The 55,189-nt window shown below is 48.0% G+C and carries 65 protein-coding genes (1 of these 65 cut by a window edge); 18 read left to right on the forward strand and 47 right to left on the reverse strand.

Features of this window, described 5'->3' with window-relative positions; all coding sequences use genetic code 11:
* Positions 1–110 precede the first annotated feature (110 nt).
* Genes HP401_RS09055 through HP401_RS09070 form a run of 4 tightly spaced genes read right to left on the reverse strand, consistent with a single transcriptional unit; the run spans position 111 to position 3,136 of the window.
* Positions 111–707 (reverse strand): sulfite oxidase-like oxidoreductase, encoded by a 597-nt coding sequence (locus tag HP401_RS09055; RefSeq protein ID WP_088909209.1) that lies wholly within the window; start codon positions 705–707, stop codon positions 111–113.
* Positions 708–737: 30 nt separating this feature from the next.
* Positions 738–1,169, reverse strand: a complete 432-nt coding sequence (locus tag HP401_RS09060; RefSeq protein WP_064201400.1) for a CoA-binding protein — start codon at positions 1,167–1,169, stop codon at positions 738–740.
* A 46-nt stretch (positions 1,170–1,215) separates the two neighbouring features.
* Positions 1,216–2,712, reverse strand: a complete 1,497-nt coding sequence (locus tag HP401_RS09065; RefSeq protein WP_173604801.1) for a leucyl aminopeptidase — start codon at positions 2,710–2,712, stop codon at positions 1,216–1,218.
* Positions 2,713–2,761: 49 nt separating this feature from the next.
* Positions 2,762–3,136, reverse strand: coding sequence for a DUF309 domain-containing protein (locus HP401_RS09070; protein ID WP_064201398.1), 375 nt, complete (start codon positions 3,134–3,136; stop codon positions 2,762–2,764).
* A 153-nt stretch (positions 3,137–3,289) separates the two neighbouring features.
* On the opposite strand from HP401_RS09070, the gene HP401_RS09075 reads away from it, so the two are divergent.
* The gene (locus HP401_RS09075; RefSeq protein ID WP_173604802.1) at positions 3,290–3,766 is read left to right on the forward strand and encodes a divergent PAP2 family protein; all 477 of its coding nucleotides are present in this window, start codon (positions 3,290–3,292) and stop codon (positions 3,764–3,766) included.
* 12 nt (positions 3,767–3,778) lie between these two features.
* Positions 3,779–4,549 (forward strand): cobalamin-binding protein, encoded by a 771-nt coding sequence (locus tag HP401_RS09080; RefSeq protein ID WP_173604803.1) that lies wholly within the window; start codon positions 3,779–3,781, stop codon positions 4,547–4,549.
* A gap of 89 nt (positions 4,550–4,638) precedes the next feature.
* Here the strand turns inward: HP401_RS09080 and HP401_RS09085 are convergent, their stop codons facing one another.
* The 6 genes from HP401_RS09085 to HP401_RS09110 all read right to left on the reverse strand — a co-directional run bounded on the left by HP401_RS09085 (position 4,639) and on the right by HP401_RS09110 (position 8,213).
* Positions 4,639–5,274, reverse strand: coding sequence for a 3D domain-containing protein (locus HP401_RS09085; RefSeq protein WP_015892989.1), 636 nt, complete (start codon positions 5,272–5,274; stop codon positions 4,639–4,641).
* A 159-nt stretch (positions 5,275–5,433) separates the two neighbouring features.
* On the reverse strand, positions 5,434–5,694 hold the full coding sequence (locus tag HP401_RS09090) for a YuiB family protein (protein WP_015892990.1): 261 nt from the start codon (positions 5,692–5,694) through the stop codon (positions 5,434–5,436).
* 206 nt (positions 5,695–5,900) lie between these two features.
* A complete protein-coding gene (locus tag HP401_RS09095; protein ID WP_015892991.1) occupies positions 5,901–6,065 on the reverse strand; it encodes a YuiA family protein in 165 nt (54 codons plus the stop codon).
* 147 nt (positions 6,066–6,212) lie between these two features.
* Entirely contained in the window at positions 6,213–6,701 is a 489-nt protein-coding gene (locus HP401_RS09100; protein ID WP_173604804.1) for an NUDIX domain-containing protein, read from the reverse strand.
* 65 nt (positions 6,702–6,766) lie between these two features.
* Positions 6,767–7,018, reverse strand: a complete 252-nt coding sequence (locus HP401_RS09105; RefSeq protein ID WP_007716742.1) for a hypothetical protein — start codon at positions 7,016–7,018, stop codon at positions 6,767–6,769.
* A 4-nt stretch (positions 7,019–7,022) separates the two neighbouring features.
* Positions 7,023–8,213, reverse strand: coding sequence for an NAD(P)/FAD-dependent oxidoreductase (locus tag HP401_RS09110; RefSeq protein WP_173604805.1), 1,191 nt, complete (start codon positions 8,211–8,213; stop codon positions 7,023–7,025).
* A gap of 348 nt (positions 8,214–8,561) precedes the next feature.
* Between HP401_RS09110 and HP401_RS09115 the strand changes: the two genes are divergently transcribed.
* Positions 8,562–9,572, forward strand: coding sequence for an NAD(P)/FAD-dependent oxidoreductase (locus HP401_RS09115; protein WP_015892994.1), 1,011 nt, complete (start codon positions 8,562–8,564; stop codon positions 9,570–9,572).
* A 114-nt stretch (positions 9,573–9,686) separates the two neighbouring features.
* Positions 9,687–9,977, forward strand: a complete 291-nt coding sequence (locus HP401_RS09120; RefSeq protein ID WP_015892995.1) for a hypothetical protein — start codon at positions 9,687–9,689, stop codon at positions 9,975–9,977.
* Between the two features lie 29 nt (positions 9,978–10,006).
* On the opposite strand, the gene HP401_RS09125 is transcribed toward HP401_RS09120, so the two are convergent.
* From HP401_RS09125 to HP401_RS09140, 4 genes are all read right to left on the reverse strand, one after another.
* The gene (locus HP401_RS09125) at positions 10,007–10,627 is read right to left on the reverse strand and encodes a hypothetical protein (RefSeq protein ID WP_173604806.1); all 621 of its coding nucleotides are present in this window, start codon (positions 10,625–10,627) and stop codon (positions 10,007–10,009) included.
* Positions 10,628–10,673: 46 nt separating this feature from the next.
* Positions 10,674–11,033 (reverse strand): hypothetical protein, encoded by a 360-nt coding sequence (locus tag HP401_RS09130; RefSeq protein WP_015892997.1) that lies wholly within the window; start codon positions 11,031–11,033, stop codon positions 10,674–10,676.
* A 391-nt stretch (positions 11,034–11,424) separates the two neighbouring features.
* A complete protein-coding gene (locus HP401_RS09135; RefSeq protein ID WP_015892999.1) occupies positions 11,425–11,799 on the reverse strand; it encodes a cupredoxin domain-containing protein in 375 nt (124 codons plus the stop codon).
* A gap of 120 nt (positions 11,800–11,919) precedes the next feature.
* Complete coding sequence (locus tag HP401_RS09140) at positions 11,920–12,714, reverse strand: metallophosphoesterase (RefSeq protein ID WP_173604807.1); 795 nt, start codon at positions 12,712–12,714, stop codon at positions 11,920–11,922.
* A 55-nt stretch (positions 12,715–12,769) separates the two neighbouring features.
* Here HP401_RS09140 and HP401_RS09145 point away from each other — a divergent pair, with 55 nt between their 5' ends.
* Positions 12,770–13,351 carry a hypothetical protein gene (locus HP401_RS09145; RefSeq protein ID WP_217366012.1) on the forward strand — a complete coding sequence of 194 codons (582 nt, stop codon included), beginning with the start codon at positions 12,770–12,772 and terminating at the stop codon, positions 13,349–13,351.
* Positions 13,352–13,374: 23 nt separating this feature from the next.
* Here HP401_RS09145 and HP401_RS09150 read toward each other — a convergent pair whose 3' ends face one another.
* From HP401_RS09150 to HP401_RS09165, 4 genes are all read right to left on the reverse strand, one after another.
* The gene (locus HP401_RS09150) at positions 13,375–14,292 is read right to left on the reverse strand and encodes a hypothetical protein (protein ID WP_173604809.1); all 918 of its coding nucleotides are present in this window, start codon (positions 14,290–14,292) and stop codon (positions 13,375–13,377) included.
* Positions 14,267–14,851, reverse strand: a complete 585-nt coding sequence (locus HP401_RS09155) for an RNA polymerase sigma factor (protein ID WP_173604810.1) — start codon at positions 14,849–14,851, stop codon at positions 14,267–14,269. Before HP401_RS09155 ends, HP401_RS09150 begins: the two co-directional genes overlap by 26 nt.
* 241 nt (positions 14,852–15,092) lie before the next feature.
* On the reverse strand, positions 15,093–15,452 hold the full coding sequence (gene erpA / locus HP401_RS09160) for an iron-sulfur cluster insertion protein ErpA (RefSeq protein WP_015893007.1): 360 nt from the start codon (positions 15,450–15,452) through the stop codon (positions 15,093–15,095).
* A 150-nt stretch (positions 15,453–15,602) separates the two neighbouring features.
* Positions 15,603–15,824: an aspartyl-phosphate phosphatase Spo0E family protein gene (locus HP401_RS09165; RefSeq protein WP_041749614.1), complete on the reverse strand. Its 222-nt coding sequence runs from the start codon at positions 15,822–15,824 to the stop codon at positions 15,603–15,605.
* 381 nt (positions 15,825–16,205) lie between these two features.
* Between HP401_RS09165 and mqnE the strand changes: the two genes are divergently transcribed.
* On the forward strand, positions 16,206–17,309 hold the full coding sequence (mqnE, locus tag HP401_RS09170; protein ID WP_173604811.1) for an aminofutalosine synthase MqnE: 1,104 nt from the start codon (positions 16,206–16,208) through the stop codon (positions 17,307–17,309).
* Positions 17,310–17,411: 102 nt separating this feature from the next.
* On the opposite strand, the gene HP401_RS09175 is transcribed toward mqnE, so the two are convergent.
* Positions 17,412–17,675 carry a DUF1450 domain-containing protein gene (locus HP401_RS09175; protein WP_015893011.1) on the reverse strand — a complete coding sequence of 88 codons (264 nt, stop codon included), beginning with the start codon at positions 17,673–17,675 and terminating at the stop codon, positions 17,412–17,414.
* Between the two features lie 173 nt (positions 17,676–17,848).
* Between HP401_RS09175 and HP401_RS09180 the strand changes: the two genes are divergently transcribed.
* The 3 genes from HP401_RS09180 to HP401_RS09190 all read left to right on the forward strand — a co-directional run bounded on the left by HP401_RS09180 (position 17,849) and on the right by HP401_RS09190 (position 20,408).
* Positions 17,849–18,916 (forward strand): NAD(P)/FAD-dependent oxidoreductase, encoded by a 1,068-nt coding sequence (locus HP401_RS09180; RefSeq protein WP_015893012.1) that lies wholly within the window; start codon positions 17,849–17,851, stop codon positions 18,914–18,916.
* 78 nt (positions 18,917–18,994) lie between these two features.
* Positions 18,995–19,465: an NUDIX hydrolase gene (locus tag HP401_RS09185; protein WP_015893013.1), complete on the forward strand. Its 471-nt coding sequence runs from the start codon at positions 18,995–18,997 to the stop codon at positions 19,463–19,465.
* Between the two features lie 82 nt (positions 19,466–19,547).
* Complete coding sequence (locus HP401_RS09190; RefSeq protein ID WP_173604812.1) at positions 19,548–20,408, forward strand: MBL fold metallo-hydrolase; 861 nt, start codon at positions 19,548–19,550, stop codon at positions 20,406–20,408.
* Between the two features lie 68 nt (positions 20,409–20,476).
* On the opposite strand, the gene HP401_RS09195 is transcribed toward HP401_RS09190, so the two are convergent.
* The 8 genes from HP401_RS09195 to HP401_RS09230 form a co-directional block, all read right to left on the reverse strand.
* On the reverse strand, positions 20,477–21,235 hold the full coding sequence (locus tag HP401_RS09195; protein ID WP_173604813.1) for a carbon-nitrogen hydrolase family protein: 759 nt from the start codon (positions 21,233–21,235) through the stop codon (positions 20,477–20,479).
* Between the two features lie 15 nt (positions 21,236–21,250).
* A complete protein-coding gene (locus HP401_RS09200) occupies positions 21,251–22,156 on the reverse strand; it encodes an ATP-grasp domain-containing protein (protein ID WP_173604814.1) in 906 nt (301 codons plus the stop codon).
* A gap of 111 nt (positions 22,157–22,267) precedes the next feature.
* Complete coding sequence (locus HP401_RS09205) at positions 22,268–22,609, reverse strand: hypothetical protein (protein ID WP_173604815.1); 342 nt, start codon at positions 22,607–22,609, stop codon at positions 22,268–22,270.
* A gap of 144 nt (positions 22,610–22,753) precedes the next feature.
* Positions 22,754–23,647, reverse strand: a complete 894-nt coding sequence (locus HP401_RS09210; RefSeq protein WP_173604816.1) for a hypothetical protein — start codon at positions 23,645–23,647, stop codon at positions 22,754–22,756.
* A 115-nt stretch (positions 23,648–23,762) separates the two neighbouring features.
* Entirely contained in the window at positions 23,763–24,974 is a 1,212-nt protein-coding gene (locus tag HP401_RS09215; protein ID WP_173604817.1) for a hypothetical protein, read from the reverse strand.
* A 136-nt stretch (positions 24,975–25,110) separates the two neighbouring features.
* Positions 25,111–25,446, reverse strand: a complete 336-nt coding sequence (locus tag HP401_RS09220) for a YuzD family protein (RefSeq protein WP_015893021.1) — start codon at positions 25,444–25,446, stop codon at positions 25,111–25,113.
* A 29-nt stretch (positions 25,447–25,475) separates the two neighbouring features.
* Positions 25,476–26,609, reverse strand: coding sequence for a bifunctional cystathionine gamma-lyase/homocysteine desulfhydrase (locus HP401_RS09225; protein WP_015893022.1), 1,134 nt, complete (start codon positions 26,607–26,609; stop codon positions 25,476–25,478).
* Position 26,610: 1 nt separating this feature from the next.
* A complete protein-coding gene (locus tag HP401_RS09230) occupies positions 26,611–27,534 on the reverse strand; it encodes a PLP-dependent cysteine synthase family protein (protein ID WP_015893023.1) in 924 nt (307 codons plus the stop codon).
* A gap of 195 nt (positions 27,535–27,729) precedes the next feature.
* Between HP401_RS09230 and HP401_RS09235 the strand changes: the two genes are divergently transcribed.
* A complete protein-coding gene (locus HP401_RS09235; RefSeq protein WP_007715787.1) occupies positions 27,730–27,957 on the forward strand; it encodes a NifU family protein in 228 nt (75 codons plus the stop codon).
* Positions 27,958–28,008: 51 nt separating this feature from the next.
* On the opposite strand, the gene HP401_RS09240 is transcribed toward HP401_RS09235, so the two are convergent.
* The 3 genes from HP401_RS09240 to HP401_RS09250 are packed head-to-tail and all read right to left on the reverse strand — an operon-like array spanning position 28,009 to position 30,927.
* Entirely contained in the window at positions 28,009–28,929 is a 921-nt protein-coding gene (locus tag HP401_RS09240; RefSeq protein ID WP_173604818.1) for an alpha/beta hydrolase, read from the reverse strand.
* Positions 28,926–29,885: a 2-hydroxyacid dehydrogenase gene (locus tag HP401_RS09245; protein ID WP_173604819.1), complete on the reverse strand. Its 960-nt coding sequence runs from the start codon at positions 29,883–29,885 to the stop codon at positions 28,926–28,928. Before HP401_RS09245 ends, HP401_RS09240 begins: the two co-directional genes overlap by 4 nt.
* A complete protein-coding gene (locus tag HP401_RS09250) occupies positions 29,842–30,927 on the reverse strand; it encodes a protein kinase family protein (protein ID WP_142497085.1) in 1,086 nt (361 codons plus the stop codon). Before HP401_RS09250 ends, HP401_RS09245 begins: the two co-directional genes overlap by 44 nt.
* A 120-nt stretch (positions 30,928–31,047) precedes the next feature.
* Here HP401_RS09250 and HP401_RS09255 point away from each other — a divergent pair, with 120 nt between their 5' ends.
* Positions 31,048–31,563 (forward strand): phosphatidylglycerophosphatase A family protein, encoded by a 516-nt coding sequence (locus tag HP401_RS09255; RefSeq protein WP_064201376.1) that lies wholly within the window; start codon positions 31,048–31,050, stop codon positions 31,561–31,563.
* On the opposite strand, the gene HP401_RS09260 is transcribed toward HP401_RS09255, so the two are convergent.
* The 5 genes from HP401_RS09260 to hepT form a co-directional block, all read right to left on the reverse strand.
* The gene (locus HP401_RS09260) at positions 31,558–32,337 is read right to left on the reverse strand and encodes a TIGR01457 family HAD-type hydrolase (RefSeq protein ID WP_173604820.1); all 780 of its coding nucleotides are present in this window, start codon (positions 32,335–32,337) and stop codon (positions 31,558–31,560) included. The genes HP401_RS09255 and HP401_RS09260 overlap by 6 nt on opposite strands.
* Positions 32,338–32,494: 157 nt before the next feature.
* Positions 32,495–33,736, reverse strand: a complete 1,242-nt coding sequence (locus tag HP401_RS09265) for a DUF4073 domain-containing protein (RefSeq protein WP_173604821.1) — start codon at positions 33,734–33,736, stop codon at positions 32,495–32,497.
* A 255-nt stretch (positions 33,737–33,991) separates the two neighbouring features.
* Entirely contained in the window at positions 33,992–34,558 is a 567-nt protein-coding gene (locus HP401_RS09270; RefSeq protein ID WP_254457037.1) for a hypothetical protein, read from the reverse strand.
* A 106-nt stretch (positions 34,559–34,664) separates the two neighbouring features.
* Positions 34,665–35,294, reverse strand: coding sequence for a helix-turn-helix transcriptional regulator (locus tag HP401_RS09275; RefSeq protein WP_064201373.1), 630 nt, complete (start codon positions 35,292–35,294; stop codon positions 34,665–34,667).
* A 111-nt stretch (positions 35,295–35,405) separates the two neighbouring features.
* On the reverse strand, positions 35,406–35,840 hold the full coding sequence (gene hepT / locus HP401_RS09280; RefSeq protein ID WP_173604822.1) for a type VII toxin-antitoxin system HepT family RNase toxin: 435 nt from the start codon (positions 35,838–35,840) through the stop codon (positions 35,406–35,408).
* 395 nt (positions 35,841–36,235) lie between these two features.
* Here hepT and glpX point away from each other — a divergent pair, with 395 nt between their 5' ends.
* The 3 genes from glpX to HP401_RS09295 all read left to right on the forward strand — a co-directional run bounded on the left by glpX (position 36,236) and on the right by HP401_RS09295 (position 38,110).
* Positions 36,236–37,210 carry a class II fructose-bisphosphatase gene (gene glpX, locus HP401_RS09285; RefSeq protein WP_064201371.1) on the forward strand — a complete coding sequence of 325 codons (975 nt, stop codon included), beginning with the start codon at positions 36,236–36,238 and terminating at the stop codon, positions 37,208–37,210.
* Positions 37,211–37,222: 12 nt separating this feature from the next.
* Positions 37,223–37,492 (forward strand): DUF3055 domain-containing protein, encoded by a 270-nt coding sequence (locus HP401_RS09290; protein ID WP_015893034.1) that lies wholly within the window; start codon positions 37,223–37,225, stop codon positions 37,490–37,492.
* 153 nt (positions 37,493–37,645) lie between these two features.
* A complete protein-coding gene (locus HP401_RS09295) occupies positions 37,646–38,110 on the forward strand; it encodes a hypothetical protein (protein ID WP_173604800.1) in 465 nt (154 codons plus the stop codon).
* A gap of 67 nt (positions 38,111–38,177) precedes the next feature.
* On the opposite strand, the gene HP401_RS09300 is transcribed toward HP401_RS09295, so the two are convergent.
* The gene (locus HP401_RS09300; RefSeq protein ID WP_173604823.1) at positions 38,178–38,843 is read right to left on the reverse strand and encodes a YutD family protein; all 666 of its coding nucleotides are present in this window, start codon (positions 38,841–38,843) and stop codon (positions 38,178–38,180) included.
* A gap of 79 nt (positions 38,844–38,922) precedes the next feature.
* On the opposite strand from HP401_RS09300, the gene HP401_RS09305 reads away from it, so the two are divergent.
* Positions 38,923–39,885 carry a YhcN/YlaJ family sporulation lipoprotein gene (locus HP401_RS09305; RefSeq protein WP_173604824.1) on the forward strand — a complete coding sequence of 321 codons (963 nt, stop codon included), beginning with the start codon at positions 38,923–38,925 and terminating at the stop codon, positions 39,883–39,885.
* 66 nt (positions 39,886–39,951) lie between these two features.
* On the opposite strand, the gene lipA is transcribed toward HP401_RS09305, so the two are convergent.
* The 4 genes from lipA to HP401_RS09325 all read right to left on the reverse strand — a co-directional run bounded on the left by lipA (position 39,952) and on the right by HP401_RS09325 (position 44,963).
* Complete coding sequence (gene lipA, locus HP401_RS09310) at positions 39,952–40,854, reverse strand: lipoyl synthase (RefSeq protein WP_015893038.1); 903 nt, start codon at positions 40,852–40,854, stop codon at positions 39,952–39,954.
* 101 nt (positions 40,855–40,955) lie between these two features.
* On the reverse strand, positions 40,956–43,151 hold the full coding sequence (locus HP401_RS09315) for an ATP-binding protein (RefSeq protein WP_173604825.1): 2,196 nt from the start codon (positions 43,149–43,151) through the stop codon (positions 40,956–40,958).
* Complete coding sequence (locus tag HP401_RS09320; RefSeq protein WP_173604826.1) at positions 43,148–44,275, reverse strand: metallophosphoesterase family protein; 1,128 nt, start codon at positions 44,273–44,275, stop codon at positions 43,148–43,150. The genes HP401_RS09315 and HP401_RS09320 overlap by 4 nt, the downstream gene beginning before the upstream one ends.
* Before the next feature lie 136 nt (positions 44,276–44,411).
* On the reverse strand, positions 44,412–44,963 hold the full coding sequence (locus HP401_RS09325; protein WP_015893041.1) for a DJ-1/PfpI family protein: 552 nt from the start codon (positions 44,961–44,963) through the stop codon (positions 44,412–44,414).
* Positions 44,964–45,169: 206 nt separating this feature from the next.
* Between HP401_RS09325 and HP401_RS09330 the strand changes: the two genes are divergently transcribed.
* The 3 genes from HP401_RS09330 (at position 45,170) to HP401_RS09340 (ending at position 48,445) form a co-directional block, all read left to right on the forward strand.
* The gene (locus HP401_RS09330; RefSeq protein WP_173604827.1) at positions 45,170–46,177 is read left to right on the forward strand and encodes a M23 family metallopeptidase; all 1,008 of its coding nucleotides are present in this window, start codon (positions 45,170–45,172) and stop codon (positions 46,175–46,177) included.
* Between the two features lie 105 nt (positions 46,178–46,282).
* Positions 46,283–46,909 (forward strand): TetR/AcrR family transcriptional regulator, encoded by a 627-nt coding sequence (locus tag HP401_RS09335; RefSeq protein WP_173604828.1) that lies wholly within the window; start codon positions 46,283–46,285, stop codon positions 46,907–46,909.
* Positions 46,910–46,912: 3 nt separating this feature from the next.
* Positions 46,913–48,445, forward strand: coding sequence for an aldehyde dehydrogenase family protein (locus tag HP401_RS09340; RefSeq protein WP_173604829.1), 1,533 nt, complete (start codon positions 46,913–46,915; stop codon positions 48,443–48,445).
* A gap of 23 nt (positions 48,446–48,468) precedes the next feature.
* Here the strand turns inward: HP401_RS09340 and HP401_RS09345 are convergent, their stop codons facing one another.
* The 7 genes from HP401_RS09345 to ribD form a co-directional block, all read right to left on the reverse strand.
* Entirely contained in the window at positions 48,469–49,587 is a 1,119-nt protein-coding gene (locus HP401_RS09345; protein WP_173604830.1) for a Ger(x)C family spore germination protein, read from the reverse strand.
* Positions 49,584–50,672: a GerAB/ArcD/ProY family transporter gene (locus HP401_RS09350; RefSeq protein WP_173604831.1), complete on the reverse strand. Its 1,089-nt coding sequence runs from the start codon at positions 50,670–50,672 to the stop codon at positions 49,584–49,586. Before HP401_RS09350 ends, HP401_RS09345 begins: the two co-directional genes overlap by 4 nt.
* A gap of 4 nt (positions 50,673–50,676) precedes the next feature.
* Entirely contained in the window at positions 50,677–52,179 is a 1,503-nt protein-coding gene (locus tag HP401_RS09355; protein WP_173604832.1) for a spore germination protein, read from the reverse strand.
* 126 nt (positions 52,180–52,305) lie between these two features.
* Complete coding sequence (ribH, locus tag HP401_RS09360; RefSeq protein ID WP_015893048.1) at positions 52,306–52,770, reverse strand: 6,7-dimethyl-8-ribityllumazine synthase; 465 nt, start codon at positions 52,768–52,770, stop codon at positions 52,306–52,308.
* A gap of 16 nt (positions 52,771–52,786) precedes the next feature.
* Complete coding sequence (locus HP401_RS09365; RefSeq protein WP_173604833.1) at positions 52,787–53,986, reverse strand: bifunctional 3,4-dihydroxy-2-butanone-4-phosphate synthase/GTP cyclohydrolase II; 1,200 nt, start codon at positions 53,984–53,986, stop codon at positions 52,787–52,789.
* A 16-nt stretch (positions 53,987–54,002) separates the two neighbouring features.
* On the reverse strand, positions 54,003–54,659 hold the full coding sequence (locus HP401_RS09370; protein ID WP_173604834.1) for a riboflavin synthase: 657 nt from the start codon (positions 54,657–54,659) through the stop codon (positions 54,003–54,005).
* A gap of 19 nt (positions 54,660–54,678) precedes the next feature.
* Positions 54,679–55,189: the 3' end of a bifunctional diaminohydroxyphosphoribosylaminopyrimidine deaminase/5-amino-6-(5-phosphoribosylamino)uracil reductase RibD gene (gene ribD, locus HP401_RS09375; RefSeq protein ID WP_173604835.1), read on the reverse strand. It continues 596 nt past the right edge of the window; only the last 511 of its 1,107 coding nucleotides appear in the window; its start codon lies beyond the right edge, outside the window; the stop codon is at positions 54,679–54,681.

The raw sequence follows: 55,189 nt of genomic DNA on the forward strand, positions 1-55,189 counted from the left end.
GTGGATACATATGGTGAAGCTGTTGGTGGTCCTGGTAGAAGAGTGGCATGCAAAATTATTTCATTTGAAACAAATTAAGAGGCGGTTTCCCGCCTCTTTTTAAATCCCAATTAATCCCAAGCGTAGCGCTGAGACTTCCACGGGTCTCCATACATATTATACCCATTCTTCTCCCAAAACCCTTGCTTGTCTTTCTCCATAAACTCAATTCCACGCACCCACTTGGCACTTTTCCAGAAGTAAAGATGCGGGATGACAAAGCGCAGCGGCCAGCCGTGCTCAGGGGTCAAATCCTCGCCGTTATGTTTCGTAGCGAACAGGTTGCCGTTTTTCATGAAGTCGACAAGCGGAATGTTCACAGTCCATCCGTGCTCAGCATGCAGCATGACGTACTTCGCTTCGGGCTTCACCTTGACCAGCTTCAGAACTTCTTCCACCGGAATGCCTTCCCATTCATTGTCCAGCTTGCTCCAGCCTGTCACGCAGTGAATATCGTTGGTGGTGCCACCTTTTGGCAGGGCCATCATTTGTTCGTAGGTCAATGTTACTTCTTCTTCGACGAGACCGAAAAGGCGAAAGCTCCACTCTGTAGAGAGATCTGTATATTCGGGAACCTCTCCGTAGTGCAGGACAGGAAAGCCTGTCGTCTGTTTTTGATTCGGTGGAATGCGATCGCGCTTGGTATCAGCCGCTGGATTGATAAACATGTTGTTTCCACTCCCCGATTGTTCAGTCTCTTATTTTCCAACCCGCAAAAGGGCGTGGTCTACCTTGATGCACATGTCCTGCACAACCTCGATGCCTTGATCTGTAACCAATTTTGCCGCGTCTTCGTTGGCAATACCTTGTTGCATCCAGAACACTTTTGGCTTGTGCTGCATTTTCAATGCATCCTCGGCAACAGGCATCATGTCTTCGCTGCGGCGGAACACATCGACGATGTCGACTGGCTGATCGATCTCAGACAGGCTGGCAACCACTTTTTCACCCAAAACAGTTTCACCCGCGATGACAGGATTGACCGGGATGATCTTGTAGCCCACGTTCTGCATAGCTTGCGATACCATATAGCTGGTGCGGTCCGGCTTGTTGGACAGACCCACTACTGCGATCGTTTTTGCATCCTCCAGCAGTTGACGGCGTACTTCGTTGCTTGGATTTTGTGCCATGTGAAAACACTCCTTTTTATATTGAAATGGGAAATTGAACTACCTCTTATTCACTACGGCTGGAAACAAACTCAACAATGGTGCGCGTCATCGCTCCGGTACCGCCAGCTGGTTGCATGTCGCCAGCACTTGCTGTGTACGCCGTACCTGCGATGTCCAGATGTACCCACGGTGTATCGCCAACGAATTCTTGCAGGAAAACACCACCGATGATGCCGTGGCCATAACGTCCACCAGAGTTTTTCAAATCGGCAAAACGGCTCTTGTTCAGGCTGCGATACTCATCGAAGGTAGGCAGCTGCCACAAGCGCTCACCCGCCACGTCTGCTGCGTTCATCAGCTCATCCAACAGTGCTTTGTCGTTAGTCATAGCACCTGAGCAGAAATGACCGAGTGCGACCACGATACCGCCTGTCAAGGTAGCGGCATCCACCAGGCAAGACACTCCTTGCTCTTTTGCATAGGTGATGCAATCAGCCAGTACGAGACGACCTTCTGCGTCTGTCGTAATGATCTCCACCGTTTTGCCGCTCATGGTCGTGATGACATCGCCTGGACGGAATGCCGTTCCGGATGGCATGTTTTCCACGGTACCGACGACAGCCAGTACGTTTACCTTTGGTTTAATCTGTCCCAGTGCCTCCAATGCGCCGATCATCGTAGCTGCACCGCCCATGTCCGACTTCATGTCTTCCATGCCTGCTACTGGCTTGATGGAGATCCCACCTGTATCAAACGTCACGCCTTTACCGATCAAGCCAATGACATCGTCCCACGTGTCTTTTCCTTGATATTTAACTGCGACGACATATGGCTCGAGCTCGCTGCCTTGTGCTACAGAGAGCACTCCGCCCATTCCCAGCTCTTCCAGCTTCGCTTTTTCCATGACTTCCACAGTCATGCCGTATCGCTCAGCTACCTCGACCATTGCGTTCTTCAAAGCGCGTGGAGTCAAGTAGTTAGCTGGTTCATTGACGAGCGTACGCGCCAGATTCGTTCCGGATACGAGCGCCGAACCACGGGCAACACCCGCCTGTACCAATGAAGCATCGGCATCTGCTGCCAAAATCTGCACCGTCGCAATTGGGTCAAACTCACGCTTTGCCTTTTGGCGGTAGCCCTCGTAATTGTATTCGGCAAGTCCAAAGGCTTCCGTAACTGCTTGCGCCAGACGGTCGGCACTCATATGCTCTGTTGTTGGCAAATCAATCACGACTGTTTTCCCGTTGCCTTTTCCTACAACCGTTTTGGCTGCACGTCCCCATGCATTTCGGGCTGCGACGAAATCAAATTTCCCCGGTTCACCCATCCCGACGATCAACAGTTTTTTTGCAGCTACCTTGTTCATTCCGTGGACAACCGTAATTTCTTTTGCCTCACCTGTAACTTCCTTGTCCTGCTGCAAGCCACTCAGACTGCCCCCAAAAGCTTCGTCCAATTCCGGGTATACTTGCGAAAGCTCCTCACCCTTCCATAGCGGGACAATCAGTTCATCACACGCGATATTTACAAGCTGTATGCGATTTTCTACTGCTACTTTCATATACTCTTCCCTCTTTCTGTGTGGTAGGATACTATATGGGCACATTTGTTTAACAGGATGTGTCGACATATAAGCGCAAGGATGGAAACGTCATGGCTTTTGCCTCTGTGTAAGAAATGACATCCTTTTCCGGCAACAATTTCTCGCATTCATCTATGTAACGAAGAACTCTTGTTACGTCCAGTCCCCAATGAACTGGCTGGTAACGAGTCAAATACTTTCGTGCATTGCCTAACATCCAGCGAGCACCTTTGATATTGCCGTACTCTTGGTGGTACAGTCCGACTGATAATTGCAGCAATCCTTGCAAAAACTTGTCTGACTTGTCTTCCATCCAGATGTCTTCCAACAGATCGTGGCATTCATAGTATTCTCCATCATTGAATTTTTCAATGAACTGCAAATACTGCTCAGGATATCCCATGGATGCATGCCTCCGTTTCGAACCTTCCATCTTCATGGTAACACAGATTGGCAGTCACTTTACATCCAAACAAAAACTTCACGGATTAAGACAACGCCCTTCTGTTACAATAATCCTAGAGATAAGCGCACAGTAGAAAGGAATGGATTTTCCGTGGCGGATTTTTTTGAAAACTTCCCCTTATGGGCAGCACTGCTAGCCATAGGGATCGCCCAATTTATCAAAATTCCCCTTCATTTTTTTGCCACAAAAACGTGGCAATGGTCATTGCTCATGAGTACAGGCGGTATGCCCAGCTCTCACTCTTCTGCCGTGACAGCCCTATCCACAGCCGTGGGACTGCGTGAGGGCTTTGGCAGCAACATGTTCGCTATTTCCGCGATTCTCGGTGTGATCGTGATGTTTGATGCCGCAGGTGTCCGCCGCCATGCCGGTATGCAAGCCGTTGTCTTAAACAAGCTGGTCGATGAATTCAACCACCTGCTAGAAGGTATGAAATCGTTAAAAGTACGCCCTAGCCATGAAAAAGCAAAAAAACTGAAAGAACTGCTCGGTCATCAACCGATCGAGGTATTGATCGGCGGTTGGTTAGGCGTCATGATTGCGTTATTGCTCCATCCGTTTTTTTAAAGGAGGGCTCCCATGCGCATTGTTTCCATCTGTCCCAGCAATACCGAAATCCTGTATTATTTAGGCCTGCATGAGCATGTCGTCGGTTTGGATGATCACTCTGACTGGCCGCTGGAGTGGCAGCATCTCCCCCGGGTTGGACCCGATTTGACAATCGATATGGACCGGGTCGCTGCTCTCCAACCGGATCTGGTCGTAGCGTCCCTCTCTGTTCCTGGCATGGAGAAGAATATAGAAGCTCTGGGCAACAGAGACATTCCTCATATCGTCCTGAACCCTTCCCGCATCGGGGATATCGCTCATGATATCCGACTCGTCGGTGAGGCGACAGGAACACAGAGGCAAGCCGAGCAGCTTGCGATCCAATTTGACGAAACCATTGAAAGCATCCGGCAAAAGGCAGCGACGTACGAGCAACGCCCGAAGCTTTACTGGGAATGGTGGCCGAATCCCATCTACACACCGGGTCAGGAAAACTGGTTGACCGATGTCAGTGACATTGCGGGTGCCATCAATATTTTTGCAGACTATCCTGTCGCGAACGTCAAGGCTACGCGGGAAATGGTCATGGAACGCAATCCGGATCATATTTGCGTCGTCTGGTGCGGAATTGAACTGAAGCGAATCAAGCCTGATCTGATCACCAATCGCCCAGAGTGGGTGAATATGACCGCGATTCGAAACAATCAGGTCCACTTGTTGGAAGAAGGCCTCTATTGCCGCCCTTCTCCTCGCATTTTGGAAGGATTGGAGAAGCTGGTTGATTTGATTCATAAAAAATGACACAAAAAACGTTCAAAGCTTGTGCCTTGAACGTTTTTTCTTTTTTCTTTCATGCCACCGATGCGGCATCCATTGGTTTTCATTCGTTGCTATTCAGTTTGTTGTTGGCCGCTGACGGGTTCCGCCATGGCCGCGATTCCTTTTTCATTCAAGCTATTCAGAAAAGCTTCCGTTACTTTGCCTTCGCCTTTTTTTACGATATACACGTCCACCGACTTTTTCCCCCATTGCGAGAATACGTCCTGCTTGGTCTCGAAATACAGGTCAATCTTATGGCCGCGAATCGCTCCACCCTTGTCAGCTACCACACCATATCCATAACCGGGAATGTACAAAATGGTCCCCAGCGGGAAAACGCGCAAATCAGCTGCAATCGTGGAATAGTCGTCTCTACGTACTTTTACACCTGAATAGGTAATGCCATAGGACGGGTGAGATGGATTTTTGCCCGTCGATTCGTATCCGGCATAGTAGCCAGTTGCCACTACACGTACTTTTGGATATTGATCGTGAAATACATCCGCTTTATCAATCACTTGAGTAAGAGAACTGGCAGATACCGTCCGTTTTTTGACGACACGTTGCCCCTCTTTCGTTTCCTTGATTCCAAAAGTGGATGAGACACCGTAGTCTCCCACAACATTATAGCTGTATCCATCGCTTGCGAAGGCCGTCAAGACCAGGATGAACAGCGCGACGATACTTACGAACTGCTTTCCATTCATTTCTTGGTAAACCTCCTCTCGTTTCTAGTCATGTCCCGACGAGGAGGAAAGTATACACAAATTTTGGTTGATTATAGAAATATTCTGTCTGTTGCCCATTTTTCTAATCCAATGCCAAAAGAAAAACAGGCCCGAAACGACGGCCTGCTTGTGCTTGTTTTAAAACATCCGATATCCTTTTTTGCGAAGCGTGTGAATGGTCCAGCCACTCGCCACTGTACCTGCCATGCCGCAGCCCAGAATGAGCGAATCCCAAATTCCCGGAACGATTTGTTGATAGACAAGTGCACCTACGACTACACCAACGCCGATTACAACTGGAAACCATGTCGTTTTCAAAATCATGTTTAAAATAAACCCAATGCCAAACCCTAGCACGGAGAACAGAACAATGGATACCATAAATTGCATCAAGTTCATCGCCGAAAAAGACCTCCTGCCACCTTCCCCACCTTTTGCCACTTTTTATGCAAATACAGGAAAGGCGGGCTATTTTCGGTATTAAGTGTAGCAAAAAGGCGAGGGATCGGTCAATAAGAGAAGCCAAGCGTATGTGTTGCACGCCTGACAGAAAAAACCGCCGATGCATTCGCTTCGACGGTTTTCTATGCGAGGTTCCTTACTCATTATGGATGAGAAGAAACAGCTTCCTTCTGAGCTTCCTGTGTACCGGCTCCGTCACAGTTAGGGCAATTCTCCGAGCCCCCCAGGAGCAGTTGGAAATACCCTTGGCCATGGCAGTATGGGCACTGTTCTTGTTTTTGTCTCATGTTGAGCTCCCCTTTCGGCATACATGCGTGAAGAATAATTGCATGTATTTTCAGATTATTTAGATGTATCTAACTATATCAGAATCTCCCCTTGGTTTACAATGCAGTTCATCGCGAAAAAACATAAAAAAACCGCAATGTAAACGGAAACATTGCAGTTTATCTAGTTTATTCGCAGGATTGCTTAAAGATTTTATAGGAAGTGTATTGAAAAATGGGATCAATAGCAAACGATCGACCTGTCATTCCCTGTTCCCGTTTAATATAGTCCGGCAATATGATTTTCAAATAAGTCGAAGACAACGGATCATGAAGCAGCTCTTGTATGGGCATAAATCTCGCCTCCGCGATCTCACCTTCCTGCGGACGCGGTTCTCCCCCTATGTAATCCATCCAAAAAACGACCATATTGTCACTAATGGACTCTCGAATAACGCCTGAACGGATTCCCGCTACTTGTCGCACGACTGCCTCGACACCCGTTTCTTCCAGCACCTCACGTACTGCTGCTTCATCTACTGTCTCGCCCTCCTGCACGAATCCCGCTGGAAATGACCATTGCCCTTTTAGTCCGCTGTACGTTTTTTTGACAACCAAAGCTTCTTGCCCGCGAATGACAATTCCGCAGGCGCCTAACCAAACCTTCCCTTCACGCATCCGGCTCGCTCCTTTCATGTCCTAGCTAAACGAAACCCCCGGCTCTTCATCGCCGGGGGTACCTATCAATCATCCTCGTCATCTAGGAGCCCATTATCGATCATGTATCGCAGATTTTCCCGATCCCTCTCGCGGCCCTTTTCCTTGAGCCGTTCGATGGCAGGCAGGATGAGAATATCTACTTCACGCTGTACATGCCATGCCAAATCGTGTCGCCCCTGCTCTTCCAGATAAAGGCCCACTTCCATCATAGCGTTGTACCGATCCATCTCTTCGCGGACCATGAGCCCCCGGACTTGAATGCTCGCGTGACGCATCGTTTTACAGCTTTACTTTCTTCAGCGCGAGACCGACGCCGCCAATTTTGTACAAGTAGCGTAGGTCGCTCGCTTTTTTCATCATGGCTGCTGTGCTGCCGAACAGCTTTTTCGAACCAACTTGCCCGATACCCTCACCTTTTCCAAGAGAAGCCAGTGTCCCTTGCAGATGCGGGATGAATTTTTGCGGAAGATCGCCACGGATCAAGGCAGCGAGATTCTCACCCAGCGTCTCGCCTTCCTGCACCGCGATTTGCGCAGTTGGTGGATACGGACGTCCTTCTTCATTGAAAATCAAGGCACAATCCCCTACGACAAAAACATTTTCATGGCCAGGCGCACGCAAGTATTCGTCTACCTTGACGCGACCGCGCATGACTTCGAAACCTGCTTTTTCCACGATGCTGTTGCCGCGGACACCTGCTGCCCAGATAACGGTCTTCGATTTAATTTCTTCTCCGGTATTCAACAGTACGCCATCCGGAGTGCACTGCTTGATGGGTGTTCCAATTTTGAACACGATGCCTTTTCTCTCCAATACATTTATGGCGTATTGGATCAGCTCTGGGTCAAAGCCAGGCAATGCAGTTGGTGCTGCCTCAATGCAGTAGACTTTCACCAGTTCTGGATCAACATCAAATTCTCGGCACAGCTCTGGCAGACGATCGCCGAGCTCTCCGCAAAACTCAATGCCTGTAAAGCCAGCTCCACCCACAACAAACGTGAGGTAGTCCATACGATCCGACTCATTTTTAAATTTGGAGAACATGTATTCAATATGCTCGCGAATATTGCGGACCGCATTGATGCTGCGAATGCTAAACGCATGCTCCTTGAGTCCCTCAATACCGAACGTTTCTGGCTCGCTGCCCAATCCGATGACGAGATAGTCATACGACAGCACCTCGCCATTATCGAGCGTAACGGTCTGCTCCTCTGACTGAATGGCTTGCACCGTTCCTTTGACAAAGTTGACTTTGTCCTTGTTCAAAATGCCATCCAGACTGACGCGGGCGTGATCCGCTGGTGCAGTACCTGCAGCCGGCTCATGCAGCCAAGTCGTGATGTAGTGATAGTTGTGCTTGTTGACCAAGGTGATTTCCGCCTCATTGTAGTTGAGCTTTTTCTGAAGCTGCAACGTTGTGAGCAAACCACCGTATCCAGCGCCGAGAATCAGGATTTTGGGTGTACCCATCAGTATCCCTTCCAATCATGTATGATGTCATTGTTCATGGTAACTTTAGGAAGATTGTGCGATTTTTCACGTGGTCTGGTACAAATTAAGATGCCCCAATTTATGATCCGTGTAGTATCGGAATTATTGCCTCCGATGCCATCTGAACCACTCTGTGAAAAAATGCACAAAGTCAGCCATAGAAAAATGTGACAAATTCTTTACAGTCATCCTCATCTTATCGACAACCAATTGGATTTGCAAGGTTTTTTTGCCTATCATCTTTCGAATTTTCTCTCCTGTTTTTCCACTTAGATGGGTTATAATGGTTGAGGAGTTCGCTTACGATTAATTCGGAGGTGCTTTGGATTGAATTTTCTGCAAAAGGACGAGCAAATCTACGACATTACGATCATTGGTGGAGGCCCTGCCGGGTTATTTACCGCTTTCTATGGCGGGATGAGGCAGGCCAGTGTAAAAATCATTGAGAGCATGCCCCAGCTAGGCGGGCAATTATCCGCTCTTTATCCGGAGAAGTACATATATGATGTTGCCGGATTTCCAAAGGTTTTAGCACAGGATTTGATCAATAATCTGAAAGATCAAATTTCCCGCTTTCAGCAAACCGTTTGCCTGGAAGAAAAAGTGGAAAATGTCGTAAAAAAAGTAGACGATGTGTTTGAAATCACTACGGACAAAGGCACTCACTACTCCAAATCCGTCATCATCACTGCTGGGGTAGGAGCGTTCGAACCTCGCAGGCTGGAACACCCAGATGCCGTCAAATATGAAAAATCCAATCTGCACTATTTTGTTACCGATCTGAACTCCTTCAAGGGACAGCGTGTAGCTGTTATTGGCGGCGGTGATTCCGCTCTGGACTGGTCCCTCATGCTAGAACCTATCGCAAAAGAAGTACACCTCATCCATCGCAGAGACAAGTTCCGCGCACATGAACATAGCGTAGAAATGCTCATGTCCTCCAAAGTAAACGTCACGACACCATACGAAATTTCAGCTTTGCACGGCGAGGAGCGCATCGAAAAACTCACGCTGGCCAATTGCACGACAAAAGAAGAAATGGATCTGGAAGTCGATGCAGTCATTGTCAACTTCGGCTTCATCTCCTCTCTCGGTCCAATCAAGAACTGGGGGCTGGAGCTCGAAAAAGGCTCCATCGTGGTCGATACACGCATGGAATCAAACATCCCTGGCATTTTCGCAGCAGGCGATATCGCTACCTACCCTGGTAAGGTCAAGCTGATCGCTGTCGGATTTGGTGAAGCACCTACCGCTGTAAACAATGCGGTTTCCTACTTTAATCCGGATGCCAAATTGCAGCCTGGTCATTCTTCAAGTATGGACAACTTCAAATCGTAAAAATGTTTCGTCCCTGTTGTTGCCTCCGATGGCTGCGACAGGGATTTTTCATTCCATTGTATAACCGCTTTTGTTGGCGTGCACAGTAGAAGCAACGAAGGAGGCGATTACACTTTGAATCATCTCTGCCCAGTTTGCAATGGCTTCACACCGCTCCAACAACCCTGTTCAGCATGCGGTCAAGCTTTGCAAGATGCAGGCCGTTTGTATGACTTTTATGGGAGCTACAGCCCGTACCGGGAGATAGACGATGCCAAGATGGATAACGGTTACTTAGATCGTACACGCCACCAATGCGTCCATACAGGCTGGTGTCCTTCCTGCCAAATTGAAGAGAAGGTCTTTCTGGATGAATGGACCCCCGTTATGCTTGTAACTGATATGGAAAAGGACGCGTACCAGTAAGTCGGCCACGTCCTTTTTTGTTCGAATCGTTATTTTTTCTTCATGGCCAGCTTTTCCGCCATGCGAGAATTGTTTGCTTGCATTTGTTCCAGCATTTGTTGAAGCGACTCCTTAATCTTGGCAGTATCACCAGATTCAATCGCCGAGTCAAAAGCATCGTGTGTCTTTTTCATCTGCTCGATTCGGGCTCTTCGGGCGTCACGCTCTTCTTTCGGCCCCATGTTTTTGTCTTTCCATTCCTTGAACTGCTTTTCCATCTGTTCGTTGGTGATTTCGCCCTTTTTCACTTGTTCATTCAGCTTGTTGATCAGTTGCTTGCGTTCTTCACGCTTCGCCTGCCACTTCGGGTCGTCACTCAACGCCCCGAACTCGTTCATTAAACGATCGCGTTCTTTAAACGCTGCCTGCCATTTCCCCACGCTATCTGGTGCATATTTTTCCGCCAGCAAGAGCATGTACATTTTTTGATGAACGCCTCTGTTTGAGCTATATTGCACCTTCATGTGCTTTTCTCCATGCTCTTCATGGCCGTGAGTCGGCTTGATCACCAGGGCAACTGTTGCAGATACATCTTGGGCCAACGCGACTCCTGGCATCGCGAGACCCATTACCAGCGCTGTAGTCATCATTCCTTGCTTCCACATTTTCATGCTGTTCACTCCTTCTTCTTTTAGAAAAACGTCTATGATTGATCCGTTAAAAAGGACGCAATTCTTCTCTATCCAACCCCAATAGCTTTACCAGACCCATTTGCTCCAGATCGCTTTTCGTTTTTTCGGTGCCATACTCATAAATAAGCTGATAGATGGCCCGCAGGTTGTCATCGTATTCGTCGTTGTCCCGATCCGGCATGTCAGACCATAGCGTATGCCCATGCATCCACATCATGAAATCGCCGTGCATACAGTTATTGAAGAGATCGCGCATCATGCCAACTTCTACATCGGTCGCTTCGATCTCAAAATCGTACGTGGCGGAGCCTTTTTCATCGCGGATTTCTGCCACGGTCGTTCCCGCTTGCAAGGTCACGTAGTAGTGTTTCTTATCCAGTGTCACTCATCTCCTTTTTGGATCGCATCACCGACTTGAAAACTTTTCCTCCTTACGATGTGCAAAAATCGCGAAAACATGTATATAACAAGCAAAAAAGCCCTCCGTCAGGGAGGACTCTTTCCTACTTTCGTTTTAGCCTGTATGTTACGATCGGTCTTCTTTCCGCAGATTATGCCCAGTGTTCTCTCCCGTTTTCGGAGGAGTGCTGCGTGAGCCAGCGGATGCTTCCGTTGGGCGTTTGTCTTTGTTGTTGTGCTTGGACATGTGGTTCCCTCCCTTACTCGATGAGTGGCTGCCCATGTAGTATGTCCCCACTAGTGAAATGAAAAAACACCTTGACCTGCTATGCAGGCCAAAGTGCTTGTTTGTTGTTTTATGCCATAAAAGAATCGAATTATTTCACGACTAATTTTGCTACCATTTTGCCATGATCCGGTCCACAGATTACGTTGCAAAAGATGGTGTACTCACCAGCGGCATCGATTTTCATCGTTTTGCTGCCATCTTTTTGAAGGTCTACATCCAGCCCTTGGATACCAATACCGTGAAAGCCTTCTGTCGACTTGAAGTTGAGCGTGAACTCTTCGCCAGCTTTTACTTCATAGGTTTCTTGATTGAATTTCCAGTTACTAGCTTCGATATTCACTTGTGTGCCAGTAGTCGCTGCAGCATCCGTGCTAGCAGCTTGCTCCTTGTCTCCGCCGCATGCTGTCATCAACATTGCAGACAATGCAACTGAAGAAATCAATAGACCCCACTTCTTGTTCACTTTTGACCCCTTCTTTCTTCTTTTTCTACACTTCCATCTTACTCGATGAGACCAATCCAAAATCTGACATCCTGTGAACGAACCGTGACGAATTGGGGAACGATTATTGAACTTGAGCGTTCATGATGGATTGATCATATATACCGTGATCTCGGGAAAGCAATTGAGCCGGATTGGCAGCCTGGAAGCACCTAATCCGCGACTAATGCCAAATACGCCAACGAATGGATCCTCTTTTTGCCCGATATGAAAATGCTTGTAAGCACCAACAGTACGATTGAACATGCGGACTTGTCCCCCGTGGGTATGTCCGGTCAAGAGAAGGTCAGCTTTCAAAGCCTCGTTGTGAATCAACGAGATAATGTTCGGAGAGTGAGCTAAAAAGATCGTCAAGTTCGCCTGCCGAATCTCTTTTTCCGTATGCCGTTCATTGCCGTAAATCGAGTTATCGAAGCCGTATATCCAAATGCGAGTGCCGTCTTTTTCTATCACGGCACTCTCGTTTTCCAATACCGTCATCACCTGCTGCCAGGCTTCTTTTTGGGAACGGGAAACAGCAGCGGAATAGACCCTTTTCTGAAATCTTCCTGCTTCTCTCTCGTAATTGCCAGGTACAAAGAAGATTCCATCCTTGCTCTTTACTTTTGCTAGCTGATTTAACACACGCGCCAACTGCCCACTGTGCTGTGTCAAATCTCCCGTCACCATCACCAAATCCGGCTCGTGGACATTCACCAGTTTGTGCAGCTCTCCATTCCAAAACCGTATTCGTCCATGAGGATCTGAAAGATGAACCACTGTAAGTGGAGGGACAGAAGGGATCGTCAGCTTCACTGTCGATGTTTTGACATAAGTCGTATGGAAGGTGAGAAAGATTATTCCCACCAGAATACACAAAAAAATCGTTGCCATCATTTTCGGAACAATCCTCTCTTTTCTCCGTCTTATGGTTTAGAGGAGTGGATCAGTGATGATTTTTAGGAATGTTCAAGGTAATCTTATCGTTTTCTCGTTCGTGCTTCTTTTCACCTTTTTCCTCCAGCCTTTTCCTGCGTCGGCCTGTAGTTGTGCCAGACCTCCTGACCCTTTAACAGCAAAGGATCAGTCTGCTGCTGTATTTACAGGCAAGGTGCTCCAGGTAAATGAGCGAATAGACTGGCTTCGTTGGCTTCCCTTTTGGGATAAACCAGAGCGAGGGGGCTTTGATGTTACTTTCGAGGTGCAGTCCACGTGGAAAGGAGTAGATCAGACACAAGTTCAGATCGTCACCAGCGGTCTTGGAGGTTCATGCGGCATTCCTTTTCAACCGGGTCAAGAATATCTTGTCTATGCCTCTTATTGGGAGCTAAATGAGCTGGAAACCAATATCTGTACACGAACAGCCATCAAGTCCGATGCCGGAGGGGATCTGCAAGCGCTAGGTCCTGGAGCCATGCCGATCCGTTCTACCAATCTAGTATGGACTGATTATGTCTTTACAGGGATCGTGGTCATCATCGCTGTGGGAATCTTGTTCTATCTCTTTTGGTTCCAAACAAAACGGAGACGATAAATTCCCTCGTCTCCGTCGTGTATCTACTTTAAATTCTCGGCAATCATCAGTAAATCTTTTTTCGTCAAAGCAGGATTCATGGCACCCACTTCAATGAGTCTGTTTTTGTCCTCTTGATAAACTTTTACAAGTTTTTGTTCTTTTCCATCCAATAGCTTCTGGGCCACATACATTCCCTCATATTTTTGGACTTTCACTTTTTCTACAATTGCATCCTCTCCTGCTTCTTCTTCGATCCATTTCACCCCTTCAAAATTCGTGATGGCAATGTACACGTCTCCGTCTGCCTCTGTGCCTTCACTCCCTTTGTACAACGTAAAGACTCTATTTAATGTCGGCTTAGGAGATACTTTTCGCATGACGATTTGTTTCTTGTCCTTCTCAGCCTCCTTGTGCATTTCAGCGAATAATTCTGGTTGGCTATAATCAAATGGATACTCGACATGTCCTTTTAAGAATTTGTAGCCACCCGCTATCTCTGCCGGTACCTCGTAAAAGCTGCCCACTTCTTTCTGCAACGGCGGTGTGGTCAGATGTTCAACAGGAATATATGTGAAGGAAACACGTTTTTTCGGATTGTCCGGTCCAGGTATATAAATAGCTGCACCTTCTCCTTGCTTAAGCGAGTTTCGTGCGTCTTCAAAGGTTTTTATTGTTTCTTCGCTACTTTTTTCTTGTGGTGCAGTAGTCTGCTGCACTTTCACTACTGCTTCCCCTTTTTCATTCTTCAATTCGTATACCTTTATAGCTGCATAAGCGGATGTTCCCCCAAACACAAGAATAGCCGCGACAAGTAATCCTAATCTTTTTTTCATCTGTTTTCCCTCCGATATATTTTTTCGTTCCTTGATTTTTTGAAGGACTTGATCCTTGACATCGAAATCATCGGCGGCTGCTAGTAACTGCTGTTTCCAATCATCGGGTTGCTGAGATCGAGTCATGTCTATCACCGCCTTCACTCACGAGCATGTAAGATTTACATTTTTTCAATGCCCGCTCATACTGTTTTCGCAGCGTAGCTGGCTTTATATCAAACAACAAGGCCAACTCGTCGTAGCTGCGTTCTTCCACCACGCGCAAGATTAGGAGATTCCGCTCCTTTACGGATAGCTTTGATATCGCTACATGAAGAGGGTTGTTCAGGTACTCCGTATCTTCAATCTTCTTTTCACCCTCATGGCGACTGACCGTCTGAATCCCCGCACGCAAAAAAGTGACCACGCGATTCAGCTTCGCCCTGTTTAACAGGTTCAGGCAATGATGATACGCGATCTTATACATCCATGCCGAAAAAGAAACGTTGTGTCGATAGCTATCCAGCTGTTCGAATGCCTTCAAGAAAACCTCCTGGACAGCATCCTCCGCTTCCTGTCGGTGTCCCAGCATGTGATAGCAATACACGAACAACGGCTTTTGCATCACATCGATGATCAAACCAAATTGGTCGATATCCCCAGCTCTGACCTCCTTTAACACTTGCTCCATTTCGTTATGATCCAAGCCCTCTCACCTCCGATTCGCAGGTATAACAAACAAAGCTGTCATTTTGTGACAGGTTGCCGCAAAAAAAATCCATACCGAAGTATGGATTGTGGGTACGATTCCAATTATTCCTAACTATAAATTCAAGTCCATATTTTGTAAATTGGTTTATTTCGCACAACAAAATACCCCTTCAACTCGTGCGCAATCATTCTCCACACAAGTCGAAGGGGTTCCGTTTTATTTGACTTTTTTTGTCTTAGTCGTCACATTTCTCCGCTTTTCCTTCAGCCAACGCTGTTTTGAACGAAGATCCACAACCACAAGAAGCGACTGCATTCGGATTCTCGATGGAGAAGCCTCCACCCATCATCGATTCCTTAAAATCGATTTGTGTACCTTTAATGTATGGGTAGCTGTCCTTATCGACAACAATTTTCACACCGTTTTGCTCGAAGGTCTCGTCGCCTTCTTTCATCTCTTCGTCCCAGCCCATCCCGTAGGTAAAGCCGCTGCAACCACCTGTTCTGACACCTACCCGCAAAAACACATCGGGCTTGCCTTCTGCTGCCAGCATTTCTTTTACTTTCAGACTGGCGCTCTCTGTCAATGTAATCATGCTTCTTTCCCTCCTTCACAGGCTCATCATTCCTGCACTTGTTACAACCAGTATATTCAGTTTACTAAGAAACGCTTCTTCCCACAAGCTTCCCCTGCACTTTACGAGCTCATTCTCTCTTTCCAAATAAAAAAGAAGGGTTTCCCCTTCCTATGCAAAGTGTGCATTGTTTTCCATTAAATAAAATCTATACGATTTCTTCCGGTTCTCTGCCTTAGACAGACTATGATCGATCTGGTTCAGTTCGTTGTGTAGTTGATCAATTTGTATACTGTATTCTAGGACATCTGGATGATCTAACCCAAACTCTAACCCCATATTTACCATACGCTGTCGAAGGAGTTCGATTTTCTCGAGCAAAACGTCCCGCATTTGAAGCTCCTCCTAATAATAGATCAGGCTTTCTTACTATATTTTACAAGAACAGCTAGAATTTCGCAAACGAAAAATTCCTACTTTCCCCATTTAATGCCGATATTTGTTAGTTTTTTACAATATTTCACACAAAAAAATAACGGCTTTTCATGACCGATCGAGTGGGAAAATGGGGTGAGAAGGAGCCAAGTGTAGAGTTGGAGAACTTATGATATTGTTCGTACTTACCAAGAGGTTTATAATATAGGTGCTCTTGTTGCCCGAGATTCACTTTATTCCTAAGAGCTTTCCACTCCCATGGAACGAATATCGATTGGGTAGGACTGGATTAAAGCTCTTTCATCTAAGAACCATTGACTTTGAAAGGAAGTGTTTGGAATGGCGCTTGAAACGATTGCCATACAAGACAAAGCTCTCGCCGGAATCGCTGAAAAAGTTATGCATGGCGAAAGACTTACCTTGGAAGACGGTGTCACCCTTTTTAATTCCAACGATCTTTTGACGATTGGACAATTGGCTAACGTTATTAACTATCGCAAGAATCAGGATAACGTTTACTTTTTGCAAAATCTGTACATCAACCCAACCAACGTATGTGAAGCTCATTGCAAATTCTGTGGCTTCCGCCGCGATGAAGGGGATGAAGGTGCCTACACGATGAGCATGGAAGAGTTGCTTCATTATGTAGAAACGCGCTTCCATCCAGGTATCCGTGAATTTCATATCGTTGGCGGACATAACCAGCACAAGCCATTTGAATACTACCTCGACACCCTTCGTACCTTGAGAAAAGCGTACCCGGATGTGACGATTAAATCGTATACAGGTGCAGAGATTGAGTTCTTCTCCCGCATTTCCGGTCTCTCCATCCGCGAGGTTTTGCAAGAGCTGATGAAGGCTGGTCTTCAAAGCCTTACTGGTGGTGGCGCTGAAATTTTAACTGAGCGCTATCGGATGAAAATGAGCCCGGAAAAAGCAAGTACAGACATGTACCTGCAAGTACACCGCACGGCTCATGAGTTGGGCTTGAAAACACATACCACCATGCTATACGGCTCCATCGAGACATTGGAAGAGCGCGTGATCCACATGCTTCGCCTGCGCGAGCTGCAAGATGACACAAACGGCTTCATGGTATTTATTCCATTGGCTGTTCAACCGATCAAAGCAACAGCAGGTATCAAACGCCGTAACTCTGCCATTGATGATTTGAAAACAATGGCAATCAGCCGTCTGATGCTCGATAACTTCCAGCATATCAAAGCATACTTCATCAACATCGGTACCCAACTCACACAGCTTTCTCTGCAAATGGGAATTTCCGATGCTCACGGAACCTTGATCGAGGAACGCATCAGCCACTCAGCCGGTGCACTTACCCAGCAAGCCCTGACAGTAGATGAGTTGGTTTGGTTGATCAAAGGCGCTGGAAAACGCGCTCTGGAACGCGATACCTTCTACAACGTGATCAAAGAACATTAATCAAAAAAAAGCTGATGCTCCAGATCACTTGGGCATCAGCTTTACTATTTTGATACGTGCGCGGTTGATCATGCTCCCCAATGAACATCCTAAGAGAACAATCTACAGAGGAAAATCTGCATCCAGCAGCTCTTCTTCCTCCCGTAATTTATTCTTGATTTTCACCAGTAATTCATCGGCTGTTGGAGCTTGTACCAAGCTGCCATTTACGAGCGCGAATGGCTCCATGTAGCATTCACCGCAATACCCGAGACAGCCGTACTCGAGTACGTCCACATCCAGATCAGGATCATTTTCCAATGCATCCACGACGGATTGCGTATAAGAGGAAACATTGCTCGCGCAAAATTCTACTAGTGGTTTCATCTATTGTCACCTACCGATTATTTCGACATCATCACGTACTTTATTGTACCGCGACTTTGATAAAAATCCAGCGGAGAAAACGGGAAAAAGATTCTGCTTGCATTTTTAGTGAAAGAGACTAAAAATAGAGTGGGTGCTGTAAAAAACGGACAGAAGAAAGGACTAGACCTTCTATGAAACGACTTGTGATCCTTGGAGGAGGATACGGGGGTCTTCGTATTATTGAGCGAGTCCTGTCCCCTGATTTACCAGATGACGTGTTTATAACCCTCGTAGACCGTATGCCGTTTCACGGCTTGAAAACGGAGTATTACGCTCTGGCGGCAGGTACTACACCGGAATCTCACCTGCGTGTTACTTTTCCAAACGATCCGCGTCTGACCGTCAAATACGGTGAAATTGCTGGCGTGGAAATGGACGAGCAGGTCGTCAATTTTGCTGACGGGGACACCCTCTCCTACGATTGGCTTGTAATCGGATTGGGTTGTGAGGATCGTTACCATGATATCCCTGGTGCTGATCAATTTACGTGTTCGATTCAAACCATGGGAGCTACTCGCAACACATACATGGCAATCAATAATGTGAACCCATACGGTACGGTTAGCGTTGTGGGCGGTGGTCTTTCCGGAGTGGAAATGGCTGCTGAGCTGCGCGAGAGCCGTCCCGACCTGAATGTGCGCATCATCGACCGCGGTCAAAGCATTTTGAGCCCATTCCCGAAAAAGCTTCAGGAATATGCATCTCAATGGTTCATTGAGCACGATGTACAGCTTGTTTCCATGGCGAATGTCACTGGCATCGAGCAAGGGATCGTGTACAACCACAATCAGCCTGTTGAAAGTGATGTTATCGTATGGACAGCAGGTATTCAAGCGAACAAAATCGTGCGCTCTCTGCCGATCGAAACAGACAACATCGGACGCGCCAAACTCAATCAGTACCATCAAATCCCATCCCATACGAACGTGTATGTAGTAGGTGACTGTGCAAGCACCATCATCGCGCCGAGCGCGCAAACAGCTGAGATCCAAGGCGAACAAATTGCCTTGATGTTGAAAAAAGACATCAAAGGTGAGGAGTATCCAGCTTCATTGCCTGCTCTCAAGCACAAAGGCTTCCTCGGTTCCCTCGGCAAAAAGGAAGGCTTTGCCAGCATGGGGAAAATGTCTCTGGTTGGTCAGATGGCTCGTGTCATCAAGAGCGGTCAGCTATGGATGTACAAAAAGCATATGGGATAGCAAACAAGCCTGTTGACCGGATGGTCTAACAGGTTTTCTTTTTGTATAATCAAAGGATTAGGAGGGTGATTTTTCCAGATGAATGATTATATTCAAACAATGCGCCGTCTGATCGGGCAAGAACGGCTGATAACTGTAGGCTGTGGAGCGATCATCGAGGACGAGCTTGGACGTATTTTGCTGCAAAGGCGCAAAGACCAGAACAACTGGTGTCTACCTGGAGGTCTGATGGAAATCGGGGAAACCTTTATAGAGACACTATTTCGTGAAGTAGAAGAAGAAACCAATCTGATCATTGAGGCGCCAGAGCTGTTTGGAATATACTCCGGCCCTTCGGGTTGCAGAGAATACCCGAACGGCGACAAGGTGTTCAGTGTTCAAATCATCTTTCGAGTAACCTCGTTTCATGGGGAACTCAAACAAGAGGGCCCTGAGAGCTCTGAGCATACGTTCTTTACACGGGACAACCTCCCGCAAACACTTAATCCCGGTCAGGCAGCGTTTATATTGGATTGGGCGGAAGGGCTTATGGGACCCATCGTCAAATAATTCAAAAAACTCACCAATAATAATCTCCGAGCGAAACCCACATAATATCGTAGACCGGAATAACCAGCTTGGAGGTTTTTTAGTGGAACCCAACACATATGAGGATATGAAAGATACGCTGGCCGACAATTACATGCCGATGACTTCCTTTCGAAGTGGAGTCGAAGAGACAGTCAGACCAGATGTAGAATGCTACACCATTCAAATTGTGAACATCGCGCTGGTCGGAGATGCAAAATCATGGGTTCTGGTAGATGCGGGTATGCCACAATCGGCGGAACAAATCATCGGGATTGCCCAGGAGCGCTTTGGTGAGGATGCCAAGCCGAGAGCCATCCTGCTCACTCACGGTCATTTCGATCATGTCGGGGCAGTCATCGAGCTCGTAAAAGCGTGGAGGGTGCCCGTCTATGCCCATTCGCTTGAAATCCCTTATTTGACAGGCCAAACATACTATCCGGAGCCAGATGGAACGGTTGAGGGTGGACTGCTTGCGAAGATATCCCCGTTGTTTCCAAATGAACCAATCGATTTGGGCAGTCATGTTCATCCTTTGCCCGAAGACGGGAGTGTTCCCGGAATGCCTGGATGGCGCTGGATACATACACCTGGACATTCCCCCGGGCACATTTCCTTCTTTCGTGATGAAGACAGAACTCTCCTCGCAGGGGACGCTTTTGTTACGGTAAAACAGGACTCACTGTATCAAGTTGTGACTCAGCAAAAGCAACTGACCGGTCCTCCTGTTTATTTGACAACGGATTGGCAGGCAGCTCGACAATCCGTCGAAAAGCTTGCCAATCTCGCCCCTGCGTATGCAATCACTGGTCACGGTCAACCTATGTATGGCGAGGAATTGGCCGATGGATTGGTCCAATTGGTTGCGGAGTTTGATCGGGTAGCTGTCCCCAAGTATGGGCGATATGTGGACAAGGAGATGTAGACTGGCAAAAAAGCTGACGTCAGGATGGTTGGACGTCAGCTTTTTATGGTTGGTTAGAAGACCTTTTCCTATTCAAGCAACCCGGGCTGGAATCGCTGGGCCAATAATCGCGTTGCTTTGGCAGGATCAATCTCTAACACAAGCAACTCCTCGACCCCTGAAGCCGCCACACACAGCCGTTCCCCGGTCGGTGAGATCAAAGCCGTCGTCACCTGTTGATTCGGAATCGCGTAGTTCACGCTGGCGAAGTAGATATTGTTTTCCAAGCTGCGGCAAACCATCGCCCCGTTGTAAAAATCGGGATTGCTGACCTCCCCTGTAAACATCGGATGGAAAACAATGCTCGCTCCACGGCGTGCCGCCCACCGTACCGTCTCTGGATATCGCCATCCTTCATGGCAAATGACAATGCCAAACGCCACATCCTCTATCGTAAACATTTGCCGCCCTTCGCCCGGAATATAGTCAAACTGATCCTCATCTGGGTCGATCTGATTTTTTATTTGCAACCCAAGATCTTCTCCCTGTTTCCCCACCACAAAGGCGACTAGACGATAGCCGCGCTCATCCTTCCATTCCATCGGTAAAATGACGGCGAGCTGGCGTTCCTTCGCCAGAGCACGAATCTCTTCCAAAGCTCTCCGTTGTACCTCATGATCGTATGCTTCCACTTCATAGCCAACACCGCGCAGCCCCGGAATCATCGATTCAGGAAAGCAAATCAGATCGCAATTGTTTTGCGCAGCATTTATCATCTGCTGCTTAATGATTGCAAGCCCCTCCGCCGCTGATTGGGGGAACCTCGTCTGAGCCAGGCCTATTTTCATGGAAAATCCCTCTTTCTATAGAAAATTTCTTTTTAACCTCGTGAAAAATTCACATCTATCAGCCTGTTCAGGCAGAGCCGACACCTGTGCATCCCCTAGCTCGAGAATGGTCCATAAGTCATTTTCCAGCTTGGCGATATCCATAGTAAAAAAGCGACTCTTGATTTTTTTCGCTACCTCTAAAAATGGCTCGAGGTCTGGCAGTGTTTCGTCATATTGTCCTTCCTCCCAGTAATTTGCCATGTACATGGGTTCGCCATCCAAAAAGAAAACGCGATATTCCTGGGACAATGGCATGTTGCTCTGTGAGTGATGGGTCAAAAACTGAAGCTTTACAAATTCTCGAAAGACGACTCCCTCATTCAGCTCATCCTGTTGCAGCTCCAAAAATCTGCTGGTCACTTGCTGTACTTTTTCTTTATCGGAAGCATCGGGAATATAGCACGCCTCATTCCAATCGTGTTTTCGAGATTTCACATAATCTTTGATCATGATCGGAGCCTGTCCAAATCTATTTAATATCCGATACACGTTTTCAAATGACGCGTCTATCTCTTCTTTGTGCAGCCAGACCGACAGCGGGGTGAAATCTTTGATGACCTCATAAGATTCAGGCAGGTAATGGCAATGCACGTACTTTTCGGGTGTATTGATTAACTCTATATTTTTGGCTAGAAGGGCGTCGTATAATTTTTGGTACAGGAACGGTTTTAGCATCCATCCCCTGTAGATAGCCAATACTTTTTCAGGAGAGGGTTGGATTTGTTTCACAGCCGCTAACGGGTTGTCCTGGTATATCAGTTGTTCCAAGCTGATCAGATGAATATCCAAGCCGAGTTGTTTTGCGCACGTATACTCATATTCGTAGGTTTCATCGACTTTGTTTTCTTGAAATGGCTGACTGCAAAATAAGACTTTCATCTGCACGATCCTCCTCTCAAAAATTGGCAATATCATCCCATTATACAAGATAATTGTTTGAACGTAAAAAACCGTCAAGACTAATCCTGACGGTTCCCTCATTTTGCTGGCTTATCGCTTATGGACACGTAAAACAGGTACTTTTTTCGGTTCAAAGGTGTCTGCCAGTATCTTCTCTTGAATGACATTCAGCTTGAGCAAACTCGAAATTTTCCCAGTATCGGCCTTGGACATGAGGCGCCAAAGCGAAGGATCTGGCAAGGCGTTGTAAAGGCGATCATCGTTGTATTCTCGCCGCTCCTGATAAGAGATCTGCAGCTTGTATTCGCCTTCCTCTGCGCTGCCGGCTTCGCTGTAAGCTTCAATTAGTTTACTCCGCAGCTCGTTCAATTCTTCCTCTAGCTGCTTTTGAATTTCCTTTAACTCATAGTAGCGAGCAATCGGTTGGTCCATCCGCTCTTCCTCCTTTGGTTACCCCTGTACCAAAAATCCATATGAGAAAAAGTCGGTTGCTAGAACCATTCGCTGGCAACGAAAAACAGCCTCCTTTTTCATTACTGTCATGAAAAGAAGGCTGCGGATCAAGCTCTACTATTATTACTTTTCAATCATGGTGTTGATCGCTTCACCTGGGTGCTTTTTCAAGAAAGTAGAGTACTCTACTTCCCATGGATTCCATTTGCCTTCCCCTTGGTAGCCCCAAACGGAGTTGATGCGGGAAACAGTATCTGTGTTGTTCATACCTACAAGTCGTTGCTCCCCTACGAGCTCAAATGTACCGTTCGCATCCATATCGACTGGCGTCAAAGAACCGAATGGATACGAGAATACAGAAACAGCATCTTCTGTTGGCTGCACTTTTCCTGCCTTGTCATACAGCTTGGCAGCTACGTATACATCTTGGTTGGCACTCACATCAAGCGTCAGCGGCTTATCCAGGTGGGAGCCTTTGCCCTCTACTTTAAAGCCATCTACGAATTTCCCCTCGTAACGGATTCCTTCGTTTTCCTTTTCACCAAAAATCACGGCTGGCTTGTTGTTTTCAAAGGTAGCTATTACGTGGCTGTAAACACCGCCGCTTCCGCCAGTCGCTGTTTTCACGAAGGCATCCGCAACATGGTCACCGGTGAAGTCAACGAGAGTCAGCTCGCCTTCATAGCCGCCCAACTCTTTGATATCCGTTTGGCTATACGCGCCGGATTTTCCGTCTTTCACTACGATGTTCATATTGGAGGAATAGATGTCATCCGCTTTTTCTTTTTCGCCAATCAGGTATACGACGTCATCCTTCTTATCTCCATTCACGTCAGCTGTTTTTTGATCGATCACATAGGTGTTTTTCGCGAGCTTCAATTCAGCTGCGGCAGAGAACAGCTTTCCTTTTTCCGAATCTGCGTGAGCTACTTGTGTATTCATTGCAGAAAATCCAGCTACGCCTACAACTCCTGCAAGCAGAAAATATGTAACAGGCTTCATCCATTTTTTATTCATCGTTATGGCCTCCACTAGATGGTAAGTTATTGGCTACATTTACTACTATAGGACGAAGCCTGCTCTATTTCGTTACAGAATGTTTACGAATGATATACAAAAAGTAAACAGCACGTTACTTGACGTTATCCAGTACACTTTTGATAATAGTAGCCGAGTCTTGACGGATGTTCAGATTGTAATGCTCTCTGACCGCATGATAGACGGCATCTACGTTTTTGCTGCTTTTATTCTTGCGATAGGCAGCTACATGCTTGGCAAACTTCGGATGGTGGATGAGATCACGGCTCCAGTCCCATACGCGGGGCTTCATCGCATCCTTGCGTGCTTGATCGAGTATCTGAGGGAATCGCGGGATCATCCATTCACGGATGCTTCTCGCTGCATTTTTGTATTCGGCTGTTCCATGAAGTGCGTAATTTCGATAACTCAAATACGGATCTCCATTCAACAGGATGAACTGTGCCGCGTAGTCGGACAGCATGCTTTCATTCAGCTCCACTTGATAATACTCCCATCCCGAGTCCGTCTTTTTCCCCGGCATAATAAGCGTAATAAAATAAAACAAGTCATCATACGTACTAGAATCCACGTATGGTTCCGGACCAGGGTTCATACTAAGCAGTGTATGCGGATCAAGGTTCATAGTAAGTAGTGTCTGCGGATCAATATACTTTTCTTTGTTTACTACAAAACCAGGCACCCCTACCTCAACAGCCCAGCGAACGGCAACATTCTCCGAATCCTTCAGGTCAATTCCACCATGATAGGGTCGGATCTTCCCAAACATGCGATAAAGTACCGTAGCGACGAATTCCTTTGTCGCTATTCCATCGTCAATCTCGTTTGACATGACGTACCCAGCCTGAACGAGTGGCTGCATACGAGCGTTCATTTCGATTTGCGCACGGGCTTCGCGCACTTTTACCCTCTCATCCGAAAAGTCCTTTCCATTGTCGATCTGTCGGTCCAGGTCTTCCATATTTACGTCTGTGGGATATGCTGGAGGGAGTACTCCGATAAAGTGATAGACATTCCATAGAAAGCCTTTTTTAGAGGTTTGAAATTCATCGCTTTTAACGTGCATGTCATTTATATAGTCATTAGAAGAATAAGGACGTAGTCCAAAAGGTATCGGTTGTGGATTCGCAATCGATACTTCCTGTCTTTTCGAAAACAAGTACTTTTCTGGATTCGGCGGAAGCTCGTATGTAATCATGTAATCAGATTCTGCTTCAGCGATATTTTGAGTGGTAATAGGAGCCAGTATCCCCGTAAAACACAGCGTACAAATTAGCACACCACTCAGTATTGTTTTTCCACCCATACCAAAAACACCCTTCGCTATCAATATGGTTAGTTAGACGTAAAAATGAGCTGTTTGGTTTCGCACAGATTGAAAAAAGCGACCAGGCTCATGCATCTGGTCGCTTTAAAAAATGATTGTCGTTCCCTCTATGCGTTTATTCGGCTTCTGCTGTCGAAGCAATCGGCTGCACGCCCATGCTTTCCAGCTTTTCGTAGATATCCTTTAATTTCGGATTTCCCTCACCGACAATTTCCCCGGAAATTACGACAAGCGGATACCATAAATCTTCCTCGATAATGCGATTCGCCCAGCTTTTGTCATCGTCTGTCTGCGGCTGTTGAAAGTCGCTATAAACGATGCGGATGCTGTCACTCCCATACTTGCGAGAGAGTGCCGCCTCCAGCCATTCGGCTGTTTCCTTTGCAGATGGCAAATTGACGCAGCTTGCGCACAATTGCTCTGTCCCAAAAACCTTGATATCGACAGTCACTATATCCGCCCTCCCCCGGGTCAGCTAGCTTAGGACAATGCTTGGTCGAGGTCCTCGATCAAGTCCTGAACATCTTCAATACCAACAGAGATGCGCACCAAGCCATCCGTAATACCCAGCTCAGCACGGCGTTCTGCCGGGATAGAAGCATGTGTCATGCGTGCAGGTACGCTGATCAAGCTCTCCACTGCACCCAGCGATTCTGCCAGCGTGTAGTATTTTACCTTTGCCAACACTTCGTCAGCACGCTCTGCACTACCTACGTCGAAGGAAATCATGCCACCGAAGCCACGCGCTTGCTTTTGAATCAGCTCATGACCGGAATGGCTGGACAGACCAGGATAAATGACGCGTTTGATGTCGCTGCGCTCAGACAGCCATTTTGCGAGCGTACGAGCATTGTGCTCATGCTCTTCCATCCGAATTCCCAGCGTCTTCATACCGCGCAGCAAGAGCCAAGAATCTTGTGGTCCAAGCACACCGCCAATTGCATTTTGCACAAAATGGAGGTCTTCGCCCACTTGCGCATCTTTTGCTACAACCAGACCAGCTACTACGTCGCTGTGTCCGCCCAAATATTTCGTTGCGCTATGGAACACGATGTCAGCACCGAGATCCAGCGGATTTTGCCAGTATGGCGTCATGAACGTGTTGTCTACTACGAGCAGCACGCCTTTTGCTTTCGCGATTCCTGCCAACGCGCTGATGTCGCTTACTTTCAGCAGCGGGTTTGTCGGTGTTTCCATAATGATTGCTTTGGTTTCCGGGCGAATTGCCGCCTCTACTGCTGCCAGATCACTCGTATCTACATAGGTTGCTTCCAGACCCATACGGGAGAATACACGTGTAACGACGCGGTAAGTACCACCGTATACATCGTCCCCTACTACGAGATGATCGCCTTTGTTGAACATGGAGAGGATGGTAGAGAGTGCCGCCATACCAGAACCAAATGCAAAGCCACGTGCGCCGCCTTCGATTTCTGCGATGTATGTTTCCAATGCGTGGCGGGTCGGGTTCCCGGTACGGGAATATTCGAAGCCCTTGTGAACGCCAATGGCTTCCTGTTTATACGTACTTACCTGGTAAATTGGAACGGATACGGCTCCTGTATGTGGATCTCCATCGATTCCGCCGTGGATCAGACGAGTTTTGATGCGCATCTTAAATTCCCCCCTGGTAAATTTTCTTGCTTAGATAACGTTCGCTGCCGTCGGCAAACAGTGTGACGATATTTGTCCCTGGAGCTGCTTCTCTCGCTTCGCGCAGTGCCGCTGCCATAGCTGCACCTGAAGAACTACCTACGAGCAAGCCTTCCTTGGCAGCCAGCTGCTTGACCAGATCGAATGCTTCCACATCGAGAATCGTGTGAATAGCATTGAAGTAGCTCGTATCCATGAATGGAGGCAAAAACTCCATGCCGATCCCTTCTGTTTTATGCGGGCCGGATTCTCCCCCATTCAAGATGGAACCTTCTGGCTCGACAATAACCGTTTTTACGTTTGGATTTTGTTCCTTCAAGTAGCGAGCTGCACCCATAAAAGTACCGCCAGAACCAGCACCTGCCACAAATACGTTTACTTGTCCGTCCATTTGACTCCAAATTTCTGGACCTGTTGTTTTGTAGTGTGCGTCTGGATTCGCCGGGTTAGCAAATTGCTGTGGAACAAAAGCACCTGGAATGGATTCTGCGAGTTCTTTTGCCTTTGCGATTGCACCCTTAATCCCTAGCTCTGTCGGTGTATTGACGACTTCTGCTCCAAGGGCACGCATCAGCTCTTGCTTTTCCTCGGAAAACTTCGCTGGTACGCAGAAGATGACTTTATAACCTGTTCCTACAGCGGCCAGCGCTACACCAATTCCTGTATTACCTGCTGTCGGTTCAATAATGGTACCACCTGGGGCCAATTGGCCGTTTTCCTCAGCGGCACGAATCAACTCTATGCCGAGTCTGTCTTTTACGCTGCCTCCTGGGTTAAAATACTCCAGCTTGGCGAACAAGCGGACACCCTCTGGAAGCTCAAATTGAGTAATTTCGACGATCGGCGTATTACCAATCAGTTCCTTCACATTGCGAAATACGTTCACGAAGATCTGACTCCTTATATTGAAGTACTTGCTTCTTTCTTTTTCATTATAACATGCAAAGATTACAAAAAGTCCATGCTACTAAACTTCGGTATGCCAGCTGAACTTTAAAGTGTCAACAGGGCATGTAAGCCATGGATTTCTCACCATGGTATGATTATAATAAAGGAGAGGTTGGAAAGGAGTGAATGTAACATGGATATCATGGATCAAGTACAAGAAGTTCTCGATAAACTGCGTCCTTACCTGCAACGTGACGGCGGAGACGTACAACTCGTTGATGTAGAAGATGGCATCGTGAAGCTGCGCCTGATGGGTGCTTGCGGTAGCTGCCCTTCCTCTACCATCACCCTGAAAGCAGGAATCGAGCGTGCACTGGTGGAAGAAATCCCAGGCATCAAAGAAGTTCAACAAGTATTCTAATCCAGTCACATCGACATGAAAGCAGCTACAGCAAATGCGTAGCTGCTTTTTTCATTTCCCCTTATTCATTCCTTTTTCCAAAAAGGCAATCATGCGCTTCCTGTACTCCTCAGGAACTAACGCATAGCTGCGGACGTGACCCGCTCGCGGTACGATCCAAATCTCGGAATCTTCGTCTTGGGTCAGCTCAAAAAGTCGTTCGCTGTTAACCAGTGGGATCGTCGTATCGCCTGTCCCGTGTATAAAAAGAATCGGCTTATTCGCTTGCTGGACTGCCTGATACGGATTGACGTCTCGCGGGTTGGCTCCTAGTAAAACAGGACACAAGGTAAGGATGAGCCAGTTGAATGGAAATCGGGGCAGGCCCGTCCACTGCGGCAAGTTCTCAGCCAAGTACTCACGTAAGGAATAGAACGGTGAATCTGCTACAATCGCTGTGACGCGTTCATCCACTCCGCCAACCATCAAAGAGGTTGCCGCCCCCATGGAAAATCCGACGAGACCAAGTCTGTGCTCGGGCTTCTTCGCTGCTGCAAAATCGATGGCCCCAAGGAGGTCTTGCTGTTCTCGAAGACCAATCGTAGTCAGTGCTTTGCTAGACTCCCCTGCATTGCGAAAATCGAACATCAATACATCAAACCCAGCCTGAACCAGTCTTGCAGCCAGAGACAACGCTGGCAGATGTGGCTCTAATCTGTTTTGACTATACCCGTGAGCAAAGATCAGCGTACTTCCATTCGAAGCCTGCCCATTTTTTTCTGCCGACACGTACCAACCAGCCAACGAAATCTTTGTTTCCCTGCTCGAAAAGACAACGGGCTCCACCTGTTCGATTCCAAACTCTCGGGGTTCCATGTGAATCGGTTTTCTTACAGGATGCGTCAAGCGCCAGGTTACGTGAAACGAAACGGCTACTGCTGCAATCAATAGCAGCACGAAGAGTCCTGTAATCAAAACAAAGAACGTGTTCATACGGCAGTCAGTGGTCCCCTTCCACTGAGCACCTCTACGATATTAGCAGCAGCCAACCTCGCCATCTCCGCCCTTGTTTGTACAGTTGCACTACCGATATGTGGCAATGCGACTACATTCGGCAGTTGCAAGAGCGGGTTATCCATCGGGACTGGCTCGACCGCAAAAACGTCCAGTCCGGCTGCCCAAATTTTTTTATCTACCAACGCCTGATACAGTGCGGACTCATCGACTGTCCCACCACGAGAAACATTGATGAAAACAGCGGTTTCTTTCATGAGCGAAAACTGTTTTTCCCCCATTAACATGCGTGTGTCCTCTGTCAACGGTGTAAGCAGAACGACGTAATCTGACTCTTGCAGAAGCTCCGCCAAATCAGCATACTGTGCTCCTGTCTCTTGCTCAGCCTGCGGTTTGCGCTTCCGGTTGTGATACAGGATTCGCATGCCAAATCCTTTGGCGCGTCTCGCCACAGCTTCCCCAATTCGCCCCATTCCGATAATCCCTAGAGTCGAACCATATACATTTTGCCCAGCCATGAGGGTCGGACTCCACGATGTCCATTCCCCCTGCAATAAAAATCGGTTGGCTTCCGTCAATCGGCGGCCTGTCGCCATCAATAAAGCGAAAGCCAAATCGGCAGTAGACTCTGTCAGGACATCTGGCGTGTTGGTTACGATGACCTCGTGTCGTCTGCACGCTTCCAAATCGATATTGTCGTAACCGACCGCCATGTTCGCCACGATACGGAGTCGTTTTGTACTCGCCAAAAATTCTTCGTCCACTCGTTCTGTCAGCATGGTCAAGACGGCATCTACATGTTTAATCTTTTCCAGCAATAATTCACGCGGGATCGGCGCATTTTTTGTCCATTGCTCGACTTCGGCTACTTTTTCAAGCATCGCGATCACTTCAGGATTGAGTTTCCTCGTAACGAAAACTTGTTGCTTGATCATCTTTTTTCCTCCACAACCAATCAATTTGTGGAATGGATACGTCATAACGCTCAGCAATGAATAACGGGTACTTTCGAAGTCCGTCTTCCATTTTGGTTAGCTCGTCTTCCAACTGCGTTTGCCATGCTTGAATGTTGACTTCCTGGCGCTCCTCTACCGGCAACTCCATATAAGTCTCCACGAGCTTCAAAAACCTGCCTGGGTAGAGCATGAGCGCATAAATCACGGCATATTCGGCTGGCAGCAGAGCAGAGACGCTGTTGTAGCCGTCGAGAAAGCTGGACACAGCCTCTTCATTCCAGCCATTTCGCTTTGTCTCGGCTTTGATCCACTGCCCCACATCTCGCGTACGCATATCAAGAACCCAGTTCCATTCGCCTGCCATTAGACGTACATCCTTCTCTTTCCATAGCATATACCCTTGATCAAAATTTTGGTAGGCTACTTTCCCGAGACTAGCAGTTTCCTTTACGACTTTATCGTAACCAGCATCCAACAAATATTGAACGGACAATTCCCCGAGCTGAGTAATGTACGTGAAGCAGGTCAACAAATATTCATCCATTGGCGCGAGCTCTACATTTTCCTCATCCATTGCATCCCGGTACTCATTAAAATTCCGCAGCTTTTTGTGCCACGTGCTCGGCCAGTTGCCAAGTGAACTGTAGGGGATAAACATCTTGTCAGATGAAAAATCACTCGTGGCCAGATGGAACTTTGCGAGCGACTGCCCACCGGCATAATAGGGATTTTCAGGAACCGCCTCTCGCACACCTCTGTATAAATAGTAAAGCTGCTCATCATCAACGATGTGAGCCTGCCCGCTTGTTGTGTTCACCAGCTTTAACAAGCGAATGTTTTGCTGTTGACTCAAATGCTGTTTGACTTTCTCAATAAATTTGCTTTTGTATTTATATCCGGCTGGCGCCTCGAACATGTAGTAAAGGCCTCGATCGGTTTCCAGTACCTTGCTTGCCCCCGTCGTACGATATCCCTGGAGTTCAAAACCATACTTCTCCTGAAGAAGCTCTTTTTCTTCCATACAGTTGTTCACCCTCCTTGCATACTGCTCTTCTGGCATTGTATGTCGGTAGATCGGGATAGGTGCCTATCTGTATGCAGATACTAGATGCATTCATGCCGAAAAGGAGGCGGGACAAGCATGAGTGAGCATCCACTAAATAGTGAGAGTTGTCTAGATTTCGTTCTTGAGCTGTTGGAAAAACGAGGAGTCAGCATGAACGACATTGCTGAAATTGTCATGTTCCTACAGTCAAAATATATCCCGGACATCACCTTGGACATGTGTCTCGACAGTGTGTCGTCCGTCTTGAAAAAACGCGAGGTCCAAAACGCGTTGCTGACCGGGATTCAGCTCGATATCCTCGCTGAACAAAAGCAGCTGCTTCCCCCGCTCCAGGCGATTATTGAAACAGACGAGCCGCTATATGGCATAGATGAGGTACTCGCCCTCGCCATCGTCAACCTGTACGGAAGCATCGGATTCACCAACTTCGGTTATGTAGACAAGCTGAAGCACGGCAAACTCGCCGATCTCAACGACAAGCGTAATGGTGTCCATACTTTTTTGGACGATCTTGTTGGTGCGGTCGCAGCAGCCGCCTCCAGCCGCATTGCCCACCGCCAGAAGCAGCAGGAAGAATGCGCTGAATCATAGTGAGATTCGCCGCTGCCATTCCGGCAAATCTTCCGCAATATGGGTAGGAGCAGCATGATGCTGGTCTGCTTCTTCGCGCGTGGAATAGCCTGTCAAAACAAGCAAGCTGTCCAAGCCGCTGTTGGCACCTGCCTCAATGTCCGTATATAGATTGTCCCCGACGATCAGCGTGTCAGCCACAGCAGTACCAAGCTGATCCAGTGCGTACTGGACGATAATGGACTCTGGTTTGCCAATCACGATTGGTTTAGTCGCGGAGGCAACGGAGACGGCTGCCACCAGTGAACCATTGCCAGGGAACAGACCAGCATCTGTCGGCAGGGCAGCATCTGCATTTGTAGCGAGAAAAGTTGCTCCTGCACGGATAGCGCGTGCGGCGATCGCCAGCTTTTCATACGTAAAAGCACGATCAATCCCGACGATGACATAAGCCGGATCTTCTTCGGTGATTACATAGCCTGCATCCGTCAGCTGATCATGCAAGCCCACCTCTCCAATCACGTAAACGCGTGTTCCCGCTGGTGCATGCTCTTGTAAATATTTAGTCGTCGCCATGCTCGTGGTATACACGTCCCGAGCCTGTGCTTCTATGCCCATTGCTACCAGCCGTTCTGCGACGTACTGTGCAGAGGCTGAAGAATTATTTGTCAGGAACAAATACGGAATTTGATGAGTTTTCAAGTGGGTGATGAATGCTGCTGCGCCCGGAATCGCTTCTTTTCCCCGATAAATCGTCCCATCCAAATCAAGCAAATAGCCTTTATATGGTTTCACGTTGTTCCATCTCCCATCTGTTGTCGTAAGCCGGTTGAACAGGCTCTCCCCTCTTAGTGTAATCCTTCCTCCTTCCTATCGCAAAAAACAGGAAACGGCCTTCACCGCTTCCTGCTTTTTGTTTAGGACCCGATCGGCCCTATTATTCACAATGTCGTTATTTCTTGAATTTGACCATGATTGGCGTGCCGGCTTCCAGGTTCATTTCCCCTTTATGACGGACATACACGTTCTGGTATCCTGGAAATGTCGGTGGATCTTCGGGATCATAATCCTGCCAGTTTTTTTGCTTGCCAACTGCGTACTCCATGTATTCCGTCGCGTTCACAAGCACATTATTCTCATCATCCGCCTGTACATCCGGCGGCAACTGCTCGATTTTTCCATAACGGATGCTGAGTTGCTTAATTACTTTGTCGTGTTGGTAGTCATACGCTTGGATGACGACATCATTACCGTACACCTGCAAGCGTAGTCCTTGCTTGAAAGCTCCTCCATCCGGCGTGACTTTTTCGCCCCCGTCTGGACCTGCTGACATCCATCCCGTTTCAATGCCTGCCGTGTTTACGACGGTAAAGCCGCGTTTGTCTCCGCCTTTGACTTTCTTTTTGCCTGCCCAATCCGGCAGGTTCAGATCCCAATGGGTGTGGCTCGAAAAGAAAACAACTTGCGGATAGTCTTTCAAGATGTCGAGGAGCTTGTCCACATCCAGGTAATCGTTCGTGTATGGACTTTGTCTGGAGCCCGAGATACTGTCCGGAAGCACATGGTGGGAGAATACAAAAATGGGCTTATTCTTGTCCTTCTTGCTATAACGCTTCAGATTATCTTTCAGCCAATCCAGTTGCTCGTCGCTCATGTAAACTTCATCCCACAATTTTGGATCGTGGTATTTCATGTATTTTTCTGTGCCGAGGAAAAGGAAGGGATATCCATCAATTTCCTTTTGGTGATAGACTTTGTCTTCTCCACTGAATTGGTAAAAGTTATCGAACAGCTCTTCTTCCGTTGTGCCGTTTGGCCATGAACTTTGTGCAAGCGTTTGGGGATTCTTCCACTTCGGCACATAAAACTCATGATTGCCGATGCTGGACCACACGTTTTCGGGATGAGGATTTTTATCGAGCACATCTTGCACGGCTTGATATTCAAAATCGTAACCGCGAGGAGTAATATCACCGTTAATGATCAGCGCTTTGGATTTTGGATTTTCCTCATTGATGTCTTGCAAAACGTGACTAAAATCTCGGAGGTCTCCCTGGATATCACTGATCACGTCAAATGTCATCGTCATCTTTTTCTCAGGAATTTTGTCTTTTGCTTGAGCAAAATCAACGACTGGCAGGATTCCACCCAACAAGATGGCAGAAGCAGCTATACTTGATACCATTTTTTTCATTACGGATCTCTCCTCATCTGTTTTCGTCACGACGCCCATCCGTTCTACCAATACTTTCCTGATATCATTCCACCTTTCTGTTGCTTTTCTGTGTGTTTAGTTGCTCTTTTACATCATAAATAGTAAATGTCCAACATAAAGAAAACGTTAAACCAGCATTAAGATTGCTAGAATGGAGAAAAAAAGGTACTTAATACCTGCCTGATTATAGAAAAAGGCACAGGACGTTAACCGAATCCTGTGCCTGCATCGTTCTTATTTGGGGAATGCCCGAATAACAGTTTCTAGGTCTTTCTTAAATGAATCAGTTTTTTGCTTATCGTTACTGAAAAGCCTATTATCATTTATTCTCCCCATAAGTTCACTTAGTTTCTTTAGTTCATCTTGTTTACCTTGGATCTCCATAAGGTTATTCTCACTTACTAATGACTGAATTTTTTTAATATATTCTTTTTTATTCTGGTACAACATTACGATTTCAGATTGTAATTGTTCATCGGCAATAATCTGTTTTGTTTCTCCATTGGTAAAGATAATGGATGGGAGGAAAAGGGGGTTGGAAATCAAATAGCTATCAATCATTCCTGATAGATATGCCAACCTCTCTTTGTCTTTTACATTGGAGAGTTCTTTCGTAATAAATTCAAACTGATAGGCCGAAGAGCTATGTTGGTGTTTGAATACATCAGTCAGAGTAATTTTGAATTGATTATGCGTAGGCTCCGACGATGTTGTGCTGCAAGAAGCCAAAATGAGGAATAAGCCCAATATGATGGAGAATGATCTCTTCATGAGGTATTTTCTTCCTTTTTTAATTTTCATATTACAATACAACCACTGTATTACACCATCGTTACAGTATTAGGGGAATCTTGTAAACAAAAGAAAAAAATCCACCCGATTCGAGTGGACTGTCGTTATAGCTATTTTATTTCGCTTCCTTGATGTGAAACACGCATTTATCTCCGCCTTTTGCCATGCACGTGGTTTGCTCCACATTGGCTTTCAAAACCCGACGGAACAAGGAAAGCTCACAGCTACACGCTTGGTTGAATTCACGGGCTACTTGTGAGATTGGGCAATTGAACTCCTGAATCCGGTAGCCGTCTCCGTTTTCGTCCTTTTCCCATTCCACCATGTAGCCTTTATCGTTTTGCAGCTCGGCCAACTTGGCTACACGATTTTCCAGGTCGCCTTGCATGTAGGAGCGATAAGTCTCCTCCAAGCGATTCTCGCGGCGTCTAAATAGCATTTCTATTTTGGACAAACCGTCGATTTCCTTTATGTCTTGTAAAAAATCTAATGTCAAATGAGAATAATTGCGCGGGAACAGTTCGTCTGCTTCCTGCGACAATGAATAAACATTCGTTGGGCGTCCCATCGCTTGGCGAACAAGCGTAGACTTGATCAAATTATCTCTCTCCAGGGTGTTCAAATGACGACGTACCGCCATTTCAGTAATCCCCAGCTCGACGGCCATGTCGCTGACAGGGAGTGAACCTTTGACCTTGAGCATATGCAGGATTTGATCACGAGTGGACGTTCCTTCGTTTGTCATACGTATCACCGTCCTTTCTACCTATTGTAGTGGATGAAGACGTTTTAGTAAACAAACGAAAGTCTTTTGTATAAAATATCCGCTACATGGCGATAGACTAAAAACGACTTTTTAAAAAAGTTCTTTTTTCAAGAAGGCTCTTACCTGTGGCTCAAACTGACGAATAGTACTGGTCGCTTCTTCTACCAGACTGTACATCTCATTAACCGGCACACTTGTATAATCATTGACCAGATGCTTGCGGAAATCAGTTACACGTGTCAGGATCAAAGCCTGTTCATCCGTGATGACTTGCTCATCCCGCAAAATTTCCACGATGTCGCTGTAGCTTCCTGGATCTCGCATAATGAATCCGTCGATCAGCGCGTTTCCGACATCCACTATTCCTTCGATAGACAAGTGCAGGGCTCGCTCCATCGCAGCAACAGCTACTTCATCTGCCAAAACCTCTTTGGCTCCTCGTTCACTGAGCTTGTCCAACAGATCCAGCATACGAGACATATGTTCCAATACTTGGTCGATTCGTTTTGTATTCACGTCGTACATATATTTCTCCTTACTTTCGCTTTTTTGATTTGCGTTTTGAGTAGTAAACAGTAAACACAAATGTTAGCACCAGGACGAGAAGCACCAATTCCCCTTCCTGCAAATAGGAATTGCTCACCGGTTTCACCTCTTTTCATCCCTCAGTATACCAAATTTGTACGACCTGTCACGAATCGCGTTCGTCTTTTGATCACGTAGTTGTACCGGGGGATTATTCGACATCGAAAGTGGCGTTCACCTTTCAAAGTCCGGTGCTCATGTAGATCCCCTACACTCCGCTCCTCCTTTTCAGGTTCTCGCCACTTTCTCGGTGCTGAAAAGACGAATCAGTGATAACTTTATGTTACAATGATGGGGTGAATTTTTGTCGGCAAGCATAAGGGGAGGAACACACTGTGGAACGCGAATTGGCACTGGAAATTGTGCGGGTAACGGAAATGGCTGCACTCGCCTCTTCTCACTGGATGGGACGCGGGAAAAAGAATGAAGCAGATGGAGCAGCGACCAGCGCCATGCGCGCCATGTTTGACACGATCAACATGAGGGGTACCGTCGTTATTGGCGAAGGTGAACTGGATGAGGCCCCCATGCTCTATATCGGTGAAAAGCTCGGTAACCAGGAAGCAGACGGGCCTGAGGTAGATGTGGCAGTTGACCCGCTAGAAGGAACGACGATTGTCGCGAAGGGTCACAACAATGCCATGTCTGTTATCGCCATCGGAGACCGTGGCACCCTGTTGCATGCACCAGACATGTACATGATGAAAATGGCCGTCGGCAAACGTGCTGCCGGACAAATCAACCTTTACGATCCCGTGGATAAAATGATAGAGGTTGTAGCAAAAGCAAACAACAAGCGCGTACAAGATGTGACGGTCATTATTCAGGAACGTGACCGCCATCAGGCGATAATTGACGCCATTCGTGAAAAGGGTGCGCGCGTGAAGCTTTTTGGAGATGGCGATGTGGGTGCAGCGATTGCTGCCTGTCTGCCGCATACAGGGATTGACCTGTTCTTGGGGATCGGTGGTGCGCCGGAGGGCGTAATCAGTGCCGCAGCGATCAAGTGCCTAGGTGGCGACATGCAAGCCCAGCTCAAGCCACAAAACGACAGCGAACGCGAGCGTTGCATCAAAATGGGGCTCGATAATCCGGAGCAGCTCTTGACGCTAAACGATCTGGTCAAAGGGGACGACGCCATTTTTGCGGCAACAGGCGTTTCTGATGGAGAGCTGTTGCAAGGTGTACGCTACCTCGGCGATGATATGGTGGAAACACATTCGATCGTCATGCGTGCCAAAACCAAAACCATTCGCTTTGTCCGCGCTGTACACAATACCGAACACAAACCAAATCTTTTATGGAAGTAGAGGGACACCTACATGGCAAATGATTTGTTCTACTTGTACGACGAAGCCGAGGATACTCGAACGCGCTTTGTCAGCTTCACGGGGGAAGCTACGCGTTTTGACCTCGCGATTACAACGACCAACCGTTTTTATGGGAAGGCGATTGTCATCAACATTCAAAATGGACGCTCCGCAATTATTGGACATGATGATCTGGAAGAAGAAGGCTATCTGGAATTCGCGTTCAACTTGAATGAGAGTGAAGCCGAAGAATTGAAAGCATTTTTGGAAGCAGCCATTTAATTCATCAAAGGAAGAGCCATTGCGGGCTCTTCCTTTTTTTATTGATAACCTCCGCCCATTTCCTGATGGACAATGCTCCTTACAGGCGTATGCCTCGTATACTGCTACTGCACAGATGCACAGACAGATAACGAGAGGAGTGCGAATCGCATCATGCAATCTTATCCATACGACCAAAGCTCTTATGACCAAAGTTCTTATGACCAAAGTTCTTATGACCAAAACCAATACGATCAAGTCCAATATGATCAAAACGAATACGATCAAAACCAATTTGTTCCTGCACAATATGACCAGCCACCTTATTACTCATCAGGCCAGGATTTTCAATACATTCCAGAAGATCAGGCTCACCCAGTCTTTTTCCGTAGAAGACGCGGTCCTGAGGTCGTTGTCGTCCCACAGCCATATCCTTGGTGGGGATGCAGTACTTGCTGGCCTGGTTATTGGCCCACATGGGGCTGGCCTGGTTGGGGTCCCGGTGGTTTTGGTGGACCTGGTGGCTTCGGTGGACCTGGTGGTTTGGGTGGACCCGGCGGTTTCGGTGGACCCGGCGGTTTCGGTGGACCCGGCGGTATCGGTGGACCCGGTGGTTTTGGCGGACTCGGTGGTTTTTAAATCGCAAAACGAAAAGAGCCCTGACATCCAGGGCTCTTTTTTATGCGGCGGTTATTCTGATTGATTTTTAGGACTCACGCTTTGGTGTATTTGGTCCTGTTGGGACTTTATCGCGCTCGCGATTGGGTTTGAATTGATTGGGACGGCGCTCTCGTGAGTTGGAATCCTTGCCATTTTTATCAGGGCGATCCTTTTGGAACTTTGGCTTCTCCCCACGTTCGTTTCTCCCTGCCCCATTGCGATCGGCGCCAGCATTGTTCTGGCGATCCTGTTTATTTTGACGCGGGTGATAACGTCTACGTTCTTTTCGTTCTACATAAGGCGAAGAGCTACCCTCTTCACGAGGAATGTCCTGACGAATATCAATGATGGTATCAAAACCATCTTCGTCTTGCCCGCTTTGGTCGTCACCATTGCCAACGTTTGCTTTTACCTTGCGCAAAACGAAGTACGGACAACCAAAATTGCAGAACTCATGCAGGTACTCATCCAAAGCGGCGATCCGCTGCTCGAACGGTACTTTGCGATTAGCGTCAATATAAAACCCACGAAGACGAAGCTGACCATAGCCCCAGTCCCCTACAATATAATCGTACTTGTCGAGGATGTCGCTATAGCGCTCCTTGAACGCCTCAAGGTTCCAGCCGTCTCGATTTACTTCCATGACTTCATAAGTACCGGCTTGCGTGCGAATCAAACTCGCTTCCTCCTTACGCATGTATACTACGTCCATCTTATCATATTTCACGCAACATGAGCTAAATTTCCCACGATAACTGACCTGTGCCTTTGGACATTCTATCGTGTAGGGGGTGTTACCATTGAAAAAGACATGGTTGTATCCTGCAATTGCAGGTATTGTGCTGTTGGCTTCTGGTTGTGCAAATAATGCTGCGCCTAATTACACGCATCCGAACAAGACGATGTCGAACCAGTCTGCTCCGCACGTCCGAAATTTTGATGGAATGCACGTCCGTAACTACGATGGCATGCGCTCGACGAACATTGATGGGTATCATCATACCCGTAATTACACTGGTGCTGGCACCACTAGTCTCGACGGGCTCCACGTCCGCAACTACGACGGCACTCGTGATGGACTTCATGTTCGCAATGGCATGGGACTGACCAACAATGCTGGGAATAACTATGGTGCATATCCAAATGGTACTTACCCACATGTAAACAACTACAACGCCTACACGAGTGGAATGAGACCGTACAATGCCTTTACGGATCATAAAGCTGGTATGGGTACAGCGGGTGTTTACAATGCGCCAACTGGTACAAACCATTCCATTTACCAGCAGCATGGTACAAACCGCGGTGGAGCAGGTGTCATGCAAACTGGAATGCCACACATGGGCTATGTGCAGACTGACCGTCAGCATATGAGAACTGCCAGTGTAACAAACGTCTATGTAGACCGTGAAGCATTGGCAAAAGCTGTAGGGAATGTCACTGCTAGCTGCCCTGGCGTACAGCGTTCTACCGTCTTGGTAACGGACAAAGAAGTTTTTGTAGGCTTGCATACACAAGGAGCAGATGCGCACACAGCGAAAAAACAGGCAAGAATGAACGCCGAATCGGTTTCACCACGCTATTACAAAGTGTATGTCACCGATAATCCGAATGACATTCAAGAAATCGCTCGTGTAGCAAGTCGCTCCAGCAATGTGAGTACAGCGCGTACAGAAGATGCGAGAAGCATTGACACGCTCGTCAAGCGTATGGGTGGAGCATCTCATAACGTGAAGACAACAACCAGCCGCTAAACGCCTCTCCCCCAAGTAGTGAAAAACCCCCTCAACGCTCTTATGGGCGGTTGAGGGGGTTACTTATTATTGCGCTTTCGGCATGGATTCTTTTGCAATCGTTTCCTTCGCGGCACTCGCCTGCTCGTGAGCGTGATACGAACTGCGCACCAATGGTCCTGACTCCACGTGGCTAAAACCACGATTCATGCCTTCATCCTTCAAGCGAGCAAATTCATCTGGATGGTAAAACTTTTCTACTTTCAAATGCTTCTTGGTCGGTTGCAAATACTGACCAATCGTCATGATGTTGACGTCGACAGAACGCAGGTCATCCATCGTTTCAATGATTTCCTCCATCGTCTCGCCTACGCCAATCATCAGACTGGACTTCGTCGGAATGCTCGGCTGGAATTCCTTCGCCTTTTTCAACAGTTCCAGCGTCCGATCGTATTTGGCTCTTGCCCGTACGCGATCTGACATCCGGCGAACCGCCTCAATGTTGTGGTTGAGTACGTCAGGCTTTGCGTCCATGACCACTTTTAACGCATCCCAGTTCCCCATAAAATCGGGAATCAATACTTCTACGGAAGCAAACGGCAGTCGACGACGAATCGCACGAATCGTATCGGCAAAAATCTGTGCGCCTCCATCTGCCAAATCATCACGAGCAACGGAAGTAACAACGACATGCTTCAAACGCATTTGTTCGGCTGCTTCTGCTACACGTTCCGGTTCAGCTGTATCCAGCTCCGTCGGTAATCCCGTTTTTACTGCACAAAACCGACAGGCACGGGTACATATATCACCCAAAATCATGAAAGTTGCTGTACCGCTTGCCCAGCATTCATGAATGTTGGGGCATTTTGCTTCTTCACAAACGGTATGTAACGTCTTCGTGCGCATGGTTTGCTTAAGCTCTTTAAAGCTGGCTAGTTCTGATCCTGAAACAAGGTTGATCTTGAGCCACTCCGGCTTGCGTTGCGTCATAGGGCTCACTCCTCATGTGACATCATGGTACAAGACAATAACAATTTCCATTATAGAGGTTGGATTTCGGAGGGGCAACCTCTTTCCTACCCCGGAAACAATTACCCGATTCGGTGAACGGCATGGCCTTCCTCTTGGCGAAGCAATGGCGCAAGCATGCGCAGCTCTCGCTCATGACAGGTGAAAAGAAACACTTGATGTTCGTGTGCCAGCATGGTGACATAGTCAAGCGTTCGACGAAGGCGTTCTTCATCATAATGGACAAAATGATCATCGAAAAAGAGAGGCAATGGCTCCGCCTGCTTGGCATGATGCATCAAGGCTAAACGCTGGGCAAGGTAAAGCTGATCGATGGTCCCAGTGGAGCATTGGTCCTGCTCGAGCACCATTTGTTTGGTCGGCGCAAGCAAACGAACGGCAAATCCGTCACGGGGATCGAGTCTGACATCTCGATACGCTCCCCCTGTAATATGCTCGATGATCTCCGAAGCCTGCTGATTCACAGCGGGTGTGCTATCTCGCCGCCATTCCCCTACTGCCTCCTGCAGCATTTCCCGAGCCAGCTGAAGGGCATCCCGCTTATTTTGCAGCTGACGAAGTGCTGCCTGCGCTTCCTCAAGCTCATCCGTTGCGCGAGATAATGACAGGCTCTCGTGAACCGCCATCTCCCCACTTCCTCTTGCCATTTGTTCCCGCAGCTCCTGCAGTCTCTCCTCAATTCCTGCCATCTCGATGCGTAATTTGCCTTGCTCGGTTTCAAGCACGTTTCTTTCCTGATCCAGCAAGTTGCGAAGTGCCTCACCCCAGCTAACAGACAAATCAGCTTCCTGCTTCGTTTTCGCCATTTCCGATAGAAGCTGCTCAGATTGTTGCTTGTTTGTGCTTTTCAGTAGCCCTTCCCGTCTTTCCAAAAATGTATCCCAATTACTCGCACCCCATCTCTGAACGAGTGTGGCGATCTCAGCATCGATGGAAGCGATCTCTTCTTGTACCTTTTGACTATCCTGTACCGCATCTTGATCTGCTGTCTGTTTGACTCCGCCCGTACTCCCGCCTACTCGCAGCAAGAAAACCCCAAAGCCAAACAGCAACAACGCGACGGTCGCAGAAATCCCTCCCAGAATGGGATGTCCACTCACGAAGCCGATTAACCCGAGAACAGACAATATCCCTGCGCCGCCCCACATAAGGGCAGCTCCCCGTCTCCTTTTTGCCTGATTGCCTTGTCGGGAGCTACGTGATGCTGATCTTCGCGGACTTGTAGAAAGGGCAGATACAGCCAATGTCGCCAAACGAATATGCAGTGCTTCTCGCTGTTTGAGCAATTGTGTTCCTTTTTCATAATCGTGCTGTAAGGGGATAAGCTGGTCATCCATCTGTTGTACGGCTACCGTCGGCATGTTTACCTGCGTGAGACCGCGTTTTGCCTCTTGATGAATGGCCAACTCGCCCTCTGAATGAGCTGTTTGCTCCCACCACTCCCAGTCTTGTTGACTGACAGGAGCATGGCTTCGTTGCCAGCGTTCCTGCAACGCCTTTGCTTGTCCAATCGAACGCTCCAAATGCTGCTGCAATCGGCTTCGCCGCAGTTCTAATTGCTGACATTCTTCTTTCGCTTCCGCTATTTGCAGCGTCAGTTGGCTGATTGTTCGCCAAGCTACCTTTGCGTTTTCTTTCTCCTGCTCTTTTTGAGCTACCTTCGTAGCGGCTTTTCCCAATAGTGTATTTTCAGCCCATTCTTTTTTTCCGATGAGGGTAACCTCTCGATCCAGCTCGGCCAAAATTTGTTGGACAGCCGGATTGGCTTCTTCCGCAGTCGTAAAAGTCGGAATCAAATGCTCAGCCGCTTGAAGCGGTTCCCTCCTGATCCACGTCAAATCTGTAAATAGACTGCGTGTAAGGCCCGTATGCTTTTCGATAAAATTCCGTTCCTTGCGCCTGTCTTCCAAATAAAGCTCAGTCAGCTCCGTCCATTCGGGGTCCAAAAAGAGGCGTGCCTCCTCCCTTTCCTTCGTCAATTGACGGTGCAGACGATAGGTTTTGCCCGCTAATTTGTATGTAATGATCGTTTCATATGAGCCACTCTGCCACGGACGGTACTTTTCATATTCAGGCAAGTATCGCGCCGTTTTGACGTAATCGCGTTTCATTCCATATAAGGCAGCGAAAATACCTTGTAGGATAGTTGATTTTCCTGACTCATTGGGGGCATAAAACAAATTGATGCCTGGAGCAAACCGAAAGGAAGCATCCTGCCATTTTCCGAAGCTCCCCAGCACTAACTCCTCTATTTTCATCGAATGCTCCCTCCAATCCGCGCCAAAGCCTCTTGCTTGGCTAGCCTGACGATTTCTCGCTCGTCCTCATTTTGCGCACGGGACTCCGCCTCTGCCAGTTTGGAAAGCCATCTCCCCCAGACGCCACCATCTGCGATCAGCTTGTCCTCATCCACATCAGGCCAGGTCTGGTCTGCCAGCTGCAACAAAAAAAATCGGGAAAATCGCTGTTGAAGGACGGACAAGGGAGGTTGAAAATGGGCTGCTCTCTCCCCTATTAGCGTGATGTACATCATATCGGAGTCTTTTTCCTCTATGAGTTGCTGCTCCATTCGATCAATGAGCTGCTCAGTTGTTTCGACTCCATTCGCTTTGATTTCCAGCTTTTGAATTTTGCGTGACTGGACAGGAATCGCCGTCAGCTGCAACCTACCATCATGATCCAGCTCTCCATACAAAACATGTCGTTCTCCCGCTTCTTTGCTCGTCAATCCTTCTGGAGAGCCTGGGTAAGCTGCGAACGGTTGTTTTTTGACAGGATGTATGAATGATTCCGGCTTGTGAATGTGTCCCATCGCAACATAATCCATGCCCGTCTGTACAAGTTGCTGCAAGGTGACAGGCGCATACGGATGATGCTCTCCTTCTCCTGAATTGGAAAGCACACTGGCATGCAGAACCATCAGATGATGGGTATACCCTTCCAATTTTCCTGGAAATGTATCGAGTGGCGACTCGTACACATGTGGCTGCCCGAAGCCCCAGCCGTAAATCACGCATGACTTTTCGGGAAATTCATATACTCCCCACTCGGGTGTAAACCAGTAGACGTTCCCCGGCCATTCCAATGTTTGATAAAACGAATCCGCTCGCCACGGATCGTGATTGCCAGGTGCGATCACGACAGGGGTTGGTGCGATGCTGGCAAAAAGATCACGTAAAAACAAGGCAGTGGATCGTCTTCCCCCGTGATATTCCAGCAAATCTCCAGCAATGAGCCAGAAGTCTGCTTCCTTTTCCTGAACGAGGTCACGGATTCTTTTCATCGTTTGACGAAAATCATCCTGACGCAGCTCGTAGCGCTCCCCCAACATTTGAAGCGGCGCATCCAGATGGACATCCGCTGTATGAATAAATGACAGCACGATCATTCCCACTCCTCACATGAAACAGACGAACATATTTTCCCTTTATGATACAGAGGAAAAGGCTGGATGAAAAGCATCTCTCAGAACGAAAAAACTTCCGCCAGCAATGACGGAAGTTTTGGGGACTGGTTGTTTACTTGAGCAAATGGAGGAATTCACGCATGAAGCCTGGCAAGTCTGGCCAAGCATGTCCGGAAACAAGATTGCCATCAACATGGAGCGTTTCCGTTTGGTAGATCGCTCCGCACGCTTCTACATCGGGTCTGCAAGCCTGGTACGCTGTGATTTCACGACCGGCTAAGTGCTCACGAACAATCGTCAATACTTGAGAGCCATGGCAGATGGCTGCGACTGGCTTGTTCGTCTCGAAGAAGTGCGCGACAATCGGCTTCAGGTGTTCATTGAGCCTGATATGCTCTGGTGCTCGTCCACCCGGAATAATCAAAGCGTCAAACGCCTCAGGGTTAATGTCTGAAAAGGCAACATGGGCGGGAAGCTGATAAGCAGGCTTTTCTGTGTATGTCTCACTGTGTGCTTCGAAATCATGGCAAACGGTGTGCAGGGTTTTCACGCTGGGCGCTGCAATGACCGTTTCATACCCTTCTTCCAAGCAGCGGTAATACGGATAGAAAACCTCCAATGCCTCTACAGCGTCGCCTGTTACAATCAACACTTTTTTGCTCATCACACAGCCTCCTCATGACGATTTTTAAGGAATACACTCCTCCAGATTTCAATTCTTTGACGATAGGGTGTGCTCCTGCCTCTACCACTGCGAATTTACAAAACTTTCCTCGGTAACAATCAAAAGCCCTTCCAAAAGTATCTTGGATAATTCACTCCAACTGGCAGAAACTACAACAAAAGACTACGAGGCAGGAGGGAGACGGCATGCGAGTTTTCCGCCTAATCATTCAGATCAGCTTGTGCGTGGTTGCAGCTATTTCTCCACTAGAATCCGTCGCCGGAATCGCTCCGTCCGCCAAAGAGCAAGACCCGGTTCTTCAAAAGCGTCTGCAAGTTTTTTTGCGCTTGGAATCGATGTACGGCATTCCGTGGAATTATTTGGCAGCCATTGATCAATACGAGCGTACCATGAAAATACGCCGAAAGAAGCAGGAGCAAGAAAACGTTTCGCGGCTAACAGCTGTGGACATCCCAAGTGATCGTTGGGCAGGAGCGTTCAATCCTGACGCGGAGGATACGAATCCGGTATCTATCCAATTTTTTCAAGGGATTGGGATGGATGGAGATGGCGATGGTGTCGCAGATCGTCACAACGATCTCGATGCACTCACTACTTTCATTCATTACCTATCCCATTACGGCTTCTCCCACGAAGATTGGCAAATCGGTCTCTGGTCGTACTATCAGCGGGATCGTTCCGTGAAGACGATCAGGCAGTTCGCGCAGGTGTATGCAAAGTATCAACACCTGGACCTAGATGAGCGGCATTTTCCTATCCCCGCGAGGTACGATTACAGCTACCGCAGTACATGGGGGGCGCCACGCGGCTGGGGTGGTCGTCGCATCCACGAGGGCACAGATATTTTTGCGAGCCACGGTACCCCTGTCCTCAGCACAGCGTACGGAGTCATCGAAGTAATCGGCTGGAATAGATTTGGCGGATGGCGAATCGGCATGCGTGACATGGGCAATGTGTACCATTACTTTGCACATCTGTCCTCGTTTAAAAAGGGGTTGAAGCCAGGTGACATCGTGGAGCCAGGAGAAGTCCTCGGATATATTGGCAGCTCTGGTTATGGGAAGCCTGGCACTTCCGGCAAATTCCCTCCCCATCTGCATTACGGTATGTACCGGGAGACAGGTGGCGCAGATTGGTCATTTGATCCTTATCCGTATTTACGACGATGGGAACGGCAAAAGAAGCGGCAATGAAGCCGCTTCTTTTTTATGGGCAGCTCTTTTCATTGACAGACATCATCTGTAAAAATACAATAAAAACAGAAAAACTGGACAGTTGTCCAAAAAAGAGGTGAGAATGTGACTACCCAGAAAAAAGCCGAAGCAAAACGGGCATTTTTGATTGAGCAAGCGACTGCTTGCTTGGCTGAAAAAGGGTATGCCTCTGTTTCCTTACGCGACATTGCCAAGGAATCTGGCGTCTCACTTGGCATTCTGCATTATTACTTTGCAAGCAAAGAAGAGCTCTTGCTCGCTGTAATCTCTAGCTACAAAGGACGTTTTATGGAGGAGCTGGAACGCGAAGTCCTCGCAGCTCCATCCGGAAAATGGTCAGCAGCTTTAGGCCGTGTTTTGTGCCGTAGTCTACAAGAAGATCGAAAGCTTCATCGACTCTGGTATGACTTGCAGGTACAGGCCATGTACGTTCCAGTATTTGGTGAACAGGTAAAAGTCATTCGATCCCGTCTGCATCAGCTCATCTCTCGTATGCTCGTACGATTGCAGCTCGAAGAACAAACCTCATTGACCATCGACGAAGACTCCGCAATCTCACTCATTTACTCTGCAATCGACGGATTCCTTTTTCAATTTTTACTCGATGAGTTACAGAATCCGGAAGAAGCGATTACCCGCTTTGAACAGACCTTTGCCCATTTGATGTATACACTCTTCTCAACTGAATCCTACTCTCCTGAATCGAGGTGAATCATGATGGCAGTCATGTCTATGCAAAATCCCGCCACTGGTGAGCAGCTTGGCTCTTTACAGGAAGCGACTCCAGCACAAGTAGAAGACGCGGTGGCACGTGCGCGGCTTGCCTTTCCAGCTTGGTCTACTACATCGTTGGCCGAGCGTCTGGACTATTTGAAGCGGTTGCGGCACTATTTAGTCGATCATGGCGAAGAAATCGCCAAAAAAATTAGTGAGGCTACCGGAAAGGTTACGTTGGAAGCGTACATGACCGAAATTTTCGTCACTGTCGACACGATCCGTTTTTATGAAAAACATGCTTATCAGATGCTGGCAGATCAGCCGGTACCGACCTCTATCGTGCTGTGGCCGAAGAAATCGTATATCCACTACAAGCCAATGGGTGTCGTCGCGGTCATCTCTCCGTGGAATTATCCGTTTCAGCTTGCCATCATTCCTGTATTATCTGCGCTGGTAGCAGGCAATACCGTTATTTTAAAACCTTCCGAGGTGACTGCTTCTACCGGACTGCTCATTGAGGAGGTGTTTTCCGCTGTTTCAATGCCAGATGGAGTCGTGACCGTCCTTCATGGGGGACGCGAAGCTGGACAGGCGCTAGTGGCTGCTCGCCCAGATAAAATATTTTTTACAGGCTCTGTTGCGACAGGCAAAAAAATTATGGCTGCGGCGGCGGAGCATTTGATCCCTGTTGAATTGGAGCTGGGTGGCAAAGACCCGATGATCGTGTTCGAAGACGCTCATCTGGAGCGGGCAGCAAATGGTGCGGTGTGGGGGGCTTTTACGAACTCGGGACAGGTATGTATGTCTGTGGAACGGCTTTTTGTCCATGAAAAGGTATATCCTGATTTTCTCAAGCTGGTCACCGAAAAGACAAAAGCATTGCGCCAAAGCTATCCAGATCAGGCCGAGGTCGGTTCGATGACGTCTTCCCAACAAATCGGAATTGTCCGTGAGCATGTGCACGAAGCCCTGGCCGCTGGCGCGACTGCTGTCACCGGGGGACTTCCTTCCTCTGACAGCATGTATATCGCGCCGACCATTCTCACAAGCGTGACATCTGACATGAAAATCATGCGGGAAGAGACCTTTGGTCCAGTGTTGCCCATCATGACTTTTGCCACCGAAGAGGAGGCTGTTCGTCTGGCTAATAGCTCACCGTACGGGCTGAATGCCTCCGTCTGGTCAGGCGATAAAGCAAAAGCGGATCGCGTAGCTCGTCAGCTCGACAGCGGCAATGTGTGCATCAACGACGTTATTATCAGCTACGCCAATCCCCATCTTCCTTTTGGCGGGGTCAAACAGAGTGGCATCGGCCGTTATCGCGGGCCTTCAGGATTGCAAGCCTTTACGCATAGTATTTCTGTCATCCATGATCAGGGCAAACGCAAGCGTGAGTTCAATTGGTATCCGTATACGAAAGATCAGGAGCTCACCTTTATTGGCTTGACGAACCTGTTGTACGGCAAGCTCCAAAATGTAAATAGCCGGACTGTGGGTGCGATCTGGCGCGAATTCAAGCGTCTGTTCTAACCACACCGGAATGCTGCTGCTCCTTATTTCAGTGTGCCAAAACCGACGATGTCCACATGAACTTTGATACTGAATTTCGCTTTTTTATAAAGGGCGAGACCCGTTTCGCGTGTCCATTTGCCAACATATTTTTGGCGAATGCTCTCCTCGAGCTGCGCCGGGTCAACCCCTTGCTTTTGAAAACGTACCAGCATCTCCATGCTTTCCTTACTGATCCGTTTCTCAAGCTCTTGAACCATGGTCCGATATTGCCCCCGCTTCTCCAAATCCTTGCTGCCTGAATAGCCCACCAGCATCCCTCTCACCCGAAGCTCGATGTGGATGACAGGCTTTTTCATGTTGCCATTGCTTCTTACTTTCGCTTTTGCCCGTACAAAATCGAAGATGACCTTTTCCGTTTGTTTTTTACCTGCCTTCGCCTCGTGCTTGAACTCAAAGCTCATACGGGGCAAGCGATTTCTGCCCAGAAACCCCTGAACCAGCTTCCCCTCTCGCTGTGAGTACATTCCGATCATCTTATCCACTCGAAAAAGGGCCACCTTGGTGATCTGAATCTCTCCGTCACTCCTGATAAGATAAGGAAGATTGGGGTCCATCGTATTGCTAGTCATCATAAAAACAAAATCGTGAATGGTCGCAAAAGACGAAAAGGCCGTTTCCACTCGCGGACGGAGCAAGTTGTTCATATACGTGTTGATTTCCGGACTGTGGCTATAGGTTCCTTTGATGACATCTTTCGCTTTTCCTTTTACGATGGCAATGTATACATTTTCTCCTACAATCGGATTGCGATAGAGATCAAGGATGACTTTTCCGATCCCTACTTTGCGGGCGTATTCTTCCCCGAACAAAATCACGCGCAACTGCGAGAGGGACATTGTCCTCTCCGCTTTTGTCGCGAGATTCAGCATCGCCTCACTCGTCATCGAGGCAACCGTAGCGTACACCTGCGTGGATTGCTTATTTTTGGAGGGAACCGGTACGGATACGGTGACATCTATCTTTTCACGATCCACATAATCGAAGCCCATAACCCCAATCATGGCCATGTCTTCCAGTGACGGCCGTTCAAGTTCGCCCCCACAACCGCAAAGGCTGAGCAAGAGGATAACCGTAACAATGAACCTGCTCGCCCTCTTCATGAAACCCGCTCTCCTCTACCGAACCTTAAGGAATGAATCATTAACAAAAAAATCGGCCATAAGATCAATCCATAGGCCATATAAACAGAAACCTTGTCATAAATATAGCGTTGTTTTTCTACAGATAATGGCCCCACAATGAATAGAAACGAAATGATTGTCGGTAAAAGCAGATGCCACAGCTTCGTCTTGCCTGCCATTTCTTCCAGACCGGTACGGGCAACCCACAAGTATCCCGTACTCGTGCTGAGAATGAGAAAGACCCAGAGACCAATCCCGAGATTTTCGATCCGCTCCAAAAAAGACAGCTCTACAGCCTTAAACAAATTCAATACGGGATAAATGAGATTGTCCATTTGCCATTCGGAAAAATAAGATACGCTTGTGATCAGAATCAGGACGTATAACAAAACCACGCTCCATACCCCAATCAGCACATGCTTGTGTGCCTTGTTCTTCTCTTGGATATATGGATAGAAAAACAGGACCAATTCATACCCCAGCATGCTCGCGGAAGAATTGTGTATGGTTTCGGCTATACTGCGCCAATCGGTATTAATAAGAGGAAAAATATGCGTGATTCCTCCCTTTTGAAATCCGTACTGCAAAAGAAAAACCATCCAGCCCGTAAAAAAGAAGGTTAGCAGACAAAAACGCGCGATCAATTTGATGCCGCCATTTGTAATGTAGACCATGACCAAAGTCAATCCGATCAAAGGTAATGTGACTGTCTGATTGTTCAGCATGGAGGTTTGCACCAGCCTAACATATCCTTCATTGGCGGTAGATACACTCAGAATAGCGTAGAGGATAATCAGCACATTGAAACAGCGTCCCAGCCATTTTCCCAACAGCTTTTCGTGAATCCGAAAAAGATTATCCTCTGGATAGCGACGACACAAGGCCATCATTGGAATTAACGTTAAGCTGACAATGCTTCCCAACAAAATCGGAGACCACCACAGATTGTAGCCTAGTTTGCTAGCAGAATGAGCCAATCCAAGTAAATTAACACCCACCATCGTATTCATAATCAATCCGATTACCAGGATCGGATTCAGGCTGGCAATTCTCCCTCTATCCATCCCCCTAGTCCTCCCCAACTGGCCGGACATGCTTTTGCTTTGCCCGGGACATGCGGTTGCGATTGACGATAAACCTCAATGGTGCACGTACGAGACCATTCATCAAATCCGTCCATTGACGCGGAACTCCCGGGGTCATGTACGGCGTACCGAGCGAAGTCAGATTGAGCAAGTGCGCGAATAAAAACGCCAGTGCCAGCATCTGGCCGTACATGCCCAATACACCTGCCATCAGGATGAAACCATAGCGAACGAGCCGAATCGCATTACTCATCAAAAAATTGGGTGGCACAAAAGAAAGCAGTGCCGATACAGAAACAAGGACGATCAGGATATTACTGGCTAACCCCGCTTGTACAGAGGCTGTCCCGATCACGATACCGCCAACGATACCGATTGTCTGACCGATTTTAGTCGGCATGCGTATCCCCGCTTCCCGCAAGATCTCAATGACGAGCTCAATAATGAGCACCTCGATCACGGGTGGAAAAGGCACCCGACTGCGCGATTCAGACAAAATCGTCAGCAAAGCGGGAGGAAGCATTTCCGGATGGTACGTCAAGACAGAGACGTAGCTGGAGGTGAGCATAATGGTGATAAACAATCCGAAAAAACGAATCATCCGCAGCAAGCTCGCCGTAGACCATCGATTGTAAAAGTCTTCGGGGCTGCTAAACATCTCCAGAAAGGACGTCGGACAGATCGCGGCATCCGGGCTGCCATTCAGCATGATTACGATCCTGCCGTCCAACAAAGCTGCTGTTGCATTGTCAGGCCGACCCGTCAAGCCAAACTGCGGGAACGGAGAGTACGGCTTGTCCTCCAGCATTTGCTTTAGGACAGGCATCCCGACAAATCCATGGTAAATGACATTGTCGATCCTTTTTTTCACGCGCTCCACATTTTCCGCGTTCGCGATGTTCTCCAAATAAATCACGGCTACCTTGTTGTGCGCCTCGGTGCCGATCGTGTAGCTCGATACTTTCAGATGAGGTGTAGCGAGTCTTCTCCGAAGCAAGGACAAATTGATCTCCAGCATTTCAACAAAGGAGTCTTGCGGTCCAAGGACGGTCGCCTCCGTCTCGGATTTCGTAATGGAACGATGTGCGACCTGAAATGTATTCACATGAAGAATGAGATCCCTTTCCAGAAAAAACAAGATGGTATGACCGCGTAGCAAATTACTCATCAACGTCTCCATATCGTCAAGAAGACATTCCTGTGAGAAAGGGAGCACCTCCATCGGATCTCTACCATCGGAACGCTGCAACGGAAGAAAGACATTCTCATAAATCTGGGACACATCCACCAGCGTATCGAGAAAAAAAACGTGTACCTCCTCGTCATTCATCTTCAATGACAAGCTGCTGAGGTCATCCACGTTTTGCATACGTTGTTTTACCATATCCGGTGTAATTTGTTCGCTTCGCCGCGCATGAACCGAACGGATGCGCTGCTTTGCTTGTATGGCCTCTACTTGCGCTCTCCACCATTCAGTCGGTTTCATGCTAGATCCCCCTTTTTTTCAGGAAAATCTTTCTTACTTTGACCTATCTGTGGTTACTTTATCCAAAAAAATAGAAAACGGGAGCCGAAGCCCCCGTTGAACTATCTCGCTATCCCTATGAAATGATTAGGCGAACTGCTTAGATAAGTTAGCCATTTCGATCGCTGCCGTTGCTGCTTCCCAGCCTTTATTGCCTGCTTTGGTTCCTGCTCGCTCGATAGCTTGCTCGATATTGTCTGTCGTCAAAACACCAAAAATAACGGGTATCCCAGTCGATAGTGATAGAGACGCAACTCCTTTTGCGGTCTCATTGCAGACATAATCGAAGTGTGGAGTGGAGCCACGAATGACAGCTCCCAATGTAACAACCGCATCATAGCGACCGGATTCCGCCATTTTTTTGGCGATCAACGGAATTTCAAACGCCCCCGGTACCCATGCCACGTCTACCTGCTCATCCTCTACGCCGTGACGCTTCAGGGCATCGAGAGCCCCTCCGACCAGCTTGCTTACGATTAATTCGTTAAAACGTCCTGCCACAATCCCTACACGCAAACCTGTTCCAACCAAATGTCCTTCGAATGTTCTCATCGTTTAATCCCTCTCCTTATCCGTTCAGATGAAGCAGGTGACCCAGCTTCTCTTGTTTTGTTGATAGGTACTGTTTGTTGTGCAGATGCTCTGGCGTTTGAAGCGACACCCGTTCTTCTACCGCTAATCCGTAACCGGTAAGCCCGCGGATTTTTCGTGGGTTGTTGGTCAAAAGCCGCATGCGTTGCACGCCTAAATCCCGCAAAATTTGCGCACCGATACCGTAATCTCGCAGATCAGCGGCGAATCCTAGCTTTTCATTGGCCTCAACCGTATCCAAGCCTTCCTCCTGCAGCTTGTAGGCACGCAGCTTATTAATCAAGCCAATGCCTCTGCCCTCCTGGCGCATGTACAATAAAATGCCGCGTCCATTCGCTTCGATCTGTTCCAATGCTGCGTGCAGCTGTGGGCCGCAGTCGCAGCGATGAGAGCCGAAAACATCTCCTGTCAAGCACTCCGAGTGCACGCGGACGAGAATGGGCTCATCCGGACTGATCTCTCCCTTGATAAGAGCCACATGCTCTTTGCCATCTAGCTCATTCGTGTAAGCAGCAATCCGAAAATCACCGTAGGCGGTCGGTAGCTGCACTTCGATTTCCTTTTTCACCATGGATTCCGTCCGCATCCGATACGCGATCAAGTCTGCAATGGTAATCAGCTTGAGATCAAAACGGCGTGCGATCTCTACCAATTGCGGCAGACGTGCCATAGAGCCATCTTCATTCATAATTTCGCAGATCACTCCCGCTGGAATGCCCCCCGCCAAGCGAGCCAAATCAACTGCCGCCTCCGTATGTCCCGCTCTGCGCAATACACCGCCAGCCTTCGCGATTAACGGAAAAATATGTCCCGGTCTGCGGAAATCGTCTGCGACCTTCTGCTCGTCAAGCATCGCCAAGACCGTCTGAGAGCGCTCATGAGCAGATATCCCTGTATGTGTACTCCCTTCGTCGATAGACACGGTAAAAGCCGTTCCTTGCTTGTCTGTATTGGCATTCACCATCGGAGCCAGCTGCAAGCGAGTCGCGTGCTCTTCTGTCACTGGTACGCAAACGAGTCCCCTGCCATGTGTGATCATGAAGTTGATCATTTCAGGCGTAGCCGCTTCGGCCATGCAGACAAAATCTCCTTCGTTTTCCCGATCCTCATCGTCTACCACGATGACCGCCTTGCCCTGACGCAAATCTTCCAATGCTTCTTCTATGCTGTGAAACATGCTTTCTCCCTCCTATTCACGCGAAGCCGTTTTCCTGTAAAAAGTCTAGACTGAGCCCGCCAGATTTTTCTGTAGTGCCATGGTTTTGATAACCTAACAAACGCTCCACATATTTGCCGATGACATCCGTTTCGAGATTCACCAAGTCCCCAGGGCGTCTGTCTGCAAGACTCGTATTCGCCAGCGTATGTGGAATGATCGAAACGGTAAAACCGCTATCGTTTACGTCCACCACAGTGAGACTGATGCCATCGATGCAAATCGATCCACGGGCAATAACGTACTTCAACAGCTGCGGTTTGGCCTCGATCCGAAACACGACAGCATTCGCATTCACCTCTCGTGAAGCAACCATTCCGGTCCCGTCTACATGTCCGGAGACGATATGCCCCCCGAATCGGTCCCCCAGCCGCATCGCTCTCTCCAAATTCACTCGCTGCCCACTGCGTAATTGGCGCAAGCTCGTCTTGTTCATCGTCTCTGGCATCACATCGACGCTAAACTGGCGATTGGTATAAGAAGTAACGGTAAGACAAATACCATTGACCGAGATGCTGTCACCGAGTTTCACCCCTTCGAGTACCTGGTGTGCGCGGATGACCAGTCGACTCGCCTGCTCGTTCCCTTGAATCGATTCCAACACGCCCACTTCTTCGACTAGTCCTGTGAACATGCTCTCTCCTCCTCACTCGCTACGTCTGATCCTCCCATTGTGGGTACCCGCTGATCTGTACATCGCTTTTCCCGATCGGCGTGATCGTGACATTTGCCAGCTGTACCGCTTCTCCCATCGTCGCAAAGCCTTGACCTCCGAATGGCGAAGGTGCACTGCTTCCCCCGATCAGCTTTAGCGCGATATGGCTCACGACCTTTTGAATCGCTCTCGCCTGCAAAAAGGAGCCATTGACCTCCTGCCCACCTTCCACAAGCAGCGAGGTAATTCCCATCTCTCCCAACGTATCCAGCACCTTTTCCACGCGAATTGGCCCTGCCGTTGTGATGACCTTTACTCCTCTTGCCACAAGTAGCTCCTGCTTCTCCTTTGGGGCTGTATCTGTCGCAAAGATCCATGTCTTCGCATCTGCATTCTGGACCACACGGGCATCCAGCGGCGTCCGTAAATGGCTGTCCAAAATCACGCGAACTGGCTGGCTTCCAAAACGCTGCTCTTCCTGGCGCGCCGTCAACAGTGGGTCATCCGCG

The organism is Brevibacillus sp. HB2.2, assembly GCF_013284275.1.
Lineage (GTDB): Bacteria > Bacillota > Bacilli > Brevibacillales > Brevibacillaceae > Brevibacillus > Brevibacillus brevis_D.

What these genes read in the sequence shown, in the direction of transcription:
- HP401_RS09055 (WP_088909209.1), bottom strand. Translation starts at nt 707, where the DNA reads ATGTTTATCAATCCAGCGGCTGATACCAAGCGCGATCGCATTCCACCG.
- HP401_RS09060 (WP_064201400.1), bottom strand. Translation starts at nt 1,169, where the DNA reads ATGGCACAAAATCCAAGCAACGAAGTACGCCGTCAACTGCTGGAGGAT.
- HP401_RS09065 (WP_173604801.1), bottom strand. Translation starts at nt 2,712, where the DNA reads ATGAAAGTAGCAGTAGAAAATCGCATACAGCTTGTAAATATCGCGTGT.
- HP401_RS09070 (WP_064201398.1), bottom strand. Translation starts at nt 3,136, where the DNA reads ATGGGATATCCTGAGCAGTATTTGCAGTTCATTGAAAAATTCAATGAT.
- HP401_RS09080 (WP_173604803.1), top strand. Translation starts at nt 3,779, where the DNA reads ATGCGCATTGTTTCCATCTGTCCCAGCAATACCGAAATCCTGTATTAT.
- HP401_RS09085 (WP_015892989.1), bottom strand. Translation starts at nt 5,274, where the DNA reads ATGAATGGAAAGCAGTTCGTAAGTATCGTCGCGCTGTTCATCCTGGTC.
- HP401_RS09090 (WP_015892990.1), bottom strand. Translation starts at nt 5,694, where the DNA reads ATGAACTTGATGCAATTTATGGTATCCATTGTTCTGTTCTCCGTGCTA.
- HP401_RS09095 (WP_015892991.1), bottom strand. Translation starts at nt 6,065, where the DNA reads ATGCCGAAAGGGGAGCTCAACATGAGACAAAAACAAGAACAGTGCCCA.
- HP401_RS09100 (WP_173604804.1), bottom strand. Translation starts at nt 6,701, where the DNA reads ATGCGTGAAGGGAAGGTTTGGTTAGGCGCCTGCGGAATTGTCATTCGC.
- HP401_RS09105 (WP_007716742.1), bottom strand. Translation starts at nt 7,018, where the DNA reads ATGCGTCACGCGAGCATTCAAGTCCGGGGGCTCATGGTCCGCGAAGAG.
- HP401_RS09110 (WP_173604805.1), bottom strand. Translation starts at nt 8,213, where the DNA reads ATGGGTACACCCAAAATCCTGATTCTCGGCGCTGGATACGGTGGTTTG.
- HP401_RS09125 (WP_173604806.1), bottom strand. Translation starts at nt 10,627, where the DNA reads ATGAAAATGTGGAAGCAAGGAATGATGACTACAGCGCTGGTAATGGGT.
- HP401_RS09140 (WP_173604807.1), bottom strand. Translation starts at nt 12,714, where the DNA reads ATGATGGCAACGATTTTTTTGTGTATTCTGGTGGGAATAATCTTTCTC.
- HP401_RS09145 (WP_217366012.1), top strand. Translation starts at nt 12,770, where the DNA reads ATGATTTTTAGGAATGTTCAAGGTAATCTTATCGTTTTCTCGTTCGTG.
- HP401_RS09150 (WP_173604809.1), bottom strand. Translation starts at nt 14,292, where the DNA reads ATGACTCGATCTCAGCAACCCGATGATTGGAAACAGCAGTTACTAGCA.
- erpA (WP_015893007.1), bottom strand. Translation starts at nt 15,452, where the DNA reads ATGATTACATTGACAGAGAGCGCCAGTCTGAAAGTAAAAGAAATGCTG.
- HP401_RS09165 (WP_041749614.1), bottom strand. Translation starts at nt 15,824, where the DNA reads ATGCGGGACGTTTTGCTCGAGAAAATCGAACTCCTTCGACAGCGTATG.
- mqnE (WP_173604811.1), top strand. Translation starts at nt 16,206, where the DNA reads ATGGCGCTTGAAACGATTGCCATACAAGACAAAGCTCTCGCCGGAATC.
- HP401_RS09175 (WP_015893011.1), bottom strand. Translation starts at nt 17,675, where the DNA reads ATGAAACCACTAGTAGAATTTTGCGCGAGCAATGTTTCCTCTTATACG.
- HP401_RS09180 (WP_015893012.1), top strand. Translation starts at nt 17,849, where the DNA reads ATGAAACGACTTGTGATCCTTGGAGGAGGATACGGGGGTCTTCGTATT.
- HP401_RS09185 (WP_015893013.1), top strand. Translation starts at nt 18,995, where the DNA reads ATGAATGATTATATTCAAACAATGCGCCGTCTGATCGGGCAAGAACGG.
- HP401_RS09195 (WP_173604813.1), bottom strand. Translation starts at nt 21,235, where the DNA reads ATGAAAATAGGCCTGGCTCAGACGAGGTTCCCCCAATCAGCGGCGGAG.
- HP401_RS09200 (WP_173604814.1), bottom strand. Translation starts at nt 22,156, where the DNA reads ATGAAAGTCTTATTTTGCAGTCAGCCATTTCAAGAAAACAAAGTCGAT.
- HP401_RS09205 (WP_173604815.1), bottom strand. Translation starts at nt 22,609, where the DNA reads ATGGACCAACCGATTGCTCGCTACTATGAGTTAAAGGAAATTCAAAAG.
- HP401_RS09210 (WP_173604816.1), bottom strand. Translation starts at nt 23,647, where the DNA reads ATGAATAAAAAATGGATGAAGCCTGTTACATATTTTCTGCTTGCAGGA.
- HP401_RS09215 (WP_173604817.1), bottom strand. Translation starts at nt 24,974, where the DNA reads ATGGGTGGAAAAACAATACTGAGTGGTGTGCTAATTTGTACGCTGTGT.
- HP401_RS09225 (WP_015893022.1), bottom strand. Translation starts at nt 26,609, where the DNA reads ATGCGCATCAAAACTCGTCTGATCCACGGCGGAATCGATGGAGATCCA.
- HP401_RS09235 (WP_007715787.1), top strand. Translation starts at nt 27,730, where the DNA reads ATGGATATCATGGATCAAGTACAAGAAGTTCTCGATAAACTGCGTCCT.
- HP401_RS09240 (WP_173604818.1), bottom strand. Translation starts at nt 28,929, where the DNA reads ATGAACACGTTCTTTGTTTTGATTACAGGACTCTTCGTGCTGCTATTG.
- HP401_RS09245 (WP_173604819.1), bottom strand. Translation starts at nt 29,885, where the DNA reads ATGATCAAGCAACAAGTTTTCGTTACGAGGAAACTCAATCCTGAAGTG.
- HP401_RS09250 (WP_142497085.1), bottom strand. Translation starts at nt 30,927, where the DNA reads ATGGAAGAAAAAGAGCTTCTTCAGGAGAAGTATGGTTTTGAACTCCAG.
- HP401_RS09255 (WP_064201376.1), top strand. Translation starts at nt 31,048, where the DNA reads ATGAGTGAGCATCCACTAAATAGTGAGAGTTGTCTAGATTTCGTTCTT.
- HP401_RS09265 (WP_173604821.1), bottom strand. Translation starts at nt 33,736, where the DNA reads ATGAAAAAAATGGTATCAAGTATAGCTGCTTCTGCCATCTTGTTGGGT.
- HP401_RS09270 (WP_254457037.1), bottom strand. Translation starts at nt 34,558, where the DNA reads ATGAAAATTAAAAAAGGAAGAAAATACCTCATGAAGAGATCATTCTCC.
- HP401_RS09275 (WP_064201373.1), bottom strand. Translation starts at nt 35,294, where the DNA reads ATGACAAACGAAGGAACGTCCACTCGTGATCAAATCCTGCATATGCTC.
- hepT (WP_173604822.1), bottom strand. Translation starts at nt 35,840, where the DNA reads ATGTACGACGTGAATACAAAACGAATCGACCAAGTATTGGAACATATG.
- HP401_RS09290 (WP_015893034.1), top strand. Translation starts at nt 37,223, where the DNA reads ATGGCAAATGATTTGTTCTACTTGTACGACGAAGCCGAGGATACTCGA.
- HP401_RS09295 (WP_173604800.1), top strand. Translation starts at nt 37,646, where the DNA reads ATGCAATCTTATCCATACGACCAAAGCTCTTATGACCAAAGTTCTTAT.
- HP401_RS09300 (WP_173604823.1), bottom strand. Translation starts at nt 38,843, where the DNA reads ATGGACGTAGTATACATGCGTAAGGAGGAAGCGAGTTTGATTCGCACG.
- lipA (WP_015893038.1), bottom strand. Translation starts at nt 40,854, where the DNA reads ATGACGCAACGCAAGCCGGAGTGGCTCAAGATCAACCTTGTTTCAGGA.
- HP401_RS09315 (WP_173604825.1), bottom strand. Translation starts at nt 43,151, where the DNA reads ATGAAAATAGAGGAGTTAGTGCTGGGGAGCTTCGGAAAATGGCAGGAT.
- HP401_RS09325 (WP_015893041.1), bottom strand. Translation starts at nt 44,963, where the DNA reads ATGAGCAAAAAAGTGTTGATTGTAACAGGCGACGCTGTAGAGGCATTG.
- HP401_RS09330 (WP_173604827.1), top strand. Translation starts at nt 45,170, where the DNA reads ATGCGAGTTTTCCGCCTAATCATTCAGATCAGCTTGTGCGTGGTTGCA.
- HP401_RS09340 (WP_173604829.1), top strand. Translation starts at nt 46,913, where the DNA reads ATGATGGCAGTCATGTCTATGCAAAATCCCGCCACTGGTGAGCAGCTT.
- HP401_RS09345 (WP_173604830.1), bottom strand. Translation starts at nt 49,587, where the DNA reads ATGAAGAGGGCGAGCAGGTTCATTGTTACGGTTATCCTCTTGCTCAGC.
- HP401_RS09350 (WP_173604831.1), bottom strand. Translation starts at nt 50,672, where the DNA reads ATGGATAGAGGGAGAATTGCCAGCCTGAATCCGATCCTGGTAATCGGA.
- HP401_RS09355 (WP_173604832.1), bottom strand. Translation starts at nt 52,179, where the DNA reads ATGAAACCGACTGAATGGTGGAGAGCGCAAGTAGAGGCCATACAAGCA.
- ribH (WP_015893048.1), bottom strand. Translation starts at nt 52,770, where the DNA reads ATGAGAACATTCGAAGGACATTTGGTTGGAACAGGTTTGCGTGTAGGG.
- HP401_RS09365 (WP_173604833.1), bottom strand. Translation starts at nt 53,986, where the DNA reads ATGTTTCACAGCATAGAAGAAGCATTGGAAGATTTGCGTCAGGGCAAG.
- HP401_RS09370 (WP_173604834.1), bottom strand. Translation starts at nt 54,659, where the DNA reads ATGTTCACAGGACTAGTCGAAGAAGTGGGCGTGTTGGAATCGATTCAA.